This is a genomic window from Phascolarctobacterium faecium DSM 14760, assembly GCF_003269275.1.
GTDB classification, from domain to species: domain Bacteria; phylum Bacillota; class Negativicutes; order Acidaminococcales; family Acidaminococcaceae; genus Phascolarctobacterium; species Phascolarctobacterium faecium.
In genome coordinates this window covers 1-57671 of sequence record NZ_QLTS01000007.1, presented here as the reverse complement: position 1 = coordinate 57671, position 57671 = coordinate 1, and the positions used below count along the sequence as shown (strand labels likewise).

The window sequence follows — 57671 nt, the reverse complement described above, 5'->3', positions numbered from 1 at the left end:
TGTCATCTGACAAAAATATAATAATTGCCAACCAGGCTTTCTATGGGCAGGCTCAAGTCAAAGGAAATTTCGAAACTAAAGGTACAATTCATTACAGTGATGCTGTTTTAAAGGCTCCTGGTTTTACAGTTCCCAAGGGTATGAATTAAATAACGCATAAAGAGGTAAACAGTATCGCCGCTATATAAATAGCAGCGATACTGTTTTTTTTGAATTTTAGTAGCGTTATATATATTAGTTTAATGAAGAATTGGCGTAGTATAGATTAAACAAATGTTTACAAAAAACTTGATATATTGTTATTTTATAATGTAAATGATATAATAATTAAAGAATAACAAATAATATATGCTTTTAACCTAGATTTATAATTTATATCAAAAGGCGGCGAGGTGAATTTTGTGCAGAAACAACGTGGTTCGGTAACTGTTATAGCTGTAGTAATGCTGTTGTTTTTAATGATTATAGCGATAGCCTGGCTGCCGATGATGACAATGGAAAAAACGGCTGCCTCATCAGATTATCGGGAGCAGCAGGCGTGGTATGCTGCTGAAGCCGGATATAAGCGTGCAATAGCTGCTCTTAATGATGGGAGTAGTGAATGGAATAATTGGTTAAGTAAAATCGCAGAAATAAAGTCTGGGGATTTTTATTTAAATAGCCTTGATAACCAAAAAGCAGATAAGCAGGGAGTCTGGTATGCAACTGCGATTACGGAGATCAAAGATGACAATGAAGTGGATGTTACTATACCAGGCGATAAGGCCAACTATATAATTACATCAGTCGGTTCCTGCCAGGGTATACGCAAAGTTATGCGAAAAACCTATATTTTTGGTGATGACGGAGGGTCTGGCGGTGGTGACAGCGTGGGAGAAGAAGTTTTGGAATTACCTGGCTTGGTACAGGCCGGAGGTACGGTCACAGTAGTACAAGACCAAAAGGATTTTAATATTGACGATATAGATACTAGGTTTCTGGGAAAATTATATGGATCTGGTTTTTACAACGTGAAAAATAATAATTCATTTACGAATGAATGGACTGACAGTGTTAACAGGCCGACTCTAAAAACAAGACTTCCGGAGAGAATTTTTGATATAAGTAAATATCCCAAAATGCCTCCTATGCCTGACATGACATGGCCTTCTACAATTAAGACAGCAAAGAATACAGATTATTATTGGGATTTGTCTAATTTAGTAGATGAGAGTGATCCTTATAATATAAAAAGAGTTAAAGTTGTAGATGCAGGGAACTCTGCCGGTAGAATAATTTTTATAGACAATCAAAATTACAATAATGGAATACAATTAAATCAAATCAACGGTCCTGAAAGTGATTTGCCTGTAACCTTTATTTTCAGCGCGCTTAAACCAGTAGTTTTAACTGGAACGATTACAGGCAACGTACGAATGTTTTTTGCCGGCGATTTTCAGTTTGGCATGGGGACTGAGACCGTTGCCTATAATGGCTTGACGATGTTCATGTCTAATGGTGATATGAAAATATGCAGCAGTATTTGGAGTTATAAAAATAATCCGGGTGGAGGATTTTTATCTTCTGATAAAGATATTACGATAGTTGAGAGTGCTTCATTTCAAGGTCAGATTCAGTGCAGGGGCAATTTTAAGACAAGTGGTCTGATACAGTTTAATGATAGTGTGCTCAAAGCTCCTGGTTTTACCGTTCCCAAAGGTATGAAATAAAAACGCATAAAGAAGTAAACAGTACCGCTGCTATTATATAGCAGCGGTACTGTTTTTTTTGTATGGTATTGACAGGTTTTATATTTGTTTAATAAAAGATTATTAAATATAGCCTAAATAAATATTTATTAAAATAGGTACAATATATTGTGATTTTATAATACAAATGATATAATAAATTAAAAAATATCAAATAATTTATATTATAGGTTTTAATTTATAACATATACAAAAAGAGCGATGAGGTGAAATGTGTGCAGAAACAACGTGGTTCGGTAACTGTCATAGCTATAGTAATGCTGTTGTTTTTGATGGTAGTGGCCATTGCCTGGCTGCCGATGATGACAATAGAAAAAACGGCTGCCTCATCAGATTATCGGGAGCAGCAGGCATGGTATGCTGCTGAAGCCGGATATAAAAAAGCTGTTGCAGCTTTAGATAATAAAAACAGCAACTGGACGTGGCTGACACCGGAAAACTATATACAAGGCAGTGACAGCGGCAGCTTTGGACATTTAAGTATAGACGGCGGTAAAGCTGACCAGAATGGCATCTGGTACGCTGTGGGAATTACTGAAAATAATATTGATCTGGCATCTGACTATACTCCTGAAGAGAGCGCTGCTTATCAAATAACCTCAGTAGGAGCTTGCCAGGGGATTCGCAAGGTTATCCGTAAAGTCCATACGTTAGGTGATAATGGCGGTACCGGAGGCGGAGAAGAACCGGAGCAGCCTCCAGACGCCTATATAAATGACAGCTTTATTACTTCAAGCGGAGCATTGATTATTAATAACGATGTAGATTATGATCCCAATAATAAGGTATATTACAGTGGATATTTTGGTGACTATACAGTGGGCGGGCAGGTAATCAATAAGGAGTTTGTGACAGAGCCTAAATATAAAAGTGCTGCATCGCCGGAAGTTTTTGAAAAAGCTACTTATCCGGAGCTTCAGTCTACAGGTGCGACTGAAGACAGGCCTTTAAGTAACTGGAATATTACCAACGGGCAATATTGGGCCGCTAAAGCCAGCTTTTCGGGAACGAAGATAAGTGTTGCCAATAATACTGTTTTATTGATCGGTGAACAGCTGGGTATTGGCTATATGTTGTATAAAAATTTTTTAACTATGGATAACGTAGAAATCACTGTTCCTAAAGGAAAAACTTTAGAATTTATTATTTGTGACTATGGTACTATCAAAGATTATGATAATGTGGTTTTAAAGAATATTACGATCAAGGGCGGTGGGCAGGTAAGCTTTATTTCCGGTGGGTCGATAGCTGTAAATTCGATCAAGTCGGTAGACAACAGCAGGATACTTTTTATTGCCAATAAAAATTTGAGTTTGTCAGACCCTTTTATCAATGCAGATAAACAGCTTGACGGCGGCTGTTTCCTTTCTTCGGCAGGTAATATGCAAATGCTGGTCAGCGGAAATGTGACAGCTACCTTTTATGGACAGATGCAGTCTGCAGGTCTTATTAGTATTGGCGGGCAAAGCGGTAGTACAGGAAAACTTGTTCTGCGCTTTAATAAAATCGGCGAAAAATTGAAAATGCCGAATATGTATTATTTAAGGGCCGCATAAGGAAAAGGACTGGTAAAAGTCGGCAAAAGTGGTAAAAAAGTTTAAACGTATGTAAGAGTAAAGAAAAATATGGTGTGTAAAATCAAACAGCCCCTGTTTCCTGAAGGAAACAGGGGCTGTTTTTGTTGAGGGAAGTAGATGATGTATAAAGGTAGTGGGTAAGGTACTTATTATTTGTTGAAATAACGTTTCAGGAGGCCTTCGAAAGCTTTGCCGTGGCGGGCTTCGTCTTTTGCCATTTCATGCACGGTGTCATGGATAGCATCCAGTCCTGCTGCTTTAGCGCGGCTGGCCAGATCGAATTTACCTGCGGTAGCGCCGTTTTCGGCTTCTACACGCATTTCCAGATTCTTTTGAGTGGAGTCGGTAACGACTTCGCCTAAAAGTTCAGCGAATTTAGCTGCATGCTCAGCTTCTTCAAAAGCTGCTTTTTCCCAGTACATGCCGATTTCAGGATAACCTTCACGATGAGCAACACGGCTCATTGCCAGGTACATGCCAACTTCGGTGCATTCGCCGGTAAAATTAGCGCGCAGATCCATTTTAATGTCTTCTGCGACGTCTTTTGCTATACCTACGATATGTTCAGCAGCCCAGGTACGGTCGCCGCACATTTCGGTGAATTTGGATGCAGGAGCTTTACATTGCGGGCAGTACTCAGGAGCTGCTTCGCCTTCATAAACATAACCACAGATTTGACATACGAATTTTTTCATTCTTCATTCCTCCAAGTGCTATAAAATTTATTTTTTTTGTGAGCAGAACTTACGCAGATGTAAGTTTTCAATGTAATTATAATAGCACAGCTTTTGTCAGTTGTCAATAATAATTATCCGTTAGTATTATAGAAAAATAAGGCCGGGAATTTTTGCTTCCAGGCCTTATTTTGAAGTTTATTTAGTTAGATGATTAATAGATGCAGGTCAGAATTTGACGGTGATACCCATATTAACGCCTTTGGTTTTGACGTCGCTGCCGCCGGGAGCAGAATCTTTGAATTTGTTGTCATAGTACGACAGATTCAGCTCTACATTGGATACCAGAGTACGGCTCAGGCCGATTTCATAGCTGTTGAGCTTGTTGCCCACGCCTGCTCTGCCCCATAAAGTACAGAGAAAAGGCAATTCGACACGTCCCTGGACACCGACTTGGCCGGAACTGCGGCTGCGGCTGTCGCCGTGCAGTTTGATGTCACTGTCGACATAACCTGCGTAAACATCAAGTACTGGCAGGACTTTGTACATCAGGTTGAGCTGCTGGGCTTCGATCTTGTTACTGCCGCTGTTTTTGTATTGATTCCATTTGTAGTTGACAGCGGTATTGCTGCCAAGGCCTACGGTGATACCGGCATAGGGAGACGTTTTTTTGCTGCCGACGCTGTGTCCTTCATAAGTATTGCTGGTAGGGACGTTAAGCCCCAGATCAACAGCTACTTTGCCCGCGTTATAGTTTTTGAGCGGAGAAGCAGCGCAAACAGTGGTGATTCCTAAAGCCAGTGCTAAGCTTAAAATTAATGTCTTTTTCATTCCTTTATACCTTCCTTACTAAAACACTCAAGCGAGTCAGTTCTGGATTTTACCGTCAACGCCTTTGACGAACCAGTCCATACTCAAAAGTTCCTTATCGGTCAGAGTAGTGCCTGCAGGAACTTTCTCGGCACCGCTTTGATCATACAGCGGGCCGGTGAAAACTTTTTGTTTGCCGGCAATGATATCTGCTTTGGCAGCATCAGCCAGTTTTTTTGTTTCATCGCTGACTGCGGGTCCGTAGGGAGCGATGTCGACTACTTTATCTTTCATGGAACCCCAGTAAGCGCCGGATTTCCAGGTACCGTTGTTAACCTGTTTGATGGTTTCTTCATAATACGGTCCCCAGTTCCAGATCGCGGAGGTCAAGGATGCTTTAGGAGCATTGGCAGACATATCGACATTGTAGCCGATGCCATATTTGCCGCGTTCTTCAGCTGCCTGCTGCGGACCGGGGGTATTTTGATGCTGAGCGATGATATCGGCACCGGCATCGATCAGTGTGATAGCAGCCTGTTTTTCGGTAGCTGGATTATACCAGGTATTGGTCCAGAGGACTTTGACCTGTACGTCAGGGTTGACGCTTTGCGCGCCCAGGGTAAAGGCATTGATGCCGCGGATTACTTCCGGGATCGGGAACGCTGCTACATAACCAATAACGTTGGATTTTGTTTCTTTACCGGCAACGATACCTGTGACATAGCGGGCTTCGTACATACGGCCGAAGTAGTTGCCTACGTTGGGGGCTGTTTTGAAGCCGGAGCAGTGCAGGAAGGTAATGTCGGGGTATTTTTTCGCGACGTTGATCGTCGGGTCCATATAACCAAAGCTGGTGGTGAAAATAACTTTGTTGCCCTGGGAAGCTAGTTGTGTAATTACACGTTCGGAATCGGCACCTTCAGGAACTGATTCGATGTAACTTGCTTGAACGTTGGGCATGTTTTTCTCAACATACTGACGCCCCAGTTCATGTGCCATAGAGTAGCCGCCGTCTTTGGCGGAGCTGACATAAACGAAGGCAACTTTGGTTTTGTCGCCTGCAGCCTTAGGGTCAGCTTTCTTTTCACCGCCGCAGCCGGCAAGTAACGCGCCGCAGGCCAGCAGACTAACCAGAGCGATGGACAGGATTTTCTTCATGCAAATGACCTCCTTGATAAATTATTTCTGACTTTAATTGTAACAATGGCCGGGCAATAAAGCAATATTTTGTGAAATAAAACCGAAAAAGCTTGTCAAAAAGTGGCTTTAAGGTGATAATTATAATGTATGAGTATGTGTAATTGTAAAATTTGACAAGGCGGGTAATCATGAGCGATACCGAAAAGAGTGCTAGCAGTAATAATAAATTTTTAAAAGGTACACTGATTTTGACGGTTTCCAGTATCGTCGTCAAGGTCATCGGTTCGCTGAATTGGATCATTTTGTCGCGTGTACTGGGCGGCGAAGGGATCGGCCTTTACCAGATGGGGTTTCCGATCTATCTGATGGCAATAACATTGTCATCGGCAGGGATACCGGTCGCAATTTCGATTATTACGGCTGAAAAGCTGGCGCAGAAGGATTTTCTGGGAGCCAAACGTGTCTTTAATGTTTCTCTGCGGTTATTGTTCGTTACAGGCCTGGTTTTTGCATCGGCACTTTTTTTCGGCGCTCATTGGCTGATCGATAATCACTGGATCCGTGACAGCCGCGCTTATTACTCTATTATTGCTTTGGCTCCGGCCGTATTTTTTGTTACATTTTTAGCCAGTTTCCGCGGCTATCTGCAGGGCTGGCAGATCATGACGCCAACGGCGGCTTCCGAGATAGTAGAGCAGCTGATGCGTGTTGTGACGATGATCGTTTTTGCGAATATGTTTATGCCGCATGGTTTGGCTTATGCGGCTGGCGGCGCCAGTATGGGCGCCGGAGTCGGCGCCTTCTGCGCGCTTTTGGTTTTGATGTGGTTCTATGGACGGCTCAAGCAGAAGCTGAAAGCAGATCTGCAGCAGCAGAATCCACTGGCTACGAGAGAGTCGGCGCGGGCCATCATCAGCCGCCTGCTGCGGCTGGCGCTGCCTGTTTCCATGTCCAGCCTGATGCTGCCGGTTGTGGCGAACCTTGATCTTTTGATCGTGCCGCAGCGGTTGGAAGCGGCTGGTTTTCATATCAGTCAGGCGACAGAGTTTTTCGGTTATCTGACAGGTATGGCTGTGCCGTTGATCAATTTAGCGACTATCTTCACGGCGGCTATGACGATCAGCCTGGTACCGGCGATTTCTGAATCGCGGGCACTGAATGATGTTTTCGGCATCAGGGCCAAAACCAGGACGGCCTTCAGAGTCGCTTTGATCATTACCTGTCCCTGTTTTGTAGGTATGTATTTTCTGGCTGAAAAAATAGCGGCGCTGATTTATAATGCGCCTGGAGCTGCCGATGCTATCCAAACTATGAGCGTAGGTATCTTGCTGTTGGGTCTGCATCAGATCAGTACAGGAATTCTGCAGGGGCTGGGTCGGACTTCGATCCCGGTCATCAATATGATTTTAGCGGCTGCGGTCAAGGTGTTTTTAAGCTGGACGCTGACGGCAATACCGACTTTGGGTATCAAGGGTGCGGCAATGGCTACGGTAGTGGATTTTGGCCTGGCAGCAGTTTTAAATATGATTTTTATTTACAAATATACAGGTTTTGCTTTATCCTTCAGCGGTGTATTTAAGCCTGCTGTGTCAGCCGCAGCTATGGGAGCGGCTGTTTATGGCGTGATCACGCTGGCGGCAAGCTGGGGAGCCTGGGCGATTTTAGCGGCTATTGCCGTGGCTGTGCCTGTTTACGGCGGCGTATTGCTGGCAGTGGGCGGTATGGGTAAGGATGATCTGGAAAGTCTGCCTTTTATTGGGCACAGGCTGCTGGCAGCAGGTCAGAAGTTAGGGTATTTTAGATAAGAGGTTAAAATATGGAAGAAAAAGATTTACAGAAACAGCAAGAATATACCTTTACAGTACCTCGGGCGGAAGGGCAGAAAGTTTACCATTTTGGCGCCCGGCGGTTTAAATTGCTGGCCGGCGCTGTATTGATATGTACTGTCTGTATGGTGGGCGCGCTTGGTTATATGGGTTATAATTTTTATCAGTTCCGTCAGGAACGGACTGATTTTTTAGAATATCAGGCTAAAAAAGGCGAGTTGGAAGCACAGCTGCAAAGCCTGCTGGCGGATAACGAAAAAATGCTGCGTGATATGTCTGAAATCATGACATTGGAAACTAAACTGCGCCGGGCATTGATTCGTGACACTGACAGTACTAAGCTGGGCAGTGATTTGAGCAGCGCGTCAGGCGAAACGGCAACGGCAGGCAATGCTCCTCGTTACTTGGGACAGGGAGGTCCTGCTGATTTGGGCGTGAAGGAAATGGCGGCAGTACTGACGGCTCAGAATAAAAATATGGCGCAGCAGATCGACGAGAAGAAAACTTCGATGAGTGAACTGCTTTCGGAGTTGGAAGGGCGCAATAATAAACGCTCGGTCTTTCCTGATTTGTGGCCGACCAAAGGTGGTACGATCAGCTCTCCCTACGGTGGACGTACGGGACCGATCGGTGGCGGTTACGACTGGCATCCCGGGGTTGACATTGCTGTTGAATTTGGCGAGCCGGTTTACGCCAGTGCGATGGGAACGGTAGAGGTTGCCGGTTGGAACGGCGGTTATGGACGCTATGTACGTATCAATCACGGCAACGGTTATGAAACTGCTTACGGGCATATGAGCGGGATTGCCGTTGCGCCCGGTCAAAGCGTGCGTAAGGGTGAGATCATCGGCTTTGTCGGCAGCAGCGGATATAGTACCGGCCCGCATGTGCATTTTGAGGTTTTTGTCGATGGGCAGAACGTTGACCCGATGTATATGCTGAAAATCGGCCAGCGGCTGAATAAATAGCAGTAAAGAAAGGCATTGTTTCCTTGGGGAAATAATGCCTTTTCTATGTTTAAGGACAGATAAAGCTTGCCTGAGAGCATAAAAATACTTTATGATAGAAAGAAAAGGGCAGAACAGGCAGATGCAGTTGACCAGGATAAAAGGAGGCAGAGGCAATGGAATTGCGGATACTGAGGTATTTTCTGGCAGTGGCACGTGAGGAGAATATCACAAAAGCGGCTGAGCTGCTGCATATCACGCAGCCGACATTGAGCCGACAGCTGGCACAGTTAGAGGAAGATATGGGAGTAACGCTGTTTTCGCGCGGCGCGCGTAAGGTGACGTTGACTGACGAAGGAATGCTGCTGCGCCGGCGGGCCGAGGAGATCGTTGATCTGGCAGATAAAACGGAAAAAGAACTGACAGAACGCGACGAGCTGATCAACGGCGTAGTATCGGTGGGCTGCGGCGAGTTGGCTTCCGTACAGGTCATTGCTGAAATGTTCCGGGCTTTTAAAGAAAAGTATCCTGCTGTAACTTACGAATTATATGCCGGTAATGCGGATTATACTAATGAACGTATCGAAAAAGGTCTGTCAGATATTGCTTTGTTTCTGGAACCCGTGGATATTGACAGGTATGATTTTATCCGTCTGGGGGTCAAAGAACGCTGGGCCGTGCTGCTGCCTGCCGAAGATCCGCTGGTGCAAAAGGGCTTTGTTACGGCGGCAGATCTGGTGGGGAAGGAGCTGCTTTTTCCCGCACGGCTGAAAGTGCAAAATGAGCTGGTCAGCTGGTTTGGTGATTATTTTCCGCAGGTCAGGGTTCCGTATACCTGCAATATGAGTACGAATGCTTCGATAATGGTACGGAACGGGCTGGGATATGCTTTTCATATTGAGGGTTCACGGCCTTTTTTGGACCGCTCACAGGTCTGTTCGCTGCCGCTGTATCCTGAACTTGCTGCTACTACAGTGCTGGCCTGGAAAAAACGACAGCCTTTCAGTGTAACGACGACGAAATTTATTGAGTTTGCCAAAAATTTTGTGAAAACATATAATAATAGGGAACAGTGAAGATAAAAGCAATAGCAGACAGTTGCAGCTGAATCAGAGGCTGTGGTCAGAAAGTGTAAGTGCAGATCACCAGAAGTGATTGCGCTTGCACTTTTTTTATTTGTACAGTCGTGGAAAATCAATGCCTAAAAGGCATTGATGGATATGAGAAATAGGTATTATACATATAAGAAAGAATAATTTATAATGAAAGTGATCCGGGAACACGTGTTATGGAAAAGTTTAAAGAGAGAATTTTTAGTGGGGCTGAGTAGCTATGGAAAAGATGCAGAAATGTACGCAGGAGAATTTACAGCAGCTGCTGCAGTCGGCAGAACAGCGGCCGGAGCGGTTAAAAGCAGCTTTAAATATCATTGAGCACAGCGATAATACAGAGGAACAGAAAATCAAGCTGCTGAAAAATCTGCGCTTTTATCTGCTGGATGATATCCATTTTAAACAACAGCTGCTGGATAATGTAGATTACAGTATTTATCAGCTCAGGCATAATCACTGTGAGGAGGAGTAAAAATGACGATTCGGGAAATTGCCGCAAAAACCAATATGTCAACTGATACTTTAAGATATTATGAAAGGATCGGGCTGCTGCCTCCGGTGCCACGGAATGCGGCCGGGATCCGCAATTATGATGAGTATTTTGTAAATTTTATCAATTTTATCAAAAAGCTGAAAGCCAGCGGGATGTCACTGGAACATATCATTGATTATATTCGGCTGGCAGAAATGGGCGATGCTACGATACAGGAGCGTAAAAAGCTGCTGGCAGAGGCTCGTGAAACGCTGCTTGATAAAATCAACAGTTTGCAGCTGGTTGCGGAACTGGCAGATTATCAGCTGAGAAATTATGAGAATTTGTTACAGCCGGAAACATATGCTTTATTAAACAGGCATCCGGCTTCGAAAGCACTAGCAATCTGATCCAGAAGTTGATAAACAAATGATTTATTATGAGGAGGAAAATAATATGAAATTTTGGCAGAGATTCAACAAAAACACTTTTAGAGGAATAGCTGCGGCTCTGGTTGTGGCTGCTGCGGTCATGGGCGGTACAGATGCAGCTTTGGCAGCCGGTGAGCCTGTAACAGAGGAACAGACAAAGATAATCAGCGCGTCGCTGCTGCAGGCAGGTGGTACAGTATTTCCTATCGGTAATGATAATGCGGCTTATGCCAGATATTTTACCGGACAGAGCTTTCTTTTTCCAATGGCTAACGATACTGTAAGTGTGTCTAACGTGACTTTTGCTCCGTCCTGTATCAATAACTGGCATACTCACAGCGGTTCGTGTCAGGTCCTGGTCGGGGTATCAGGCCGTGGATATTATCAGATCTGGGGACAGGATCCGGTAGAAATGAAAGCCGGTGAAAGTGTGACGATCCCGGAAGGGACTAAACACTGGCATGGCGCTGCCGGCAACAGCTGGTTCCAGCATCTGTCGATTATGAGCAAGGGTGCAGGTACTACCTGGCTGGAGCCTGTTGACCAGAATGTTTACAGTCAGCTTAAATAAATATACGAAAATGAGTTAAGCATAGTACAGTAATAAAAAACTCAGACTTTCATAATTTATGGAAGTCTGAGTTTTTGCAGTTATATATAATTCAGCAACGAAAAATAAACAGTGATCAGCCTAATTTACGTTCTACCATTTTAACGAGGACCGCAGTACCGCTGGGCAGAGCTTCTTTGTTCAGCTGCATATCCTGATGATGCAGGCCCGGAGCTGCAGCTGCGCCGACACCGAAGTAAGCAGCTTTGATATGGGGATATTTATTAACAAAGTAGTGGAAATCTTCACCGCCGGGGTTAACGAGTTCTTTTGCGAGTTTTTCTTCGCCTACTACCTCGACGATACATTCTGCAACTTCTGCAGTCAGTTCGTCATCGTATTCAGCAGCGGGGATCACACCGCCGGGAGTAGTGACTTCGGCAGTAGCCCCAAGAGCAGCGGCAGCATTGGTAACTGCACGGCGCAGTTTTTCCAGCAGTTCGGTCATAGCTTCGTTGGTTTGTGCGCGGGCATCGACGATCATTTCAACTTTATCAGGAATGATATTGGGGGCTACGCCGCCTTTGATGCCGGTAACTTTACAGGACCAGGGGATGATAGGATTGATTTTAATAGCCGTAATCGCATTGATAGCGACAGCGGCTGCCTCGATTGCGTTGACACCCAGGTGCGGACGTGCGCCGTGACTGGATAAACCGTTGATAACGACGTTAACGAAGGTGCTGGAAGCATGGCGCACTGCTGGCGACATTTCGCCGTAGGCAATGTCCTGTACAGGACGGATGTGCAGACCAAGAGCGATATCGACGTCTTCAATTACGCCGGCATCAATAACTGCCAAAGCGCCTTTTAAGGTTTCTTCACCCTGTTGGAACAGGATGCGCAGGGTGCCGCGTTTAACCTTGCCTACCAGATCGGAGGCAGCGGCTAAAAGCATGGCGGAATGGGCGTCGTGGCCGCAGGCATGAATATTTTTCTTTTCGCCGTCGATCAGAAAGGGCAGTGCGTCCATATCGGCACGCAGCATCATTACAGGTCCGGGCTCTGAGCCTTTGATTTCGCCGATAACGCCGGTACCGCCGATGTTACGGGTAACTTTGTAGCCCATTGCTTCTAATTTATCTGCCAGATAGGCAGAGGTTTTAAACTCTTCAAAACCAAGTTCAGGAATTTGATGTAAGTCGTCATAAATATTACGCGGATCTAATTTGTTCATAATGCATCGTTCCTTTGTTTTCAAAAATTAAAGCGGGCTTTAAAAACGCTTTAAAATAATTATAGCATCAACATGCCTAAGAAGCAAAAAAGGCACAGCAAAAGCTGTGCCTTTAAATATAAAGATTTATTTACCGAGGATGATTGAAGTCAGAGTGATGGGATCGACATATTTGCCGTCTTTATAGACGCGCATGTTACCGCTGGCGATTTCGTCGATCAGAATTACTTCGTCGTTGTTGTAACCAAATTCAAATTTGATATCGTATAGATCCAGACCCATTTTTGCCAGGTCTGCAGCAACGATTTTAGTGATTTTAAGGGTTTGTTCCTTCATACTGTTGAACATTTCCTGGCTCATGATGCCGAGAGCCGCCAAACCTTCAGAAGTGATCAGAGGATCGCCTTTAGCGTCGTCTTTTAAAGTAGCTTCAACGTAGCCGCCTTCGAGAACAGTGCCGTCAGCAATGTAGTCACCGTAACGACGGATGAAGCTGCCGGTTGCTTTCAAGCGGCAGATGACTTCAAGGCCTTTACCGAATACTTTAGCAGGCAGGACTTCCATAGTGGCGTTATCGATATCTGCGCTGACATAGTGGGTTTTTACACCTTCTTTTTTGAGGATCTCGAAAAAGTGGATCGAAGTCTCAAGATTTGCTTTGCCGATACCTTCGATAGTCAGCCCGACGGTATTCTCACCGGGATCAAAAACACCGTCTTTGCCGGTGCAGTCATCTTTGAATTTTAAGAGTACATTGCCGTTTTCCAGGGAATATACTGTTTTAGTTTTGCCTTCGTAAATTTTCTCCATTGGTAACAACCCTTTCACTTTTTAAAGTATTGGAACTGTTCTAATATTATATAATATTTGTCCTTGCAGTTGCAATAGAAGAAAATGTGAATTTTCTTTAATTTGACAGGCAATAGCTAATGTGATATTTTGAAGTCAAAGAAAACAGACAGGCGGTGGCAATAATGATCAATATTTCGATACCTGCGATCTGGATCGCATTTTTTGGAGCCTTGTTTGGGGCGATGCTGGGTGTGGCTTTGTCCTTCTGGATCATTAAGAGAGAGGTACAGCGGGAAGTAAGACGGATCGAAAACGAATATAAATTTCTTTTGGTACAGGGGCTGGTCGGCGGTGTGATGAAATATTTTTTTAAAGACGAAGAAACAACGGTCTGTAAAGAAGATGCAAAACAATCGGCAGAACAGTGATTATAATAAAACAGACCTCGGACATAAATATGCCGAGGTCTGTTTTATTATGGGAAGGGCTTAACAGATTTATGAATTTTAACAAAATAAATGCTTGTAATATTGATAATATGGAATAAATTAATTAATAAATTCAAATAGGAGATAGCACACAGTTGAAATTAACAAAAATGTTTTGTATGATGTATTTAAGCAGTAATACAAAATAATTTAAGGAAGTGAATCGAATGAAATTGAAAAATGTTTTTTCATTACTGGCAGCTTTAGTAGTTTTATGTGTAGGCGCTATGGCTGTGGCGGCCCCTGCTCCCAGTCAGCTTGGGCAAAGCAGGGCGGCGATCGAAGTTGCTAAAGCAGAAATTCCGGCAAACTGTAATCTGATTGGTTATACAACTAAAGGTGATGAAAGCCGTATTACTTTTCAAGACCCTGACACTTTGGAATATTATTATGTGAAGGTTGCAACGGCTACTTCCAAAATCAAAGAGATAGAAGTCAAGGGTGCAACATTTGTCAAAGGCAGCACTATTATCAACAAAACTCCGGCAGATATCGAGCGCTTTGTTATGGCTGAATACCCGGATGCCCGCAATATTGTTGTAACTATGGACAAAGAAGGCAATAATTCCTACTATGAAGCCGAATTTACTACCCTTAAATTTAAGGGGGAATTAAAGTTTAATCCTGCCACCGGCGTTATTTTTGAGCGTGAGCTGGATTATTATTGAGGATTCAGGTATCATGGAATAAAAACAGGCCCTGTATGCAGGGCCTGTTTTTTTAGTGTTAACTGTTCAGCAATAAGTGCGCCAAAGATAACTGAGCGGCATTACGATAAATAAAGCCGGCAGCGTATTGGCGACACGGAAGTCTTTCAATTCACAGATACGAAAGCCGGTAATAATAGCTAAAATGCCACCGCAGGCCATAAAATCACCAATCATCAGAGGATCTGTAAGCGGCATGATGAAGCCGGCGAGGATGCTGAAAAAAAGAAACTGGGGGATTGCGATACAGGCGATCATAGGACCCATATGAGCAGCAAAAGCAAATGCTGCAAAAATGTCCATAACAGATTTTGTTAAAAGAACAGTGCTGTCGCCATTTACGCCTTCACCAATCGCGCCGAGAATTCCTGTACTGCCGGTACAGAACAGCATCAGCAGGCCGACGAAACGGCTGATATAAGCATCATTATCTGCTGCCGCAGTATTGGTGATACGTTCGATAAGTGTTTTAAGCCTAAGCGAAGCGAAATTGATCTGGTCTTCGATTCGAAGTGCTTCGCCGATGATAGTACCCAAGATCAGAGCTAATGTAACTGCCGGCATAGATTTTATATTTTGCAGCAGAATGATGCCGATGATGATGGAGCAGTAACCGAATAACCCATAAAGCGATTCACGCATTTTGACTGGCAGCAGTCTTCCGAAAAAACTGCCGAGCAGGCCGCCGATAAGTACGCAGGCTGAATTGACGATGATTCCAATAGACATTTTTTTACCTCCTTGCAAAAAATCGCATCATTATAACATTTCGTTTGCAACAATGCAAATCGTATAGGGGGTATTTTTAAGAAGTATCTAAATAGAAAAATATCTGGTAATATTAGAGAAATTATATTTTCACAAGTAATAAAATAAACCGTTTTCTAGATTAGAAAACGGTTTATTTTATTTGTACTTCTATTTTGTAAATATATTCGCTGATTTCATCAGTAAGCCAAAAGTTTTTTATTGATGTGATATAAATATCGGATATAGGAACGAGCATATTATGCTTGCAGTATTCTGACAGAGTGTTGATATACTTGTCATAATTGTTCATGTAGATACCTTTGAAATAAAGGGTAAGGTAAGTTCCTTTTGATTTTATGGAACATTTCGGATAATCGGTTTTAGTGAAAACAGGACAGAAATAATATTTGATATGACGAGGTTTTTTTTGATCTAAAAGTGAATTTTTATCTACAACATAACCAAAAGTATGATTGTTAAGGGGAATATGTTCAGCAAGATTTATAAACAGACTGGCGGATATTTTTGTTCTGTCTTTAAAGTTCATTTTGGGAGAGACTGGTTTACTTAAATATAAAAATTCATTGTCTGTTCGAACTGTTAGTACATCATTAAATTTAATGTTTTCCAATTGGTTAAGAATAAGGAGGGAATGATGCAGTTCATTTTTTGTTTTAATTATCTTTTTGAGTAATTTTTCAAGAAATATTTCACGATCAGACATAATATTTCTGTAATTAGTATAGGATTTGTTAGATAAATAAGTTTTGATTTCTGCTAAAGGAATATCCAGTTTACGCATCGTCAAAATCAATTCTAGTGCAAATAATTGAGTGCGTTTGTAATAACGATAACCATTTTCTTCAATAACTTCAGGCGTTATAAGACCTAAACTGTCGTAATAAAGCAAAGTTTTTCGAGGTATTTTGCAAAGCTTGGCTAACTCACCTGTTGTAAAATAATTATCAATTGGTTCTTTCATAAAATAATTATCTCCCTATTGACTGTCTAGTAGCTATACATAGTAATATATCATATATGATATTATAACATATAATTATTAATATAAAATAGAATATAATATCATAAAATATAAAAAGTGAATAATGATGTTATCAGGTGACGCAGGTCTTAATAGAGAAGCTGGGTGTAAAGCCCACACGATCCCGTCGCTGTAAAAGTGAGCAAATCCATATTTATGTCACTGGAGTTATCCGGGAAGGCTTGGAGGAGCGATGAACTTGAGTCAGAAGAACTGCCTGATGATTAATTTACTGCTGCGTGAGACAGTTTGGTAATGGAACAGCTTTTATCTAGCTATTTAATACCCTGTGCGTCTTATGCACAGGGTATTTTCTGATTCTAATAAAAGTTATTATGCATATATCTATTAGGTTAATGCATAAAATATTTTAGTAATATACAAAAAATAGGAAAGGGAGTTGAGTATGTTGAAAAAGGGTATGGGTAAAAGTATACTGATGACAGTACTTATAACTGGCAATGTCATTTGGGGGGGCACAGTAGTATACGCCGAAGAGGGGCTGCAGCAATTTAATCTGGATCAGATGGTTGTTACAGCAACCAGAACTATGAAAGAACTACAGGAGGTACCTTCCAGCGTCAGTGTTGTCACCTCACAGGATATAGAAGAAAGAAATATTAATTCTGTACCTGAAGCTCTGCAGACTCTGCCGGGCGTCTATATGAACCAAGCAGCACAGGGAGGGATTCAGATCAGGGGCTTCAGCTCCAGTGATATTTTGGTTTTGCTGGATGGGCTTCCGATGAATACTACTTATAATAACGGTATGGAATGGGAAATGGTACCTGTGGAAAAAATAGCCAGAATTGAAGTTGTAAGGGGAGCAGGCTCTTCTTTATATGGCGGTAGGGCTGTGGGCGCGGTTGTCAATATTATCACTAAGGATAATCCTGAAAAAAAAGGAGCCAGTGTAAATGCTGTAGTCAGCTATGGCAGTAATAATACCTGGAAAAAAGCTTTATACGCAGATGCAAGAGTGAATAAAAAATTATCTTTCGGCGTAGGTTATGAAAACAGAAAATCAGATGGATATAGGGGTTATTATTATACTGGTAGCGCTTCCAAAGGCAGTGGAGGGATTAAGCCTGACCACGAATTGCCGCAGCTCAGTAACGGCAAATATGTTTTAGGCGGACGCGGAGAAAAGGTTTGGGAAAATGAAAACATTTCCGCTAATGTGAAATATGATTTTGATGAAGACAGATCTTTAAAATATACTTTTATCCATACGGAAAGTGAGTATCGCTACCAAAATCCGTGGACGACAATTTATAAAGACGGTAAGCCCGTATTTAGTGGCAGTGTTGATGTTGGTAATGGACAGATAGTGAAGCCAAGCATTGGAACATATCTTGGTTATGACGGGCGGAAAGAATCCGATTTACATACATTGTCATATAATGACAATAAAAATAAATTCAGTGCCAACTTTGGGTACCTGGATATGAAAAGTAATGGCTATAGCAGTTCCAGCAGTCCAAAATCTATAGACTGGAACGGTGCCGGTACTGATTCTTTCTATCCCGGTGAAACCTATAATTTTGATGTACAAAAAGCGTGGGATAATGTAGGCAAACATTCTATTCTAGTAGGAGGCAGTTTTAAACAGGAGAGCTTTGATCAGCTGCGTAAATATCTTAGCAACTGGCGCGATCATGATTCTGTTATCAGCGGACTTGGCGATAACGGTGTTTATGAAAACCATGGCGGTAAAGCGCGGAACATAGCTTTATTTGTGCAGGATGAATATCAGATCAGCGATCCGATGACGATGTATTTAGGCGTACGTTATGATCATTTTACAAAAATGGACGGTAAAAGCAGATATTATGATAAAAATACCGGTGCTTTAACACGTTCTTTGGACTATGATGAAGTCAGTTATAGTGAATTCAGCCCGAAAATAGCATTTGATTATAAAGCTGATGAAAAGACTAATTACTATGTTTCTTATGGACATTCTTTTAATCCGCCGCCTTTGTATCAGGTCTATCGTGACGGCGGTGGCAGTATGGGCGGTGTAGTGGCTAATCCTGATCTTGATCCGGAGACCTCAAATACTTTTGAGATTGGCATGAAGAAGAAATTGTCGCGGCAGACTAATCTGGGGATCTCTTTATATCAGGTGAAAACAGATGATAAAATCCTTTATACGACCCATTATCAGCCTGGAACAACAACAGCAGAATATAAAAAATATGAAAACTACGGTACGGAAAAACGCCGCGGTGTAGAATTTACGGTCGACCATAAATTTAACGATAACTGGGGCACATATTTTAATTATGCATGGCAGCAGGGGAAAGTGAAACAAAATGCGGTGGCGGGAACTAACCTGAAAGATGCTGACAGCGCAGACTATGGCATTCCTAAACATCTGCTGCATGCCGGCGTCAATTATAATAAGGATAAGTTCAACGCTATACTGGATTGTCAGTATGTGAGCGCTCGTCAGGCTCCTGATGATGTGACAGGAGAGTATGGGGCGGAAGACGCGTATTTTATCGTTAATACTGCCTTTAATTATGAAATTGCTAAAGATACGATTTTACAATTCGGTATTAACAACCTGTTTGATAAAGAATTTTATGCCAGCGAAGCAACTTCCGGCAGGACATATAACGTAGGCCTGCGTTATAGCTTTTAAGTAAATAAAATCAGGGCAGGGATTTTCCCTGTCCTGAAAATTCATGGAAGTGGAGATAAAAATGGGGTTTAAATATCAGCGGCTTTTGGGGTATTTTTTAGGTTTTATTTTATTCTATGCTCCTTTTGCGCTATTTCAAAAAATAATATTTTTTGCTTTTACGGGCAAGTGGCAGCAGCTGACCATTCATAGCCTTTGTTTTCGCATTCAGACAGAGCATTTACTGGATGGAAAGTTGCTGCTGATGTCGCTTCCTTTTATTGCTTGTATCGTGATCTTGCTGATAGTTACTTTGTTTTTTGGTCCTGTATTTTGCGGCAGATTATGTCCTGCCGGAGCTTTTACCGAGTATTTAAGCAAAGTCATACCATCAAGGCTGCAGATAAGCTGGCGTACTTATACCGAGATCGTTCCGTTTCGTTATGGCATGCTGGCCGGGTTTGTGATATTGCCATTTTTTGATAGTCTGCTGGCATGTGCATATTGCAATTTCTTTCTATTTGATTTGTTTGTTAACTATTTCGTTTTTGGGTATTTTATTTCTTTGAGCTCCAGTATGATTCTGACGTTGTTTTTGTGGGCAGGTCTGTTTGGTATCTTTACTAAAGGCGGCCGCGGATTTTGCAATTTTTTGTGCCCTGTAGGAGCGGTACAGAATTTGTTGTATTCTTTCAGCAGCAGGCTGCCATTCGTTTATCGGTTGATTATAGACCGCCAAAAATGTATTGGCTGTAAAAGCTGCAGCCTTGCCTGTCCTATGGAAGCGATGGTGATAGAAGAGCGGAAAGCTGTGAATTGCGTACATAATTGTATCCTGTGTGGGGTCTGTATCAGTAAATGTCCGGAAAAGGCGATCAGATACGGGAGGAAAGATGATGAGGAATAAAGTAATTACTTTTTGTGCAGCTATGGGTATACCGATTTCTTCTTGGGGCAGCACCTTTGGCTGCACCGGTATTTGTGGCAGCTGCCAGTTAAGCTGTTTGCCGGGAGCGGCGGCTGTCGTTATTTTATCTGTTAAAATTTTTTCTAAGAAGATAGCTGAAAAAAGGCGGGCCAGGTATGAATAAACAGCTTGGGAAAAAAATACTTCTGGTGTTGGCTGCTGTTATGGTAATGATCTTACTCAGCAGTTTCAAAATGCAGAATGAAGGCGACAGGAGCTTTAAAAAAATAGTTTTGAATAAAAATAAAAGTGTTGAATATACTGTTGACGTAGGGAAAATGGGTCTGCTTAAATACTGGCTGGAGCCGAATGTTTTTTCCGTTGCTTTGCGTTGTCAGACGGAGGACGATACCTTGAAACTGCGTTGTGAAACAGAAGGCGTGGATGCTATAATTTCACAAGGCTCTAAAAAAGGGATTTGGAAAAAGTTAAAATCTGAAGATGTTTTAGTAAAACGCAGTAAAAATACAGTGCCAATAAATTTAGAAATCGCTGTACCTTCAAAAAATATTTATAGAAGAAATGTGCAGGAAGGTAAAATAAAAATTTGGAATCAGGACGAGCTTTATTCTGTAATAAATTTGAAGATCGTAAATTCCAGATATCAGTGACAGAGTAAAAGTTTGCTGTAATGGTAAGCTTATTTTTTATTTAGAAAAATTATAAGTGTACTCAAAGAAATAAAAAAGCCGCAGAACTAAGTTCTGCGGCAAAATATTTTATGGAGCGGGAGACGAGATTCGAACTCGCGACACGCGGCTTGGGAAGCCGCTGCTCTACCACTGAGCTACACCCGCATGATTACTAAAATATTATAGCACAACCCCAGAACCATTGCAACTGTGAAGGTTCTGGGGTTGTTTTAATAAAGCTGATTATTGACATAGTTATATTAAAAGCAACTTTGTCATCATTTATCAAAGTCATAGCTGACATCTTTAATAGTTTTGGAAACGGTGACCCTGTTTAAACCTGATAATAAAGCAATCTGTTCGTGTGTCAGATAAAAATTGCCTAAGTTGTGGTGCGCCAGTTTTAACGAATATTCAATACGTTCTTTACTGGTATCAAAAACGAGATTGGTCAAATGATTGATGATACGGTAAAAACGGGAAGATAAATGATGGATAATGATTATGTTGAGAGACAAATGTTTTTGGATTAAAGTATCAAAAATAGTTTTTGAAACCAGACAGCCTGAAACATCTGTCAATGGCAGGATTAAAATATGATCTTGAGGAGATTCTGCGTTAAAGTTTAAAATTCCTAACAAATCGCCGGGCCTTAAAATATCAACACCAATTTGTTTACCTTGATTATTTTGACGAATTGTCATGAAACTGCCTGATTCGATGATAAGAATCTGTTTATTATTAAAATAAAAGAGTTGTTCTTCTTTGGCATTTAAATTAAACCATATTCTGTTTTTGAATATTTCCTCTCTGACTTCGGTAGAAAGCTTTGTACAAAACTTATTGGTACAATTTTGACAGGTAGATTGGAATTTTTTCATAAGAATCGCCTCCTTTCTGTCCTTATATTAACTATAACATTGAGAAAAATATAATTCTATATGTTTTGGAGCAGATAATAAATTTGTAGCATAGGCTACAAACAGTATGTAATGTTAATGACAGAATTTTTATAAACAATTGATTATACTGAAATCAGAAAGGAGGACAGTTAATATAAGCAAAATGGAAGGAGGTTCTTTATATGGATAATGAGTTTTTGCAAACTATAGTAGCATTACTACCATTTGTTATTTTACTGCTGGGCTTTTTAGTTTTTAAGATGAATGCTTTACGTTTGAGCCTTTATGTATGGCTTTTGGAAATCTTTGCAGTTGTTGTATTTTTTCATATGCCAGTACAAAAAACGTTGACCGCGTCTGTATGGGGGAATATAACCATTTGGAATGGATTTCTTGTTTTGTGGACGGGACAGATTTTTGGACAATGTTTTAGAAGTACAGGTGCTTTGAATATGCTGTTGAATACCTTAGATCAGGTTTTGCCAAGTAAAACGGGAAAAGCTGTGACATTATGTTCAGTAGTAGGAGGTTATTTAGGAGCCTTCAATGGGTTTGCCACTTACCCTGTTACTATACCAGGACTGGTCAGACAGGGTATTGACGGTTTTCGTGCGGCTGTTGGCTATTTGGTTTATTTTTCCTGGAGTATAGCGTTCGTAAGTTTGTTTATTGCTGCTACAATTGCCAGCAGCGTTACAAAATTACCTATTGAAGGAATCGTCCAGACTATGGGTTTATTGACACTGCCGATGATAATTGTTTCTGTAGTAGGTTTTTTTAAGATTCTTGATTTTGATTTAAAAAACAGTGATAACCGCAATATAGCCTGTTTAACTATAGCAGCAAATATGTCTGCTGTTATTCTGTTTACTCAGATATTTCCTCGATTATATATTTTGACTTTGATTGCTGCGGCAACATTAAGTTTTTTATTTTTATGGCTGTACAGTAAAAAAGGTGCGACTTACAGCAATACTTCCAATGATAAGGAGATTATTTCTAAAAAGTTAGCGTTTAAAGCTTTCTTACCATTGATCGTTGGTTCTATTATCGTAATAATATTTTCTTATCCGTTGAAAGCTATTATGGCTAAAACTGCATTTAAATTGTCGTTATGGGGATATGCACCTGTCAGTATTAATTTGATCAATACTCCTGGTACATATATTTTGATTACGGCTTTACTGTGTTATGTTTTTGCGATAAAGAAAACCAGTACCTTTACAGCAGATTTTATTATTGCTTCTAAAAGAGGACTGCCCTCGTTGATCACCTTATTTTTAGGAGGGGCAATGGTAAATCTTATGCTGGATACAGGACAGATTACATTACTTGCACGCCATATGACGCAATGGGGCAGTTCGGTTTATGGTCTGTTGTTGTCTGGATTGGGTTTTTTGGCAGGGATGGCTTTTGGACAGGGCATACCGGCTTGTGCGATGTTTTCGAAAATGCAGATGGCATCTTCTGAAATGTTGCATGTGAATGCTTCTGTTTTAGTCGGACTGGCTGCGATGATTACGATGGGGCCGGCAAATCCGTTGAAGCCATCATTGCTGCAATTTACGTCTTCTTTAGCGAATATTACCAATAGAGATAGCGATATGTTTAATCTGGCTTTTAAATGGCAATTAATACAGTTGTTTATTATTTGTGTAATGTCCCTGTTTATTATTTGATGATTGAAAGGAGTTGAGTTTATAATGGCATTTTATGATTTAAGAGATTTTTTGGAGAGCTGCCGCAAGGAAAATGATTTGATTGAGGTAGATCGGTATGTTGACGTTAATTTAGAAATGGGCAAGGCCTTGAAAAAAAGCTATGCAAATAATGGACCGGTAATTATTTTCAGGAATAACGGTACTGATTATCCAGCAGTAGGAGGAGTTTTTGGTAATAGAAAAAAAGCATTGAGAGCTTTGAATGCACAAAATAATACGGTACTTTCCTGGTTTGCAGAAACAATTGACAGACCAATAGCACCTGTTATGGTAAAAAGCGCTCCGTGTCAGGAGATTATTATTGAAGGTGAAGATGTTGATCTTGGAAAATTTCCTATTCCGAAATTTTCTGAGTTGGATGGAGGGCCATATTTAACTGCTGGTATCAGTATTTCCAAAGATCCTGAAACTGGAATTGCTGATCTTGGACATTACAGGTTTCAAGCTATAGGTAAAGATTATTTTGGCTTTATGGCGCAGCCGTTTCACAGACTTGGGAAAAACTGTAATAAAGCAAAAGCTTTAGGTATGAAAAAATTTGAGATGGCATTGGTTGTTGGGACTGATCCTGTCCTTGCATATACCTGTCAGGTCCAGAATGTCCCTGATACTACGGATGATTGGAGTTTAGCTGGGGCCCTCCGGGGACAACCGGTAGAACTGGTAAAATGCAGGACTATTGACGTTGAGGTTCCTGCTACAGCAGAATTTGTTTTTGAATTGGAGATTGATTTTGAAACTGAGGTCAGTGAGGGTCCTTTGGGTGAATATACTGGATATATGACGCCTGCCAGCGAAAGACCTATCGCAAGGGTAAAAGCTATAACTCATCGTAAAGATCCCTATTTTCAGGTGCTTCTTACAGGAAAGCCTGTTACGGAAAACCATATTTTAAAAAACATTCCTTTAGAAGCATCGTTCTATAATGCGATGAAAAAACAATTCCCTACTATTACTGATGTGGCGGTAACTCCATCTGGTGGAGTTCAGTTGTATGCTGTAATCGCAATGAAGCAAAGATATGCCAATGAGGCTCGGCACGTGATTTTATCAGCAATGTCCAGTAATGTAAGACCTAAATGGATTGTGGTTGTTGATCCTGACATTAATGTTCATGATTCTGCTGAAGTAGAATGGGCTTTGTCATTTCGCGTAGACCCTGGAAGAGATGTTATTTTGGTAAATAACGTTCCTTCTGCACCATTAGATCCTTCTTCACACGGCGATAGTTTACAGGAAAAAACGAACTCTACCATTGGTATAGATGCGACAATGCCTTTTGGTAAATTATATGCTACTGTTGCCGAAGTTGCCGGATGGGAAGATTATTCTTTTCCTGAAATAAGTAGTGAAAGATAATTGACGCTAAAAACAGGTCGGCAGCAATTTCTACTGCTGACCTGTTCTGTTTAGAAAGAAGGTGCTGTATGAAGTGGAATAATTTATCTCTGCACAAAATAAAATGGATATGTTCATTTATCGTTGTTTTGTTGCCATTTTTCTGCTCTATCAGCAATGTTTTTCAGAAATATTTAGCCGTGACTTTATGGGCGATTATGATGTGGATGTTTGAATTGCTGCCAGAGGAAATTGTTGCAATAATGCTCCCGGGCCTATATATACTGTTTGATATAACAAATTATGCAACTGCATTTTCTGCATGGACAACCAGTACTCCCTGGATAACTTTGGGAGGTTTGATGATAGGTGGGATGATTGTAAAATCTGGCTTGGTATTACGCATAGCTTATAAGTCACTGCTTTTGACCAAAGGAAGTTTAAAAGGGATTGTTTGGGGGATAGTACTTACATGCACGATTTTTACGCCATTAATACCTTCTATTATGGCTAAGGTTGCTTTATTGGTACCAGTTGTCATAGGTATTTGCAAGGTGCTGAAGGTTGAGGCAAAAAGTGCGACAGCATCAGCTTTGATGCTGGTAGTGTTTTTCGCTTTATGGTCTCCTAAAATGGCGTTTATGACAGCATCTACTGACAGTATACTAACGGCGGGGATTTTAGAGCAATACCTGGGGGTGAAAATAACATGGTTAGCTTGGGCTAAGGATATGTTCATTCCTGGGATATTATGGATGCTGATATCAATACCTTTAATTTATATTCTGAGACCACAGCATTTGAATTTAAATAAAGAATATTTAAAAATTGAATATAGGAAATTGGGAAAGATAACTATCGATGAAAAAAAGACTGTGACATTGATCACGGCATTACTGATATTATTGATTTTTTCTTCGTGGCATAAATTGCCTGAAGGAGTACTTATGTTGGGAATAGGGTGCTTGGGCTTTTTTCCTGGGATAGGGCTGCTCAAATCAGATGACTTCAGCAAAATACAATTTAAAGTAGTATTTTTTTTAGCTGGAGCTGTAACTATTGGAGCTGTTGCATCTAGTATCGGCATTACAGAAAGTGTAATAAATTTTGTGCAACCGTATTTTGAACAAATGAACAGCTACGAGCTGGTAATGAGCATCTATATTTTTTCTATATTAGCTAATTTTTTACTTAATCCACTGGCATTAATTGCAACTTTGATGATCCCTATAGCTAATTTATGCAGTAATTTAGGATATTCCGCTACTATAGGCGGATATTCTATGATCATGGGATTTAACCAGGCATTGTTTCCTTATGAGATAGCACCGTTAATGCTAGTATATGGATTTGGTTATCTGAAGCTTACGCATCTAATCAAAGTTATGGTGTTCAGAGTTGTAGCAGGTATTATATTTATGACAGTTGTTACATATCCTTACTGGCTGTACATAGGTTTATTGGATAAATGAGGAGAGTGAGATTATGAGGCTGGTGATAGGTATTTCGGGTGCCAGCGGTGTTTGGCTTGGTTATAAGTTGCTGCAAATTTTAAAAAGTTACACTGATATAGAAACGCATTTGGTAATAACAGAAGGTGCTATAAAAAATTTTGCATTGGAAACTACGCTGGATATTGCTGAGGTTTTAAAGTTAGCGGATTTTTCTTATGCCAATAATAACTTGGGAGCACTTATTGCAAGTGGATCATTTACTACAGATGGAATGGTAATTGTCCCTTGCAGCATGAAAACTTTAGCCGGTATCGTCCATGGCTATGCTGAAAATTTGCTGCTGCGGAGTGCGGATGTGTGTTTAAAAGAACATCGTAAGGTAGTATTAGTTCCAAGAGAAATGCCTCTGGGCAAGATTCATCTGCAAAATCTAGTTAAGGCAGCAGAACTTAATTGTGTTATTATACCGCCGCTGTTAACCTTTTATAATCAAGACATTACTGTTGAACAGCAGATAAATCACATATTAGGTAAAATTTTAATGCAATTTGGACTTAACTATGAGAAATTCATTCCTTGGAAGGGGTGTGAATAAAGTGGTTATAAAATGTGGCTACGGTAGCGGGAAATATAGAATTATCAGTAACTGTTTTTTATGTGGGGAGGATTTAAATGTTTCTGTAGTTGGTGGAAGTAAAGGTCATATAGGGGCATGTGCAATAGCGTTTCTTTTAGGAAAAAATATAGAAGCAAACCTTACCGTCATAGACAGGCATAAAGAAGGGGCGTTAGCTGAGGATACAGCTAAGAAATTGACTTCTTTATTCTCTTGTGTTGCTACAGTAAGTGTTGGGATACATATTGATAATGCAGAGAAGGAAGAAATTGAATTATTGGTAAGAAACTTTGAACAATGCATAAAAATTCTTATAAAAAAGCTGAGAAAGATAATTTAGGGAGGGATAAAAATGAAAAAATCAGAATAGGTATTTTAGCAGTCTTGTTGACGGGAATTACTGGATTAGCAGCAGCGAATAATCCGTTTACGGATGTTCCTGAAGGACATTGGGCTTATAATTCCATTAATAAGCTTGTTGATGCTGGTATTATTGAAGGTTATAATAATGGACATTATGGCGGTGATAGACTGATTACACGCTATGAAATGGCACAGATTGTTGCTAAAGCGATGGCAAAAGGGGCAGATGTAGACCGACTGGCTGCTGAATTTGCAGAAGAACTTGATAATTTAGGCATTCGTGTGAGTAATCTGGAGGAACAGTCTGATAATGTAAAAATCACAGGTGAGATTAGGATTGCTGATTATGCTTTCAAAAATAGCAAAAGTAGAAGTCATGATGAACTGCGGACGCGATTATTCATAAACGGAAAGATCAATGATCAGTGGGAATATGGCGCAATGTTGGAAAACACGCAGAATTTTAGGAACGATAGTGGTGATGAAAATACTTTATTTAAACGTGCTTATGTGCATGGAAACTTAAATGGCGTAAAGATAACAGCAGGCCGACAGTTTTTTAAGTCTGGTTATGGCTTCTATGCGGTCGCTACTAATATCAAAGCATTGAAAGTAGATGTCGGAAACGTTTTGAAAGCCAGTGCTTTTGTAGGCCAGTTTGCCAATATGGTTACGACTAAGGAAAGCAATGAGAAATTATACGGCCTTCATTTAGCTTATCCTGTAAATAAAAAAATATTTGCACAGGCGGCTTACTATCACCCAGAAGCAATTTATGACGGGAATACAGTTGCTTACCAAAAAAATGATGTTTATACAGTAGGGTTAGGGTATAAATTTGATAAGAGTACTATTTTGTATGCGGAATATTTAAAAGCAGATAAACCTGTATTACCTGAACAGGGTTACAGTAAAGCTGGTTGGGCGGCAAGATTGGATTATAAAGGCGCAAAATATAATAATCCAGGCTCATGGGGAACTTATGTGGCTTATTATGATCAGCCGGCAGCTACTATTTATGATCATACAAGCGATATGGATGTTAATAAAATGTATGATACGAGAACAAATAGGGAGTTGGTAACTGGTTATGCAGGTATAAAGGGATATGAAATAGGGGTCAATTATACTGTTGCTCGTAATGTTATGGCGGCTTTTAACTATTTTGACTACCAGGGTGCTGATAATAATAATATTAAGGATAGAATGATGTGGACACAGTTATATTATATTTTTTGATTTAAAGTATGATAGGAAAAGGCTCTTCGCGATTATTGCGAAGAGCCTTTTTTATAAAAACAACAAAGTAGTTTTTGGATATTTATGGATTTTGCTGTTCAAAGTCAATGTTTTTCTGCTGCAGACGCTTTTTCACACTGTCAGATAATATGTAGGCTATAACCGAAGCAACAGGCACGCTGACGATGATGCCTAAAACACCGTAAAGACTGCCGCCGACAGTAATTGCTGCCAAAACCCAGATCTCGGATAAACCAACAGATTTGCCGACGATTTTAGGATAAAGGATATCGCCTTCGATACGCTGCAGTACGAAGAAGAAAAGAATAAACAGCCAGATTTTGCCGGGGGCGGCGAGCCCAATAAGAATAAGACCTAAAAGGGCGCTGATGATAGTGCCGATGATCGGGATAATAGCCAGAAAGCCAACGATGACCGAAATTGACAGAGCATAGGGCAGCCCTAAAAGCAGCATCCCGGCGAGGCATAATAATCCCAGGCAGAAAGCTTCGAGCAGCTGACCGCCGATGTAACCGGAGAAAATAGTATGAGCGGCACTGCCTAGATCAAGCAGGTAAGCCGCGCGTTTACCGCTGCAGAATGCTAAAATCATATTACGGGTTTGCCGGGAGATTGTTTCTTTATTCAGCAACAGGTAAACCGCAAAAACGACGCCGATAACAATATTGCTGACCAGTGAGATCAGGGATGTCGTGATATTTAATGTATTATAGAATAAAGTTGTTTTATTATTTTCCCAGTAGCTGTCTACAGCACGCAGCAGTTCTGACCATTGCGATTGCAGGTAATCCAGTGTGTCAGGCGAAAGGGCAAGTTCGGACCATCTTTCTTTAAGGGAGACGGTCAGTTCGGCAGATGCTTTAGGCAGTGTTTTTACGATCATATTAAAGCTTTGGTGCAGATCGGGGCCAATTTTGAGCCCGCCGATCAGAACGATGCCAATAATAAGAGTCAGGGTGAAGATCAGACAGACCGGACGTTTGATTTTTTGGGGCCAGTCTGAAGAAAAGCGTGCAAACAGTTTTTGCCAGAGGCGTTCGATATGCACCAAAGGAACATTGACGATAAATGCCAGGCAGCCGCCGATGATAAAAGGCATGATTAAATTGCAGAAGAAGCCGAGCAGGGCCAGCGCCGCTTCATAACGCCAGAGGACCCAGATAAAGATAATGACTGCCAGCAACGGCAGGAATCGTTGACGTTCCATTGTTTTTGCTCCCGTATAATATTTATAAACTGCTTTTATTTTATCACATAACCGGCAGGCTATAAAGGGCATTTGTCTTAGTATTGTGAACATTTGGCAAAGTTTCGAGCCTGGTGAGAATACATACCCTTGTGGTATAATAGCACTACGAGTTTAAAAAAGTTGGTGAAAAAATGATAGTTATCAGCAAAGCGATTTTGCATATTATGGATTTTAATTCAGGGGCTACCATCTATTCTGGTGCAGAGCTGGATATGGGCGCGCCTGGTACTTATGATTTTCTGGCGGGGCATATCGATAAATTATTCAAGGACGCGTCGGCTAAAACGGGTCAGTTCCTGCCTGAGAGCATTTTCAGTCAAACGGCATCAAATTATTTGGATGAGCATATCACTTTCTCTGATTTCAGCGCCGGCATCTGCAAGGATCTGGATACCTGCCTTACAGATGCTGGTGAGACAGATATAGTCGATGTCGTAGTTTGCGATTTTACGATCGAAACGGAGCGTTATTTGGGAGTGATGCTTTATGGCAGCCGGCCCGCGTATACCCATCAGGTAGTCAACGATGGCACTGCCGTACGCAATGAGATCATTCGCCACTATGCAATCCTGCCTAATCCGGTGCAGAAGGTCAATACCTTTGCTTTAGTTAATGTTGCCAGCGGCGAGCTGCGTTTTGCTGATAAAAAACGCAGTATAGGCGGAGAAGATGTCTATATTTTGCCGCAGCGTATTTTGCAGTGCAGCACTAACACCTCAACGAGGGAAACAGTGAAGCTGGTAACGGAAATGGCAGGACAGATCGCTGAAAACTACGGGTACAGCAGCACAGAAGCCGTTGCTAAGGTCAAAAGCTATCTGGCGGAAACAGCTGAAACTGACAGTAAACTGGAAACAGCAGCGTTGGTAAAAGAGGTGTTTTCTGATTCAGAGGTTCTGCAGCAGGAGCTGCAAAAAGGCCTGGAAGAAGCGAAGCTTCCTGAGCAGGTACCGGTTGATAAAAATTATGCTCTGCGCATGAGTAAGTCAATGAAGATCAAAACCGATACTGGGATCGAGATCATCGTGCCGGCTGAATGCCTGGAAAATAACGATTATATCGAATTTGTCAGCAACCCTGATGGAAAGATTTCTATTTCTATAAAAAATATAGGTAAAATCTTGAACAGATAAAAAAACCAGTCCATATGGACTGGTTTTTCTTATAACAGTTATGCTTTGGTTTCTGTTTTTTCAGTTTCAGCAGCTTCTGCTTCGGCAGGAGTATCCACAACTTCAGCAGTTTCTGCTTTGGTTTCGTCGACTGTCTCTGTCAGAGGAGCAGCTTCTTCTTCAACGGGTTCCGGTTCATGGACCGGCATTTTACCGCCGCATTCGCCGCAGAATTTTGAGTTGAGCGTCACCTGAGCGCCACAGGACGGGCAGGATGTTTTCGGTTCTTCTCCGGCAAAGGCAGTTGCTTTGATTTTGGCAATAGCGACTTTGTGTTCATCGATTTTGGTCAAAGCTTCACTGATAGCAGTGCAGTGTTCCTTGAATTCTTCAGGTATTTCTTCGCCTGCTTCAAATTTAGCCCACAGGATCTCACCGATTTTTTTGTGGGTATCGCTGATTTTACTGCGTTCTTTATTGACTTGAGAGTTCAGGCGCTGGATTTCGAGGGCAGCTTCTGCTTTCTCACCAAGAGTTTTAGTGAGTTCTTCAGTTTTTTCAGCGGCGGATTTAACTATTTCGCCAAGTTTGTTTAAAAGTGCCATGATATTTGCCTCCTGATACATAAATTTTTGTTGTTCATATTTATTATAGCATAGAAAGCGTGCAGATAATATATTTACGATAATATTGAAGCCCGGTTTTTAAATAAAAAAATTCTTAGGATACTTTCTTAAATACCTGTAATCGTGATACAATGCAAAGAGAGTCAGCAAGAAAAGAGATGAGCAGAATGAAAATAAAAATCGATGTTTTTGGTTTGAAAAAATGGTACAAGCAGCTGCTTGACGAAAATTTTTATAAATTTTTGATCTCACTGGGTCTTTTGGCCAGCGCACCCGTGATCGCCAGTGTATTATTTGATTATATAGTTATTTACGGCAATGGCCGCTTCAAGGCAGGTCTGCTGTTGGGCATCGTTCTGCTGCTGCTGTTCTTGTTATTGAGTTTTATCAGTATTGCGATCTGGGCGGCAATCAACAGTAATACTACGGGTCAGCGGCGTATGATGCTTATTATCAGCGCCTATCTGATGATTTGGCTGGCCTTCGGCAATTTATATTATTTTTTCAGCGACACCGAAAATTTTGTGGCTACTAATACGACCAGTGTCGAAGGATTGGTGAAGGAGTGGGACGGCGATATGCATGTTACTGAACTGCAGGAAAGTACAGTTTTGCGTAATGTTCCGCATTTTTGGGAGTTGGTGCCGCATAAGGACAGTGGCGGCAACGAACAATTGCTGCCGCGTACTGTTAATCGTCTGAATGGATATCTTGATTGCCTGTATTTCAGCGGCGTCAGTATCTTGACTATCGGTTACGGTGATATTGTGCCGGAGTCGCGGTTTTTAAAAATGCTGGTTTTGCTGGAGGGTTTTTTAGGGCAGTTTATTAATGTTGTAGCGATTGGCTTGTGGCTGTCAGGCGTTAAGGGCAGCGAAGATCTGAAAAAACAATAATTACAGCTGGTGAAAGAAGGCAAAAAAAGTGCATAAATTTTTGTGTTGTTTACTGTCCGGGTTGCTGGCTGTTGCCGCGGTCTGCCTGCCGATCGGAAGTTCGGCGGCCGCAGAGCAGCAGATATCGAGAACCGGCATTACTATTCCAGAGGATACTGTGCTGCAGTTAGAGCTGATGAATTTTCTGGAAAGTAAGAGAAATAAAGTCGGCGATACTGTTTCTGTAAAATTATTGGAAGCTGTCAGTGTTGCTGATGAGGTCATCATTCCTAAAGGAACTGTTTTGGAAGGGTACCTGAAAAAAGTGCAGAAAGGCAAGCTGCTGTCACAAAAGGGCGTGATCAGGATGAGGCTTAAAGATTATTATCTGCCCAATGGTTATCTGCTCAGATTGAATAATGAGGAAATAAAATTTTCAGGAGATATGAATTATACTTCGCTGGCGGCAGGTGTGGCTGTTCCTTTTGCAGGTCTGGCTTTTAAAGGCAAAAATGTCAGCTGTAAACCGGGGATGCAGTTTAAGTACAAACTGGCGCATGATGTAGCGGTAGAGCGTTATTGATGTCAGAATCGATGAAAAAGTAAAACCTTCAGTACAGAGCGTTAAGTTTCTGTGCTGAAGGTTTTATTATTATGTTTTATTTGGAAGTTTTATTTTTTCAGGCTGATGCTGACTTCCATTGCTGCCTTTAGTTCTTCAAGTTTGTTTTCCAGCATGATGGTGACAGTACCGTTATTAATGGCTGTGATAGTACCGGGGAAAGTTTTTTTGAGTACAGCGGCCTCGGCAATTACTTCCTGACCTGTTTTTAAAGCTGCGGCCTGCTGCGGCTGCATTTTCAGATTTACCTGGCATTGTTCGGTTGCGCGGATAGTCAGGATATGTTGTCCCTGAGCAGCTGTATCTCCGCTGCTTAGCAGTTTTTCCGTCACTATGCCGGTACAGGGGCTCTGGGCTTCGTTGGCCTGCTGTTTTTGCAGCAGCTGTTGATAATGCTGTTGTGCCTGGAGTGCTGCTTGCTTTTGCTGTTCGATAGCTTCGGGTGAAGCTTTGGCAGTCAAACGTGTCTGATGCGCTTTGGCGGCTTCCAGGTTGGCTTCTGCTGCCGCCAGTGCTGCCTGTGCCTGTTCCACTTTGATCCTGGCGATAGCGTTTTGAGCGTAAAGAGAGGCCATTTTTTGATAGTTCTGCTCCGCCGCCTGATAAGAGCTCTCGGCACTCTGCAGTGAATAATCAGCAGCGGCTATGGCCTGTTCACCGCTTCCGCTTTCCAGGTTAGTAAGCTCAGCATCGGCGCGGGCCGCTTCGGTAGCAGCGTCTTCAACAGCGGCGTCAAGCTCCGGCTGTTCAATTGCAAATAAAGGCTGCCCTTTACCGATACGTTCGCCAGATTCAAGGATCAGTCCTAAGATTTTTCCGGCAGCAGGCGCTGTTATTTTATAAGCTGGGATATCGACATTGCCGCTGCCGATAACAGTGGGCAGGGTAGCAGCCGGTTTACCGCAGCCGGCAATAAGCAGCAGGCTGCAGAATAAAAGCAGTAATTTTTTCATGTAAAAACTTCCTTCGTTATCTGATATCATCTTTTACTATATCATAAGCTGAAACTTAGTAAAAGTGAAGGATCGGTGAATTCAATGCAGATATTGTTTCAGGAACGGTAATGTTTTTGCGGCAACAGCACCGGTCAGCAATCCGAAAGGCAATGATAAAAGGAGCAGTAACGGCAGCAGGGAGAATAAAGCGAAACTTTGCATTATCAGGGAAGCAGTCAGGATCTGACCTGTATTATGTGCGGCAGCCCCCAGGATGCCGATACCATAGGGTGAAAAAAGCTGACGGCGCCGTCCTGCTTCCATCAGCAGCAGGCTTAAAAGCGTTCCTCCAAGGCCGATAAGAAAACCAGGTGTAAAAAGGCCTGTGCTCAAAAGTCCGACCAGAAGAACGCGGGCAGTCAAAAAAAGCCCGGTCAGGCGCAGACCGAACAAATATAAACATAAAATAGTAATAGTATTGGCCAGTCCCGGACGAATTGCGCCCAATTGGACAGGCAGGGGCAGCAGGTTTTCGCCCAGACGCAGCAAAACTGCCAGCGCTGCCAGCAGTGCCAGGACAAGCATGGTTTTAGTTGTCGTATCAGTGGAGGAGCGCATCAGGAGAGTCTCCTTCTTTGGAAGTTATTATTTCAATAATAACGCCTTCGGGAATGCAGACGATAGAACCGCTGCCGGTAATTGGGCCCTGCTTTTCGCAGAGCTTATCAGGGCAGGGGGCCTCGCTGACGCGAAGGCTGCTGTTTGCTTTGGTGATCGTCAGGCTGCCATGTTCAGTTGGCAAAAGATACTGATCGGGAAAATCACGCAGTGTTTGCTGCAGGATAAGCTCGTGGTGCCGGGTGATGCGTACAACGGCATTGCTGTCCGCAGCAGTGCTGTCTGAATACCAGAACCCGCACAGTGCTGCTGTGATGATGACTAAACAAAGCAGATAATCATTACGGCGCATAATCATATTCCTTTGGCAGGCTGCCAGGTTTGCTGCAGATTTTCGGAGACGAAAATACTGCCGTCATTTTCGACAATGACTACGGCCAAATCTTTGGCAGCAGTAAGCCTGTTTTTGATTTCCGTTGTTGGCAGTAAAAAGAACAGTGTAGAATGATAATCAGCGTCCAGCGCCGATGGCGCGATTACTGTTACAGATTGATGCAGACGGGACGGCTGCCCTGTTTGCGGATCTAAAATATGATGGTAGCGAATGCCGTTCAGTTCGTAGTACCGCTGATAATCTCCGGAAGTTGCGGCGGACTGGCCGTCATGGAGCATCACCGTACCTAAAAAGGCTTCAGGATCACGGGGGTGCTGGATGGCAACGCGCCAGGGCATGTTGCCGGGTTTATTACCAATTGCTTTAATATTACCGCCGGCGTTGATCAGGGCGCAGGTAATACCAGAATGTTTTTTCAGCGTTGCCGCCGCCGCGTCAACGGCATAACCTTTAGCGACAGAACCCAGGTCAAGTTTGACGTCAGGATCATTGTAGCTTAGTGTTTGTGCGGCAGCGTCAAAATGATATTTGTCTTTACCTGTATGGCGTAAGGATTCCTGTAGTTTTTCCGGAGCGGGCAGTCTGTTCTGGCTGCGGGCCAGCTGCCAGAGGTCAACGACAGGAGCGATGGCAATATCGAGCTGCGCATCCGGTTGATGGTCCAGATAGTTCAGCAGTCCGGCAAGCTGTGGAGCCAGCGTAACCGGGGCCGCTGCAGCTTTGCTGTTGGCTTCGTATAAGGAACCGGGGCCGCCGTCGTTAAAACGGTCCGTGACCTGGGCTGTTTTTTGGAAGGTCTGCATCGCGTCGTCTATAGCCAAGCGGGCTTCTCCGGGTTTATCGCTGTAGGCGTCTATTTTGACGAAGGTATCCATAGAAAAGCGGGTGTCGGTGACTTTGATCTGTTCTTCTTCGCCGCAGCCGCTGATGCTGAATGTTAAAAGCAGTATCAGAAAGAGCAGATATTTTTTGCAGTAACTTTTCATTGTTTCTGGCCGCAGCTTTCTCCGAGCGGGCAGGATGTGCAGTTGCTTTTTTTATTCGTAGCAACGGTGCCGTGCTCGTGTTCGGTAGTAATGGGATCTAATTTATGCAGGCAATGACGCGGACATTTCTGAACACAAAGGCCGCATTCTATACATTTACTGTGGTCGATAACAGGCAGACTGCCGTTGGCATCTTCGCGCATGGTAATGGCCTGCACGGGGCAGACTTTTGCGCACATGCCGCAGCTGATGCAGGAAACGCTGCAGTCTACCATAGCGGCTTTCCCTTTGTCGCGGTTATTGCATTTTAGATGGATCTTAGTGCTGGCGCTGGTAATATACAATACCATCTGCGGGCATTGCCGCGCGCAGATACCGCAGCCGCTGCATTTACCATAGTCGATAACAGGCAGACCGTTTTCGCTCATGGAAATGGCATGAAAGGGACACATTTTTACGCAGGAACCAAAACCAAGACAGCCAAAGTTACACTTGCCCGGTCCGCCGTAGTATTTGGCTACCAGGTGGCAGTCTTTGATGCCGGTATAATTGTACAGCTTGGGTGCATTTTCTTTGCAGCCGTTGCAGGCGACGCGGGCGACCTTACGCAGGTCGGGCGATAAAGGTATATCGCCGGTAAAGCCCATGATGCGCGCTATTTTCTTTTTAGAATCAGGCGAGCAGGCCAAACAGGGTGAAACACCGTCGCGTCCGGCAACGATGGCTTCAGCCAGTCCGCCGCAGCCGGGATAACCGCAGGAGCCGCAGTTGGCGCCTGGCAGTAGATTGGTGATCTCTTCGATACGGGGATCGGTATGTACGGCCAGCTTGCGGCCTGCCACAGCGAGAATAGCGCCGAACATGCCGCCCAGGCCTGCTACTAAAGCAACAGATTTCCACATGGTGTTCTCCTTTTAGTGTATGCCGGCAAAGCCCATGATAGCGATCGACATACAGCTGGCCGTGATCAGGGCAAGGGGCAGGTTTTTCATACATTCCGGAGCGTCGCTGTCTTCCAGCCGTTCGCGGATGCAGGAAAACAGTACCAAAGCCAGAGTATAACCGACAGCGGTGCTGACAGCGTTAAGCAGACTTTGCCAGAGTGTATAGTTTTTTTGGATATTGATAAGGGCAACGCCTAAAATAGCACAGTTAGTAGTTATGAGCGGCAGAAATACGCCCATGCTTTTATGCAGTGCCGGCAGCATTTTCTTGATGAACATTTCTACCAGCTGCACTAAAGACGCGATCGCCAGAATAAAGACGATGGTCTTTAAATAGGTCAGGTCATAGGGAGCCAGGAACAGATAATAAACCAGCCAGGAGATCAGTGAAGCCAGTACCATAACGAAGGCAACGGCAGCGCTCATCCCCAGCGCGTTACGCAGGCTTTTGGAAACACCCAGAAAGGAACAGATGCCAAGGAATTGTGATAAAACGATATTGGAAATAAAAACTGCAGAAAAGATAATGGCGAAATTACTGTCCATGGTTTACCTCCCGCCTGGCTTTGATATAGTTGAGTGCCCCAAACAGCAGCCCCATGGTCAGAAAGGCGCCGGCAGGCAGGATCAGCAGCAGTACGGGCTGCGTTCCAGGCAGTGCTACGGCATGGCCGAGCAGGGTACCGGCTCCGAAAAATTCACGGCAGGCGCCGATAGCGCTGAGAGCAAGCGTAAAGCCGATACCCATACCGACAGCGTCCTGAAAGGAAAGCCACAGGCCGTTTTTAGAAGCGAAAGCTTCGGCCCGTCCTAGAATGATACAGTTAACGACGATCAGCGGAATAAAAATACCTAAAGATTCGTAGATCGCCGGTACATAAGCATTCATCAGCATTTCGGTCACGGTAACCAGAGAGGCGATGACGACGATATAGGCTGGTATCCTGATGTTGGCGGGGATAAATTTTTTCAGTGCGGAAATAATCAGGTTAGAACCGATCAGAACCGCAGTAAAAGCCGCGCCCATGCCAAGAGCATTAGTTAAAGAAGAAGTGGTCGCCAGGGCCGGGCAGACGCCTAAAAGCTGAACAAAAAGCGGATTTTCCCTGATAATACCTTTTGTAAATTCTGGCAGCATGGTTACACTCCTTTCCCTGCGGCGGCTTTGCTCGCGCCGAAATGTTCCTGATAATGTCTGCGGGCAGAATTGATGCCTTTGACAACGGCTTTGGAGGTGATGGTCGAAGCAGTAATAGCCTGGATCTCCTGCGGTTGGGAAGCATTTTTGCTGACAGTCAGATCATGGCTGAGATCCTTACCCAAAAATTGGTCTATAAAAGCCGGTTCTGTACATTTTGCTCCCAGACCGGGAGTTTCATTTTGCTGCAGGATTTTTACACCGCTGATGCGGGCGCTGGGATATTCGATACCCAGCATGATAACTACTTTACCGCTGTAGCCGTCCGGATTGACTGTGTAGATATAGCCGTTGGTCTGGCCGTCTGTTTCAGAACGTTTGACAGCGACGATATGCTTTCCTGCTGCCGGTTCATCAGTGAGCTGACCGGCGTCTGGCAGTACTTGCTTATAACCTTCGCGGACAGCGTCTGCTTTGCGGGCTTCGATCAAAGGTGCTGTCTGGTCGTGGGCAGTACCAACGCAGGCTGCGGCAATACCGCAGATAACGAGCAGGATAGCCGCCAGCCGCAGAATATCTTTACTCATGGCGGGCACCTCCTCCGAAGGGGACGTTAGTTACATAACGGTCAATCAAAGGAGTGACCATATTCATGATCAGGATCGAATAGCAGACGCCTTCTACATAACCGCCGCGCAGGCGGATCAATGCTGTAAGGATGCCAAGACCGAGTGCGTAGATCAGCCGGCCTTTTTTGGTGATCGGGCTGGTGACCCAGTCAGTAGCCATAAAAAAGGCGCCGATGATCAGCCCGCCGGAAAGCAGATGATAAATGGCAAACCAGGTCGGATATTCGCGCAGCCAGCCGTAAATAGCAGTAATAACGACAACCGTGCCGATATAGCCAGCAGGGATACGCCAGTCGATGTGTCCTCGCCAGAGCAGATAAATTCCGCCTAAAAGCAGCGCCGGGACACATGTTTCGCCTAAGGAACCGCCGACATTACCCCAAAACAGTGCGCTCAGTGAGGGCAGGTCGACATTAAGCCCGCGCTGCCAGGCGCTTTCGGCCAGGCGCAGAGCTGCCAGCGGTGTAGCGCTGCTGACAGCGTCGGTATAAGGTGTGGCTTTAGTAACTGCTTCTGCGGCGGCAGTGTTCCAGGGCATGGTCCAGGTCGTCATCTGTGCCGGGAAGGAAGCGAGCAGGATGGCGCGGCCTAAGTGGGCAGGGTTAAAGATATTGCTGCCCAAGCCGCCAAAGACCTGCTTACCGATAACGACAGCACAGAAGCTGCCGAAGGCTGCCAGACCCAGTGATAATTCGGGCGGCAGGCAAAATGCCAGCAGCAGGCCGGTTAAAAGGGCACTGCCGTCACCGACGGTAATCGGCCTCTGCATGAGCTTTTGACATAACGCTTCACAGATGACAGCCGAGAGGCAGCAGGTAAGGATAACGCTGAGCGCCGGCCAGCCGAAAAAGTAAACAGCGGCGGCCAGAGCCGGCAGAAGTGACAGTAAAACATCGCGCATAGCGGCGCTGATAGTACTGCCGCAATGGATATATGGCGATGACGATATAATGACTAAAGGCGCAGGAGCTTTGACCGGTTCCATAAGAGTCTTCCTTTCTATACGTGCACAAGATACTTATTTTTTATAGTAAGGGTTATGACCGCCGAAGCCGTCAGTAAGGATAAACTGTTTGCCCATGCGGATATACTGGACAAGGGGGATATGGGCTGGACAGTTATAGGCGCAGGAGCCGCATTCGATACAGGTACCAACGTGGCCGGCCAAAGCTGCCGGCCAATCACGACGTTTGACTGCTTTGAAAAGCTGGGTCGGTTCTAAAAACATCGGACAGGTATCGACACATTTTCCGCAGCGAACACAGGGATTTTCAGGCGGCAGCTTGGCCAGTTCAGACTGGTGATCAAAAAGCAGCAGCCCGCCAGTGCCCTTGAGAACAGGAAAATCAAGCGAATGCAGGGAAAAGCCCATCATCGGACCGCCGGAAATGATGCGGGCCGGATCGTTTTTCAGGCCCTGGGCACCCTGCTCGACAAGGTGGCTGTAAAGTGTCCCGATGCGGACACGATAATTACCCGGTTTGTGAACGGCGTTGCCGCTGACAGTGACGATACGCTCATAACAGGGCAGGTCGTCTTTAACTGCCAGAGCCGCCTGCATTGCAGTGGCTACATTATCGACGATTACGCCAACAGCCGAGGGAAGGGCTCTCTCAGGGACAACGCGGCCGGTAACGGCATAGATCAGATGGCGTTCGCTGCCCTGAGGATATTTTTCGGGACAGACAACGACGCTGATATTAGGATCGTCAGCAGTAAGCTGATTAAAAAGCTCGATAGCCCGTGGTTTATTATCTTCGATGGCAATGATGCCTTTGTTGGCTAAAGATGCTTTCAGGAAATATTTCAGGCCGCGAATTACTTCATCGGCATGTTCGATAAGAATACGGTAGTCGGCGGTAATAAAGGGTTCACATTCGATACCGTTTAGGATAACTGTGTCAATGATGCGGCCGCTGCTCTGCGGCGCATATTTGACATGTGTCGGGAAGGTTGCGCCGCCCATACCTACGATCCCTTTTTCTGCCAGAAGCTGTCTGATCTCATCAGGCGGAAGTACCAGACCGCTTTCACGCGGTGTGATCGTGGGGTCGAGCGTGTCCTGGCCGTCATTTTTGATGACCATACAGGCCGCGACGGTGCCGTTGGGAAGAAAGCGTCTTTCGCTGCCAACGACCATGCCGCTGACACTGGCATGGATATTGCTGCTGACTGCTCCCTGGGCTTCGGCGATCTTTTGTCCAAGATATACCTTTTCGCCAGGCTGTACCAATGGTTTGGCAGGAGCTCCGATATGCATCGAGAGCGGCAGCACGACTTTCTCGGGTGCGGGGATAGCCTCGATCGGCAGTTCCGCAGTTAAATTTTTAGCAGCATCGATATGAGTGCCGCCTATAAAGGTATGTAGACGGGAAAACATGTTGTCACCTCGTTAAAAACAAATAGTGTATACTAATAAAGATTTAACATATATTATAAGGCGTAACTGCAGAAATAGCAATTGTTTCAGCAACATTTTCAAGTAATATTGCCAGGTATCAGAAAAATAGTAAAGAATGTAATAAAATGCAAGTCAACTATATTTGTTGTAAATACAATGCAGAGAAAAACGATTGTCTACAAAAAATGTGAAGTACCTGAAAAAAGTGCATTTTTCCTGATAATACACTGAATATTTGCTATAAATTTAACAAAAAAAGCAGATTTATTTTACACTTTAGCCATATTTTCTCAAAAAATTCACGAAAAACTACTGCGGAATACTGTAAAATAAGTTATAATAGGTATCGTAAAGTGTATTATAAGTTGCTTATTACGAGCTTAAAATCGCTTTACTGTAATCCTGGCAGTCATCAAGTTGAGTATTTTTGATACTGCCGGTACAATTTAGGATACCGGGAGGTATACATGTTTTTTGACTCTTATGACACTCCTGTCTTCCGTCCGCCCAGTGAAGCCCGCAGTTTTATCTTGCGTGTGACCCGCGGCTGCGCCCATAACAAATGTACTTACTGTAATATGTACAGAGGCGTGCCGTTTCAGGTACTGACTGAGGACGAGGTCGCCAGACAGATCGAGGCTGCTGCCGTTCACGGCAGAAATTCGGTTCGCAGAGTGTTTTTAGCCGACGGTGACGCTTTGGTACTGTCGACGCCGCGTCTTTTAAAAATTTTAGACGCGTTATATAAAACTTTTCCGAAGCTCCAGAGGGTAGCGGCTTATTCCGCTCCAAAGGATATCCTGCGTAAATCGCATGAAGAGCTGGTCGAGCTGCGCGAAGCAGGTTTGAAGCTGCTTTATTACGGCATGGAGACAGGTGATGATATTACCTTGCAGGCCGTGAAGAAAGGCGTCAGCGGCGAAGAGGCTGTTGAAGCAGGCCGGAAGGTTATTGCGGCAGGCATGAAGCTGTCGATGATGATTATTCTGGGCCTGGCGGGCAAACTAGGCAGCAAGCGCCATGCGGCGGAAACTGCCAAAGCGATCAATGCTATCAAGCCGACGATGCTGAGCGCGTTGTGTTTGATGCTGTACCGCGGCAGCGAGCTGCTGGATCAGTTTGAACGCGGAGAATTTGAACCGCTGCCACCACAGGGTTTAATGGAAGAATTGTATAGTATTTTAGCTGCTGTCGAACTGCCGGAAGATCATCCGTGCATTTTCCGCAGTAACCATGTTTCTAATTATGTTCAGCTGGCAGGGACCCTGCCGAAAGACAAGGAGAGGCTGCTGGGCGAGATTGCCTGGAGCGCTTCCGAATTAGGTAAGATCAAGGACTGGGACGTTTATAACAATACGAGATATTGAGTGTGCAAGGAAGGGGATCGATGGTAATGAGGAAAATGACCGCATTGCTGACCTTTGTGCTGATAATCTGTCTGCTGCCTGCCGCAGCTTTTGCCAAAACCTTTAAAGAGGGTGACAAGGACTGGAAAATCATGGTCACTCAGCAGAAGCTGAAAACTTTGGGATATGCTACTGACCGTACCGACGGTAAGTTCAGTAAAGCAACTGCCGACAGTTTGAAAAACTTTCAGAAAAAGCATAAACTGAAAGCGAATGGACGCCTGGACGATAAAACCTATAAAAAGGTCACATGGGAAGCCTTTAAAAAGGAAGGGATTACCAATGTCAAGGGCAGGGATGTCGTGAAAACGGCTTCTAAATATAAAGGTACTCCTTATAAATTTGGAGGGACAACGCCTAAAGGCTTTGACTGCTCGGCCTATGTGCAGTATGTTTTTGGCAAGCACAGGGCGCAGCTGCCGCGTACTGCGGATGTGCAGGTCTTAGAGGGTGTTTTTGTCCTTAAAAACCAGCTGAAGGAAGGCGATCTGGTCTTTTTCTCGACTTATGAGCCGGGCGCATCTCATGTTGGAATTTATGCCGGAAAAGGCATGTTCTGGAATGCATCGACGTCTCGCGGCGTAGTACTCGATTCACTGGACAATACTTATTGGAAATCCCATTATTATGGGGCGCGCCGTATTCTTGTCGATAACGGTGAAGTGTAATATTTAACAGGTGCTTTTATGATATTTGATGAAATCGAGGAGGGGTCTGAATAATGATCCGTGAAAAACGTAACAAGGAAAAACTGGCTTCCTATTATCGTAAGTTTATGGAAGATGGTGTCATCGATCCGAACGTCCATCCCTGGGTGGCTGAGTCCTGGCAGCGCTGCCGGGCGATGAAACTGCCCCATGAAACGATGCCTAAGCTCAATAAACTGAGCCGTGAGGAGATCGTTGAACATCAGAAGACCCATGAGTTTATCGTAAAGTATGTCGACGGTTTGTATGAACAAAGCAAACAGCATTTCAATATTCATAATCTGAGCATGCTGCTGATCGATGAAGACGGTTATGTGATCAAAAATTATGCACTGCCCTTTTTTCAGAGAGTGATCGAAGATATCCAGGGGATGCGCGTACTGGAAGAGGACGTAGGTACCTCGAGCATCAGTATTGCGCGTGAGCATAATGTACCGTTTTTAATGTTTGGCCCGGAAATGTGGATCAAAGACAGTCATTCCGGCGATGCCTGCAGTGCGCCGATCTGTGTCAACGGTAAGATCCGCTATATTATTTCCTTCTTTTCGCTGGATCAGAACGATCTGCCTTATGACCTGCTGCTGTCGCTGCTTTTGACGATGAAATATTCTATCGAACAGCATCTTTCCATGCTGGAATACTGGAGCATTTATCAGCTGATGATGAATGAACTGCCGGTGGCCGTGTACTGGATCGGTCAGGACGAGCAGCTGAAATACTGTAATAACAATGCGCAAAAGCGTCTGGATGGTAAAAAGAACCTGGAAGACGTCTTTTTGAATTATGAGCATATTCCCATCAAAAAAGCCCTGCAGGGTGTACCAACGCATCGTCGTGAGATCACCTGGATCACGCAGGACCGTACCTATGAAGATATTACTACAGTCATGCCGATCAAAGTTGGCAGTGAGGTCGAAAGCGCTTTGGTGATGTCGATGTCGATCGAAGATCTGAAAACTACGATTGCCCATGCTACCGGCTATAGCTCCCGCTACAGTCTGTACAGCATGGTGGGCGAGACCAGTGAATTTTTGGCTTTGCAGCATAAGGCTTCGCGTATTGCCCGCAGCGATAATAATATCCTGCTTCAGGGCGAGCCGGGGACCGGCAAGCAGCGTTTGGCCCATGGTATCCACCAGGCCAGTCCGCGTGCGGCTGCGCCGTTGATCGTTGTGAAGTGTTCGAATGCGCCGATCGAGGCGTTGGAAGAAGAATTTTTCGGCAGTGTAGACGGTGACCGTCAGCCAATGGCCGGTAAACTGGAGCTGGCACTGGGTGGTACGCTATTCCTGGATGAAGTCGAAAAGCTGCCTGTGGAAATGGGCGATAAGCTGGCTGATGCCTTGAAAAATGGTTTGGTAAACCGTGAAACCGGTATTCGCAAGAAGTTAAACGTGCGTGTGATCGCCGCCTGCGATTCTAATTTAAAACGCTTGTCTGATAAGGGACTTTTCTCAAAAGCCTTATATGAGCTGGTATTGGATACGACAATGCGTGTTCCGCCTCTGCGCGAGCGCGTGAAAGATATTGAGGTCATCGCTTCCCATATTCTGGCTGAAATGTCGGCGCAGCATAATCTGCCGCCGAAACGTTTGTCGCCGGAAGCGCTGAATCTTTTGACAAGCTGCAGCTGGCCCGGTAATATCAAACAGCTGCAGGGAGTTATCGAGCAGGCATTCTTCCATACTCCCGGAGCGATCATCGAATCCGATAATATCAAGCTTCCTGGTGACCGGACGCTTGAGAAATCCTGGAAATATGATAAAGACGCTTTTATTGCGGCCTGGAAATCTGCCGGCGGTAATATCAGTAAACTGGCAGGAATGCTTGATGTCAGCCGTGTTACCCTGTACCGTTATTTGAAAAAATATGGACTGGGACCTAAAGTCGGCAAAGAGGATTAATAAAAATTCGAAAAATAAATAAAAAACAGAGTGCATTTGCACTCTGTTTTTTATTTTTGCAGTATTTAAAATAGTTATAAAGGCGCGCAGAGGAGACTGGACAATATCTTTTTTTAAATAACCAGGTTAAATTTAAGAAAAAAGAAAGTTTATGAAGTACAGTTTTATTGCCAAGTAAAATTTGAGCGATTATAATAAAGCCAACTTAAGTATGAAAGCAGGTGTTGACAATGTTCAAGAACAAATTAGCGGCCGTTATTATGGCTGTTTTCACAGCCATAACATTTTCTGTTGCGGCTCAAACGGCCGAAGCCAAACCGGTACGGCCAGCTCCGGGACAAGTACTGGTTCCGCCGCAGGTACGTGAAACTGCAGAACTGCAGAAGATCAGTAAACGTTTTGATATTGATGCGTCTGTTCTGCAGACGGAGTTTGACCGAGGCTGGGGTTTTAAAGAGCTGCGCCACGCTGCTCTGCTGTCACTGGCTTCCGGGAAAAATATCAATGAGATCCTGCGTCTGAAAGAGAACAACAGCTGGCCGAGGGTAGAATATTTAACGGGTATCACGCCCAACGATATTAAAGCGGCACGTGATAGAAATGATGCCCGTTATTTTGCCGCTGCACTTGGCTTGAAAGAAAAGGACATCCTTCCTTACCTGCGTCAGAATTACGCGCTGAATGATGTGCTGCATGCCGCACTGCTGGCACAAGCTTCTGGCAGCACGGCAGAGAGCATTTTGGCTGCTCATCGTCCGCCGACGCATGACTGGAGTTATGTGGCTTATGAATTGGATGTCAGTCGTGAAAAGTTAGATGCGATCAGGGAAAAAATAGCCAGCGTAAAATGAATTTATTGTTAAAATAGGAAAAGTCTGCTGCTGCCGCGGCAGGCTTTTTTTATTTGTACAGGGTATTGGCAGCAGGTGTGAAAGGTTTTTCTGGTTACAATACAATGGTAATTTTTTATAAAAATGATGATTAGAACTCTATTATGTTATATAATATAAATTGGATTTGTATTTAGATTTTACAAAGGCGGGTCAGTATGAGACTAAGAAAAAAACCATGGATCGAAGAAGCAATGCAGGATTTAAAAGGTGAATATGTTTTGATGCATGATTTGGAAAATTATAAAGGACGCTGGCAGGAACTGTTTCCCGGTAAGCGTTTATGTCTGGAGATTGGCTGCGGCAAAGGCCGCTTTATTATCGGGATGGCGGAGCTGCATCCGGAAAAGGCTTTTATTGGTGTGGAAACGCAACACGATATTGCTTATTATCCCGGTAAAACTGCCAAAGAAAATAAGATGGATAATATCAAGGTCATCTGCGCTAATGCAGAGCATATGGAGGACTGGTTCGAGCCGGGCGAGATCAAAGAATTATATTTGAATTTCAGCGATCCGTGGCCGAAAGCGCGTCACGCCAAACGCCGGCTGACGCATCGTAATTTCTTGGCGAAATATCAAAGACTTTTAGGAAAAGGCGGACACCTGCGTTTTAAAACGGATAACAGAGCGCTGTTCGATTTTTCAGTTGAGGAATTTAAGGAATTTGGCCTGGAGATCATTGCGTTGAGCTATGATCTGCATAACTCAGATTATGATAATGAAGTGCAGACGGAATATGAGCGTAAATTCAGCTCTTTGGGGACACCGATAAATTTTTGTGAAGTGGTATTTTAAGAGAGGCTGTTATGAAGAAACGATTTTTGATCTGGGATAATCCCAAGGATGCGATCATCAGCCTGACTTTACTGCTGATGCTCGTGGGCTGTATCAATGTGTTCAGCGCCAGCTTTGTCGAAGCGCGGGATATGTTTGAGGATGGTTATTATTATCTGAAGCGGTACTTGATTTTTGGCGCAGCCGGACTGATGCTGATGCTGTGGCTGGGATTTCGTGCGCCTTCGTATAAAACGTGGCTCAACGATTTTTGGCTGAAAGCCATCTATTTTGGTGTCGGCAGCCTGCTGCTTTTAGTAGATCTGATCGGTACGACTAATAAGGGTGCTCAGCGCTGGTTGTATGTGGGCGGAATTTCTATTCAGCCTTCAGAGCTTGCGAAGATTGCCGTGATCCTTCTGGGGGCAGCTCTGCTTGGTGAAATGCTGCGTAAGCGTCAGTCGATCAGTCTGCTGAATAAGGATACCGTCTGGCCTTTTGTGGGGACGGTGATCTACGGCATTCTGGTTTTGAAACAGCCGGATATGGGTACGGCGGCTATTATCGTAGCGCTGATGGTGGGTCTGTATATTTTGGCAGGTCTGCGTCTGCGTGAGGTAGTAGGCCTGTTGGGGATTTTAGGCGCAGTGGCGGTGGCAGGGGCGATCATGGCCCCTTATCGGCTGCAGCGTGTTAAAGTATGGCTGGACCCGTGGAGCGATGAGGCTAATACGGGCTATCAGATGGTACAGTCGCTGATGTCGATCGGCAGCGGCGGTCTGACAGGTTTGCCGTGGGGGCAGGGCAGCGGCAAGTTCTTTTATCTGCCTGAGGCGCATACAGATTTTGCATTTGCTATCTTTTGTCAGGAATGGGGACTGCTGGGTGCGGCGATCCTGATTTCGGTGTTTCTGTTACTGGCGGCGGCATTTTTTCGTATTGCTATGAATACTAAAGATGAACGGGGCTTTATTCTTGTTTCCGGCGTCAGCCTGCTTATCGTGGGACAGGCGGTTGCCAATATGGCAATGGTGTGCGGACTGCTGCCTGTAATCGGCGTGCCTTTGTCCTTTATCAGTTATGGCGGTACTTCGATGCTGATAACTCTGGCTTCGATCGGACTGGTGCTTTCAGTTTATCGCGACGAGTGTAAACGTGAAAAGCTGGAGCGGCTGTCGCCCGATACACGCAGGACGCAGATGCGTGTCGTTTCACCTGCTGAGGGGAGGTGGCAGCGCTGATGAAGAAGTTTTCGCTGCAAAACGGTAAAAAACGTTTTGCCATTATCGGCCTGCTGATCTTTTTTGGTTTTGGAACGGTGTTTCTGCGGCTGATCTGGCTGCAGGTCATTCAAAACGAAGAGCTGGCCAGACGTGCTGCCAATCAGGTTACCGGCAAGGTAACTAAATATTCGCCGCGCGGAGCCATTTTGGACTGCAACGGCGAGGAGCTGGCAGTCAGCATTATGTCTAAATCTCTGTATGTCGACCCGGTCGAGATGCAGGATAACCCGACGAAAAAGGGCGAGAAGCCGGAACGTGACGTCAAGCGGCTGGCCGCTGATTTGCTGGCCGGAGTGCTGCAGATGAAAGCAGACGAATTATATGCTGATTTTACAACAGAAGCCCGCTTTATCTGGCTCAAACGAACGATGGAGCCTAAGGAAGCGGCGGAAGTAGAACGGATCATTCGTGAGAATAAGCTGCCGGGGCTGCATTTTTTAGAAGAAAGTAAACGCTATTATACAAAAAAATCAATGGCGGCTCAGGTGCTGGGTTTTGTCGGTACGGATGATAACGGTCTCAGCGGTATCGAGCTGGCTTTGGACTCGGTAGTCAAGGGTGCGGAAACACAGCAGCAGGAGGTCGTCGATGCGCTGGGGCGCCCCATGGGTGACAGCGGTTTCAATAAAGCCAGACCGCAGAAGATGGCTTCAGTCTATCTGACCCTGGACAGCAAGATCCAGTTTGTGCTGGAGGATGCGCTGGATAAGGCGATGAAGGATACGAAAGCCGCCAGTGCGGCGGTCATCTTGATGGACCCGAATACGGGCGCGATTCTGGGCATGGCCAATCGGCCCAGTTTTGACCCTAATACTTTTTATAAATATCCGGCTACCAGCTGGACTAATCGCGCGGTTTCGACTATTTACGAACCGGGATCGGTTTTCAAGCCGATTGTGGGCGTGATGGGACTGACGGAAAAAATTATTACGCCGACCACGATGATCAATGATACGGGCAGTATTCAGATAGCCGACCGTACGATACGCAATTGGGACGGGGAAGGCATGGGACTGGTACCGTTTCAGGATGTTATAAAATTTTCTATCAATACGGGTATGGTACAGCTGGGGATGCAGCTGGGAGCACAGCGGATGATCGATTACAGCAAGAAGTTCGGTTTCGGCAGTGTGACCGGTATAGAGCTGCCGGGTGAAGAAGAGGGTATCCTTTATAATCCGGATCATATGTATCAGCCGGATATTGCAACCATGTCTATCGGTCAGGGCATTGCCGTAACGCCGCTGCAGATGCTGCGTGCGATCTGCGCTATTGCTAACGGCGGCGAGCTTTTGCAGCCGTATATCATCGATAAGATCGTGATGCCGGATGGACGCGTTCTGCGCCAGGGGCAGAAAAAAGTGGTGCGCCGGGTGATGAGTGAGGAAGTTGCCGCACAGATGCGCGGAATGATGGAGAAGGTTGTCGCCGCCGGTGGTGGTAAAGCAGCAGGGATTAAAGGCTACCGTATTGCCGGTAAGACCGGTACCGCCGAAAAACTTGCGGAAACAGGCGGTTATGCAGCCGGTAAATATATTGCTTCTTTCGTAGGCTTTGTACCTGCTGATAAGCCGCAGTATGCGATGCTGATCATGCTGGATACGCCGCAGGGAGCTTTTTACGGTTCGCAGGTTTCGGCGCCGGTATTCCGCGATACATTGCAGCAGATCCTTGTAGCTAAGGGCATTCAGCCCAGCAGCAGTGAAGGACTGCCGTCATTTGAGCAGCATGTACGGAATAATCCCGCTGTTAATTCGACAGTGCCGCCTCCGGCTAAGATGCCGCAGATGGAGATACTGGCAGACGGTAAGATCAAACTGCCTGATTTCAGCGGGCTGGATATGCGGCAGACGGCTGAACTGATCCAGCAGGGACGTCTGGTACTGGTGCCGCATGGCAGCGGTCGGGCGCGGAAGCAGTCGCAGCCTCCGGGAACAGTAGTTGCCGAAGGTACGAAGCTGGAAATCTGGTTTGAATAAAAACATTTAAATGTATACATTAGGTTGCTGTCAGAGCAGCAGGAAAAAATCTGTCGGCACAGAAGATATACAAGATGGTTCACAGGTATAAGTGAAGAGGAGGGCGTTTATTTATGTTATCAGATATTGAAATTGCTCAGCAGGCCAAGATGCTGCCGATCACTGAGGTTGCCGCTAAGCTCGGCATCGGCGAAGAAGACATTGAAATGTATGGCCGTTACAAGGCTAAATTATCTATGGATCTGATCCGCCGCATGGAAGATAAACCGGCAGGCAAGCTGGTTTTGGTAACGGCTATTACGCCTACGCCGGCAGGCGAAGGCAAGTCGACTACTACCGTAGGACTGGCCCAGGGCCTAGCCAAAATTGATAAAAGCGTTATCGTAGCTTTGCGCGAGCCTTCTCTGGGACCCTGCATGGGCGTTAAGGGCGGCGCAGCCGGCGGCGGTTATTCTCAGGTGGTGCCGATGGAAGATATCAACCTGCATTTTACAGGTGATTTCCATGCGATCACATCTGCACACATGCTGCTTTCGGCAATGGTCGATAACCATGTGCAGCAGGGCAATGCTTTGAATATCGACCCGCGCCGGATCGTTTGGAAACGTGTTGTTGATATGAATGACCGCGAGCTGCGTAATATTGTTGTCGGACTGGGAGGAAAAGCGCATGGCGTACCGCGTCAGGACGGTTTTGATATTACCGTTGCTTCTGAGGTCATGGCTATTTTGTGCCTGGCCAGCAGTCTGCACGATCTAAAAGAACGTTTAAGCAAGATTATTGTTGCTTATGATTATAACGGCAAACCGGTTACCGCAGGGCAGATCAAAGCCCACGGCGCTATGGCTGCCCTTTTGAAGGATGCTGTGAAGCCTAATCTTGTGCAGACACTGGAAAATGTGCCGGCGATTATTCACGGCGGGCCGTTTGCCAATATCGCCCACGGCTGCAACAGCGTGATGGCAACTAAGACGGCTATGAAGCTGGCTGATTATACGATTACAGAAGCAGGCTTCGGCGCTGATCTGGGCGCTGAAAAATTCTTTGACATCAAATGCCGTTATGCCGGGTTGAAGCCGGATGCTGTTGTGCTGGTTGCTACAGTGCGCGCATTGAAGATGCATGGCGGGGTGCCGAAGACGGACTTGACTGCGCCGAATGTGGACGCTGTGAAAAAAGGTATCGTCAATCTGGAAAAACACATTGAAAATATTAAAAAATTCGGTCTGCCTCTGGTAGTAGCCATCAATATTTTTGCTCAGGATACACCGGAAGAGCTGGAAGCTGTACGTGCCCATTGTGCTGCACATGGCGTCAATGTTGCATTGTCCGATGTTTTTGCCAAAGGCGGAGCCGGCGGCGTGGAGCTGGCTAAGGAGGTTGTTGCGCTGGCAGAAAGCGGCAAGGCTGATTTTGCTCCTATCTATGCTTACGAGCTGACCTTAAAGGAAAAAATCGCAACTGTGGCGCGTGAGATTTACGGTGCCGGCGATGTAGTTTATGCTAAAGAAGCGGAAACTGCTTTGAAGGATTTTGAAAGTCTGGGTTATGGCAATCTGCCGATCTGTATGGCTAAGACCCAGTATTCGTTTTCGGATGATCCGACGTTGCTTGGTCGTCCCAGCGGTTTTACCATGACGATCAAAAACTGCAGGATCTCTGCCGGCGCAGGCTTCGTAGTCGTGCTGACAGGTGATATCATGACGATGCCCGGCCTGCCGAAGGTGCCGGCAGCAGAGAAAATCGATGTCAGTGATGACGGCGTCATCAGCGGCTTGTTTTAAGGGGAGTTGTAGCAATGGAAACTTTGTTGATGAAGGGCAAGCCCGTTGCCGATGCATATAGAGAAACTGTTTCAGCCAAGATCACAGCCGCAAAGGAAAAAGGGATCAAAGTTACTCTGGCGATCATTGTGGTGGGAGATGACCCTGCTTCGCATGTTTATAAAGACCGTCTGGTAAAACTGGTAGAAAGTCTTGGCGGTGAAGCCAAGGTGCTGGCAATGCCGGAAACAGCAACACAGGAAGAAGTTATTGGCGCTATCAAAAAACTTAATCATAACCGCTATGTTACCGGTATCCTGCCGATGATGCCGATGCCGAAGCATATCGACGGCGATGCTGTCGGTGCCGCTATCACTATGAGCAAAGACGTGGATTGTTTAAACCCTAAAAGCGTCGGAGAAGTCTTTTTAGGGCGCAGCCGCTGGGCACCGTGCACTCCGCGGGCCTGTATGGCGACGCTGTCTCATTACGGTATTGAGTTAAAGGGGAAAAACGTCGTTGTTGTCGGGCGCAGTAATGTAGTTGGCAAGCCTGTGGCGCTGCTGCTCCTGCAGGAGCATGCTACGGTCACTGTCTGCCATTCCCGGACCAGGGATATTGCGGATGTGCTGCGCGGTGCTGATGTCATCGTTGCCGCTGTGGGTGTACCGGCTTTCATTAAACCTGAAATGGTCAAAGAAGGCGTCGTGATCGTCGATGTTGGTATCAATGCTGTCGAAGGCGGTCTGGTAGGTGACGTTGACCCTGCCGTCAGCGCTAAAGCCAGCGCTTTTACGCCTGTTCCAGGCGGTATTGGCATCGTCAGCAATATGATGGTCATGGATATGTTAAGCAGAAATTTATAAGGCGAGGTAAGTAAGACCGTGAGAAGATTTGTATGGCTGCTTTTACTGATCGTTTTTGTAGCTTTTATTTTTTATAATTCTTCTATGCCGGCGGCAGAATCACACCGGGCCAGTGAACTGGTCGGCTCGATTCTGACCGGTATGGGGAAATGGTTCGGCATTGATGTACCGCAGCAGAACCTGGATTATAATATCCGCAAGCTGGCACACTTTTTGGAGTTTGCTATCCTGGGCGTGATCCTGTGCAATGTTTACGCGGCGTTCGGTGTCAGTCATCGTACAGCGACAGGGTATATTTTGTTTTTAGGTTTGGCAGTAGCAGTTAGCGATGAATATATCCAGTTGCATGCTCCGGGGCGCAGTGCCTTGGTTACGGACGTGATCCTGGATTTTTCAGGGGTCTTTTTTATCTGGCTGACATGTGAGGTCTGGAGCTGGGCCAAGCGGTAGTCAAAATGCAAAAACACTGTTACGTATATACGTAACAGTGTTTTTTGTTATTTGATATAAGCTGCCAGAGTTTCATAGAGCTTTTGCGGGTCGATAGGTTTGGCAATATGGGCGTTCATACCAGCTGACAGCGCATTTTTAATATCTTCGGCAAAAGCGTTGGCAGTCATGGCAATAATAGGGATCGTTGCTGACTGTGGATGTGTACTGCTGCGGATAGCCTGGGCGGCTTCATAGCCGTTCATGACGGGCATCTGGATATCCATCAGGATAGCATCGAAGCTGCCCTTTGCAGATCCAGTGAAAAGCTCTGTGCACTGCAGACCGTTTTCAACGATCGTGACTGCCGCACCCGTTTTTTCCAAAATCAGTTCGGCGACCTTTTGATTGATCGGATGATCTTCTGCCAGCAGAAGCGATTTCCCTGAAAAATCAAAATCAGCACTGCCAAAAGTGTGCGTTGGTTTTTCTACAGGATGTTCAGCTGCAGTATCGAAGTGCAGCGGCAGTGTAACAGTAAAGGTCGTGCCCTCACCCGGCTTACTGGCGACGGAAATCGTACCGCCTTTATAATCGACGATATTTTTGACGATAGCAAGTCCCAGTCCGGAACCTTCGATATGCTTGCTGATGACGTCGCTGCTGCGGAAAAAAGGATCGAATAGATGCTGCAGGCTTTCGCTGTCGATACCGATACCGGTATCGCTGATCGTAAATTTATACCAGCCGAGCCGCTCATTGTCTGAAGGGAGCTCGCAGGCGCTGAAGGTAACAGTGCCACCCGGAGGTGTGAATTTACAGGCGTTGCTGACAAGGTTATCCCAGATCCGCTGCAGCTGTGCGGTATCACCGATACAATTGCAGTGAAGAAGTTCTGCGTTATGCAGGAAGTTAAGGCTGTTTTTATCCATCAACAGCTGGTAACGGCTGCAGAATCTGTCTATTTCGACGGACAAGTTGAACGAGGTACGCGCCAGTTTCAGTTTGCCTTTTTCGATGCGGCTCATATCCAGAATGTCATTGATCAGCGTCAGCAGATGTGACGAAGAGCTTTTGATAATATCGAGATATTCGCTGAGATGCTGTCGGTTATCCAGATCGTCAAGTGCCAGATCCGTCATACCGATGATCGCGTTCATGGGCGTGCGGATGTCGTGGCTCATAGCGGAGAGAAAATCTGTTTTGGCGCGGTTGGCTTCCTGAGCCAGATCCAAGGCATTTTGCAGTACGGATCTGGAATTTTTTTCGGCGCTGATGATATCAGTAACATCACATCGGACAAGACAAATCGTATGATGACCTTCGTCGCCCCAAAGGACGTTGATCTGTTTGTTCTTTTCGCTGCCGTCATTAGCAAGATACGGCAGCGTAAATTCGTAACCCTGCGGTTTCTCTGCCAGCCTGCTGAGGATGACCGGCAAAGAAAATTTTTCTGCCGCAGTTTCATCCGCTGCCAGTTTAGTATAAGGAAGGCTGAGCTTGTGCAGTGCTCTGTTAAAGTCCGCGCATTTATAGGGTGACAGATTTTGCAGTACAGATTTGCGGGTATACATTGTAAATTCTTTTGTCACCAGATTGATGATACTGAGCTGCTCAAAGGTATAGGCCAGCGTATTCAGCAGCGCTCGCTGTTCCCGTACGTAGTCTGTGATATCGGCTCGGGCCATACCGACTTTATTCAGCCGCTGATCGATCAGGAATACGATCATATTTTTAGTATAGATATGTCCTTGTTCATCCTTCAGTGAATAATGGAAGGAGTAGGAATTTTCGTGATACAGCCGCCGCTGCATATTGGCGGGATCAAACATTTCCATACAAAATTCCCGATCTTTGGGGACAGTGAAGGTCTGCAGGAAGGCGACGATATTTTTGCTGTAGCTTCCCTGTTCAGGCGGCATTAGATTCGCTTTGCTGTTTGTGAAAAAAAGCTGATAGCTATCGCTGTTGAAATCACAGGTAGCGATAAAATCATAATGGGCGTGCGCCAGATGCATCGATATCTGGTCGTTGATCTTAAATTGTGTCAGATCGAGCACGGAAAGTACGCCGATCGTGTGGCCGTTATCCGGTGATTCTATCATATTGATGACACATTTAAGGTAATGACCGCTGTTATCATGAGGCATACGGATAAAGCATTCTAGTTCCTGACTGTTGATGCCCTGAGCAAATTTTTCCAGCAGCGGGGCATTGAGGAAGGTATTAAGGAAGTGCTGTCGTTCTTCCGGGCTTTCGATAAGAGTGGCCAGCCCCTTGAAAAAGTTCTGGCGCTCGAAACCAAATTTTTGCAGGGGATCGATACCTGTTTTGTCGTAAATACGCAGGATCCTGTTGGCGGTTATATCGCAGTAACCGCTGAGAATTTCGTTAGAAAGCGGATAGTTCTGCTGACGAAGTAAAAGATCATTGTATTTTTGGCGCAGCTTGTTCTGCGCTTCTATTTCTTTGGTGATATCACTGTAAACTGCATAAATAAGCGGTATTTCGTTTGGGCTTAAAATGAGTGAAGAATTGTTTTTGATCCAGATATAACTGCCGTCTTTTTTGCGCAGCCGGTAGATACTTTCGCAGGTATCAAGGTGCTTCTTGAGATGCTGATTCAATCGGCCAATGATATAGTCAAGGTCGTCCGGATGGACGCCAGCTGTGGCATCGTTTTTGTAAAGTGCGTAAGCTTCGTCAGTGGACATACCTGTCATGGCGGCGAAACCCTCGGAAATATATTCGGGGAGCATTTGTTTTTTTGCCATATCAAAACGGATGACTGCAATGCCGCCAGGAAGATTCTGGACAAGGGTCTGATAAAACTGTTCCAGTTGCTCGGTTTTGCGCGAACTGGTTATTTTATCGGTAATGTCGTTAATAAAAAGCGTGTAAGCAGGCAGACCGTTCCATTCAAGTTCTTTGGCACGGATCTCGTAGCTTTTGCCGTTTGCGAAGGTAAGCTCCTGTGGTTTTTCGATATTTTTGATCATTGATAAAGGGCAGAAGGTACAGGGAGTCTGTTTGTCGTGCAGGGCGGTGTAGCATTTTTTACCCCAGGCATTGTTTTTACCTGTTAAAAAAAGTTCTACGTTTTCATTGTAATACAGCAGGTCATGGTTCTTTTTATCAATGACATAGATACCCTGGGCCGCTTCGTTGCTGATCTGCTGGAATAATTTGGCTTCATCGGACATACCGGTAAAAACGGCATAAAAGATGCCGTTGATAGCTTTGCCATTCAGATGGACCCATTCCAGTACCTGATCTTTTCGGGTGATACGATAAGAAAGATCAAGAGTGTCACTGCTGATGAACATATGCTGGAAAGCATCGTAGACCCGCTGATAATCTTCTTTAAAAACCATGCTCCAGGGATTGGCCGCATAATGCTGCAGATCAGCTGCGTCACTGCAGCCGAAAAGTTTAGCAACACCATCGGAACAAAACAGACGCCGGGGATTCTGCATATCATTAAAATCATAGGCAGCAATGCCGCCGGGAATAGAATTGATGACGTGTGCCAGCTCTTCTCGGGCCTGTTTGAAGGCGGAAATATTGTGGAATACACATTGCAGAAGGGGATGACCGCCGTCTTCGCCTATTTTCCGGGCGTGAACATTGACCCAGACGATGTGTCCGTCGCGATGCTGTTTGCGGAATTCAAAGCTTGCCGATTTTCCGGCTTCCAGTACCTGGCGTATCTTCCGAATGACCATAGCGGCATCTTCCTGATAGATAAGATCAGCAGCATCCTGTTTTATGAGTAGGTCATATTCATCGCGGCTATAGCCGGAAAGAGCGGGTACGCCGTCAGAATAGTAAACCGTTTCAAAGATGTCGGAAACTTTATAGATTGCGACGCCGCCGGGAATAGCGTTAATGATATCCTGGGCATTTAGTTTTTTGTCAAAGCGTTTCATTGCAGATCCTCCCCCTGATAAACAGGACGATAATAAATAATTTTTTATATTAAAATTATAACATTTTTTAAATGAATATAAAAATAAAAAGTTAAATATATTAATCAAGAAAAATATAAAACCTGGATTATTGTTATTTTTGATAACAGCAATCCAGGTTTTATATGTTGTGTGTGAAAATTAAAATAAAGCCAGCCGGGATTTTAAACTATTTTGATGCCCAGCAGTCTGGCAATGTCAGCGGATTGCAGTAAATTGATCTGCATGCCCCGCAGTTCTTTAAAAGTTTCTGAAACAGTAATGCCATCGATTTTGCAGTCTGAAAAATCAAGGTCTTTAAGAGGTGTTTTAAAGAAGTCGGCACCGCTGAAAACTGAAGCTGCTAAAGTAAGTTTCTTCAGGCGTACTTCAGCCCAGAAGGACTCTTTGAAAGAGCAGTTGCTGACGGCAGAGTTTTCCCATTGTGATTTGGAGAAATTGGCGTATGCAAAGGAACTGTCACACAAGGTCAATTCCTTGCAGCAGCTTTGTGAGAAATCGGCACCGTTGCCGCGGCTGTCGGTGATAGTTACTTGTTTCCAAAAGCTTTCGCTGAAATTACAGTTGGAAAAATCACAGTTTTTTACAGCGACTGACAAAAAGCGTGATTGTGAGAAATCACAGCGTGTAAAGCGGCATTTGCTGAACTGGACATTGTGAAAAATGCTTTTGCTGAGGTCTTCATTATTCAGAGTTTCATCATGGAAAGACATATCGGAGATACGTCCGTCGTCTTCGCTGCGGGATGCAGCAAGCTGTTGGGTTAACATGTTTTTACCTCGTAATGTTGATGTGTATATTACTACTATAACACATAAGGGGTCGGAATGCGCAAAAATCCCCGGCATTATTAATAATGCCGGGGATTACAGCAGCTTATTTGATCAGATCCATACCAACCTGCAATGCCTGTTTATTTTTCTCTTCAGTGCCTTTCGGTACGCGGTTCAAAACAGCTTTGACCAGCGATTCTTCACTGACGATGC

The 57671-nt window shown here is 44.5% G+C and carries 56 protein-coding genes, 1 tRNA gene, 1 pseudogene and 1 riboswitch (1 of these 59 running past the window's edge); of the genes and pseudogenes, 34 read left to right on the top strand and 24 right to left on the bottom strand.

Annotated elements, in window-relative coordinates; translation table 11 throughout:
- From C8D73_RS08240 to C8D73_RS08230, 3 genes are all read left to right on the top strand, one after another.
- Nucleotides 1–149, top strand: the final stretch of a protein-coding gene (locus C8D73_RS08240) for a hypothetical protein (RefSeq protein ID WP_146739224.1). 1003 nt of this gene lie to the left of the window's left edge; only the last 149 of its 1152 coding nucleotides appear in the window; its start codon lies beyond the left edge, outside the window; its stop codon occupies nt 147–149.
- Nucleotides 150–401: 252 nt separating this feature from the next.
- A complete protein-coding gene (locus tag C8D73_RS08235) occupies nt 402–1709 on the top strand; it encodes a pilus assembly PilX family protein (protein WP_125668848.1) in 1308 nt (435 codons plus the stop codon).
- 254 nt (nt 1710–1963) lie between these two features.
- Nucleotides 1964–3304, top strand: a complete 1341-nt coding sequence (locus C8D73_RS08230) for a pilus assembly PilX family protein (RefSeq protein ID WP_113077881.1) — start codon at nt 1964–1966, stop codon at nt 3302–3304.
- A 170-nt stretch (nt 3305–3474) separates the two neighbouring features.
- On the opposite strand, the gene C8D73_RS08225 is transcribed toward C8D73_RS08230, so the two are convergent.
- From C8D73_RS08225 to C8D73_RS08215, 3 genes are all read right to left on the bottom strand, one after another.
- Complete coding sequence (locus C8D73_RS08225; protein WP_113077880.1) at nt 3475–4020, bottom strand: NADH peroxidase; 546 nt, start codon at nt 4018–4020, stop codon at nt 3475–3477.
- A 207-nt stretch (nt 4021–4227) separates the two neighbouring features.
- The gene (locus C8D73_RS08220) at nt 4228–4830 is read right to left on the bottom strand and encodes a hypothetical protein (RefSeq protein ID WP_113077879.1); all 603 of its coding nucleotides are present in this window, start codon (nt 4828–4830) and stop codon (nt 4228–4230) included.
- A gap of 36 nt (nt 4831–4866) precedes the next feature.
- On the bottom strand, nt 4867–5967 hold the full coding sequence (locus C8D73_RS08215) for a BMP family ABC transporter substrate-binding protein (protein WP_021717730.1): 1101 nt from the start codon (nt 5965–5967) through the stop codon (nt 4867–4869).
- Between the two features lie 170 nt (nt 5968–6137).
- On the opposite strand from C8D73_RS08215, the gene C8D73_RS08210 reads away from it, so the two are divergent.
- The 6 genes from C8D73_RS08210 (at nt 6138) to C8D73_RS08185 (ending at nt 11308) form a co-directional block, all read left to right on the top strand.
- Nucleotides 6138–7754, top strand: coding sequence for a putative polysaccharide biosynthesis protein (locus tag C8D73_RS08210; RefSeq protein WP_113077878.1), 1617 nt, complete (start codon nt 6138–6140; stop codon nt 7752–7754).
- An 11-nt stretch (nt 7755–7765) separates the two neighbouring features.
- Nucleotides 7766–8743 (top strand): M23 family metallopeptidase, encoded by a 978-nt coding sequence (locus C8D73_RS11450; RefSeq protein WP_113077877.1) that lies wholly within the window; start codon nt 7766–7768, stop codon nt 8741–8743.
- Between the two features lie 155 nt (nt 8744–8898).
- On the top strand, nt 8899–9798 hold the full coding sequence (locus C8D73_RS08200) for a LysR family transcriptional regulator (protein WP_113077876.1): 900 nt from the start codon (nt 8899–8901) through the stop codon (nt 9796–9798).
- A gap of 256 nt (nt 9799–10054) precedes the next feature.
- Nucleotides 10055–10306: a hypothetical protein gene (locus tag C8D73_RS08195; protein WP_021717726.1), complete on the top strand. Its 252-nt coding sequence runs from the start codon at nt 10055–10057 to the stop codon at nt 10304–10306.
- 2 nt (nt 10307–10308) lie between these two features.
- Nucleotides 10309–10716, top strand: coding sequence for a MerR family transcriptional regulator (locus C8D73_RS08190; protein WP_021717725.1), 408 nt, complete (start codon nt 10309–10311; stop codon nt 10714–10716).
- 46 nt (nt 10717–10762) lie between these two features.
- Nucleotides 10763–11308: a cupin domain-containing protein gene (locus C8D73_RS08185; protein ID WP_021717724.1), complete on the top strand. Its 546-nt coding sequence runs from the start codon at nt 10763–10765 to the stop codon at nt 11306–11308.
- A 115-nt stretch (nt 11309–11423) separates the two neighbouring features.
- On the opposite strand, the gene C8D73_RS08180 is transcribed toward C8D73_RS08185, so the two are convergent.
- The gene (locus tag C8D73_RS08180) at nt 11424–12524 is read right to left on the bottom strand and encodes an amidohydrolase (RefSeq protein WP_113077875.1); all 1101 of its coding nucleotides are present in this window, start codon (nt 12522–12524) and stop codon (nt 11424–11426) included.
- A gap of 126 nt (nt 12525–12650) precedes the next feature.
- Nucleotides 12651–13334, bottom strand: a complete 684-nt coding sequence (locus C8D73_RS08175) for a phosphoribosylaminoimidazolesuccinocarboxamide synthase (protein ID WP_021717722.1) — start codon at nt 13332–13334, stop codon at nt 12651–12653.
- A gap of 164 nt (nt 13335–13498) precedes the next feature.
- Between C8D73_RS08175 and C8D73_RS08170 the strand changes: the two genes are divergently transcribed.
- Together C8D73_RS08170 and C8D73_RS08165 are read left to right on the top strand one after the other, a co-directional pair.
- On the top strand, nt 13499–13744 hold the full coding sequence (locus C8D73_RS08170; RefSeq protein WP_021717721.1) for a hypothetical protein: 246 nt from the start codon (nt 13499–13501) through the stop codon (nt 13742–13744).
- Between the two features lie 227 nt (nt 13745–13971).
- Nucleotides 13972–14472, top strand: coding sequence for a hypothetical protein (locus tag C8D73_RS08165; RefSeq protein WP_021717720.1), 501 nt, complete (start codon nt 13972–13974; stop codon nt 14470–14472).
- 66 nt (nt 14473–14538) lie between these two features.
- Here the strand turns inward: C8D73_RS08165 and C8D73_RS08160 are convergent, their stop codons facing one another.
- Together C8D73_RS08160 and C8D73_RS08155 are read right to left on the bottom strand one after the other, a co-directional pair.
- Nucleotides 14539–15240 (bottom strand): DUF554 domain-containing protein, encoded by a 702-nt coding sequence (locus C8D73_RS08160; RefSeq protein ID WP_113077874.1) that lies wholly within the window; start codon nt 15238–15240, stop codon nt 14539–14541.
- A 172-nt stretch (nt 15241–15412) separates the two neighbouring features.
- Nucleotides 15413–16243 (bottom strand): MerR family transcriptional regulator, encoded by an 831-nt coding sequence (locus C8D73_RS08155; RefSeq protein WP_113077873.1) that lies wholly within the window; start codon nt 16241–16243, stop codon nt 15413–15415.
- Between the two features lie 118 nt (nt 16244–16361).
- Nucleotides 16362–16538: riboswitch (cobalamin riboswitch) on the top strand.
- 171 nt (nt 16539–16709) lie between these two features.
- Here C8D73_RS08155 and C8D73_RS08150 point away from each other — a divergent pair.
- The 4 genes from C8D73_RS08150 to C8D73_RS08135 all read left to right on the top strand — a co-directional run bounded on the left by C8D73_RS08150 (nt 16710) and on the right by C8D73_RS08135 (nt 20510).
- Nucleotides 16710–18953 carry a TonB-dependent receptor gene (locus C8D73_RS08150; protein ID WP_170123193.1) on the top strand — a complete coding sequence of 748 codons (2244 nt, stop codon included), beginning with the start codon at nt 16710–16712 and terminating at the stop codon, nt 18951–18953.
- A gap of 61 nt (nt 18954–19014) precedes the next feature.
- A complete protein-coding gene (locus C8D73_RS08145) occupies nt 19015–19839 on the top strand; it encodes a 4Fe-4S binding protein (RefSeq protein ID WP_021717716.1) in 825 nt (274 codons plus the stop codon).
- Nucleotides 19826–20023 carry a hypothetical protein gene (locus C8D73_RS08140; RefSeq protein WP_227202832.1) on the top strand — a complete coding sequence of 66 codons (198 nt, stop codon included), beginning with the start codon at nt 19826–19828 and terminating at the stop codon, nt 20021–20023. The genes C8D73_RS08145 and C8D73_RS08140 overlap by 14 nt, the downstream gene beginning before the upstream one ends.
- Entirely contained in the window at nt 20016–20510 is a 495-nt protein-coding gene (locus C8D73_RS08135; protein ID WP_021717714.1) for a hypothetical protein, read from the top strand. The genes C8D73_RS08140 and C8D73_RS08135 overlap by 8 nt, the downstream gene beginning before the upstream one ends.
- 111 nt (nt 20511–20621) lie before the next feature.
- On the opposite strand, the gene C8D73_RS08130 is transcribed toward C8D73_RS08135, so the two are convergent.
- Both C8D73_RS08130 and C8D73_RS08125 read right to left on the bottom strand, forming a co-directional pair.
- A tRNA-Gly gene (locus C8D73_RS08130) sits at nt 20622–20696 on the bottom strand.
- A gap of 113 nt (nt 20697–20809) precedes the next feature.
- Entirely contained in the window at nt 20810–21412 is a 603-nt protein-coding gene (locus C8D73_RS08125) for a Crp/Fnr family transcriptional regulator (protein WP_021719128.1), read from the bottom strand.
- 203 nt (nt 21413–21615) lie between these two features.
- Between C8D73_RS08125 and C8D73_RS08120 the strand changes: the two genes are divergently transcribed.
- From C8D73_RS08120 to C8D73_RS08095, 6 genes are all read left to right on the top strand, one after another.
- On the top strand, nt 21616–23112 hold the full coding sequence (locus C8D73_RS08120; protein WP_113077872.1) for an L-lactate permease: 1497 nt from the start codon (nt 21616–21618) through the stop codon (nt 23110–23112).
- A 24-nt stretch (nt 23113–23136) separates the two neighbouring features.
- The gene (locus C8D73_RS08115; RefSeq protein WP_113077871.1) at nt 23137–24513 is read left to right on the top strand and encodes a UbiD family decarboxylase; all 1377 of its coding nucleotides are present in this window, start codon (nt 23137–23139) and stop codon (nt 24511–24513) included.
- Between the two features lie 68 nt (nt 24514–24581).
- Nucleotides 24582–25964: an SLC13 family permease gene (locus tag C8D73_RS08110; protein WP_113077870.1), complete on the top strand. Its 1383-nt coding sequence runs from the start codon at nt 24582–24584 to the stop codon at nt 25962–25964.
- A 13-nt stretch (nt 25965–25977) separates the two neighbouring features.
- Entirely contained in the window at nt 25978–26541 is a 564-nt protein-coding gene (locus C8D73_RS08105; protein WP_021719124.1) for a UbiX family flavin prenyltransferase, read from the top strand.
- Entirely contained in the window at nt 26534–26902 is a 369-nt protein-coding gene (gene lpdD, locus C8D73_RS08100) for a prenylated flavin chaperone LpdD (protein ID WP_125668836.1), read from the top strand. The genes C8D73_RS08105 and lpdD overlap by 8 nt, the downstream gene beginning before the upstream one ends.
- Nucleotides 26860–28164 (top strand): S-layer homology domain-containing protein, encoded by a 1305-nt coding sequence (locus C8D73_RS08095; protein WP_113077868.1) that lies wholly within the window; start codon nt 26860–26862, stop codon nt 28162–28164. The genes lpdD and C8D73_RS08095 overlap by 43 nt, the downstream gene beginning before the upstream one ends.
- 82 nt (nt 28165–28246) lie before the next feature.
- On the opposite strand, the gene C8D73_RS08090 is transcribed toward C8D73_RS08095, so the two are convergent.
- Complete coding sequence (locus tag C8D73_RS08090) at nt 28247–29392, bottom strand: AI-2E family transporter (protein ID WP_170123192.1); 1146 nt, start codon at nt 29390–29392, stop codon at nt 28247–28249.
- A 173-nt stretch (nt 29393–29565) separates the two neighbouring features.
- Here C8D73_RS08090 and C8D73_RS08085 point away from each other — a divergent pair, with 173 nt between their 5' ends.
- Nucleotides 29566–30567, top strand: a complete 1002-nt coding sequence (locus C8D73_RS08085) for a nucleoid-associated protein (RefSeq protein WP_113077866.1) — start codon at nt 29566–29568, stop codon at nt 30565–30567.
- Nucleotides 30568–30605: 38 nt separating this feature from the next.
- On the opposite strand, the gene C8D73_RS08080 is transcribed toward C8D73_RS08085, so the two are convergent.
- Nucleotides 30606–31151: a zinc ribbon domain-containing protein gene (locus C8D73_RS08080; protein ID WP_021719119.1), complete on the bottom strand. Its 546-nt coding sequence runs from the start codon at nt 31149–31151 to the stop codon at nt 30606–30608.
- Nucleotides 31152–31339: 188 nt separating this feature from the next.
- Here C8D73_RS08080 and C8D73_RS08075 point away from each other — a divergent pair, with 188 nt between their 5' ends.
- Complete coding sequence (locus tag C8D73_RS08075; RefSeq protein ID WP_170123191.1) at nt 31340–32068, top strand: potassium channel family protein; 729 nt, start codon at nt 31340–31342, stop codon at nt 32066–32068.
- A gap of 28 nt (nt 32069–32096) precedes the next feature.
- Nucleotides 32097–32630, top strand: coding sequence for a hypothetical protein (locus C8D73_RS08070; RefSeq protein ID WP_113077864.1), 534 nt, complete (start codon nt 32097–32099; stop codon nt 32628–32630).
- An 89-nt stretch (nt 32631–32719) separates the two neighbouring features.
- Here the strand turns inward: C8D73_RS08070 and C8D73_RS08065 are convergent, their stop codons facing one another.
- The 10 genes from C8D73_RS08065 to rsxC all read right to left on the bottom strand — a co-directional run bounded on the left by C8D73_RS08065 (nt 32720) and on the right by rsxC (nt 40693).
- Entirely contained in the window at nt 32720–33622 is a 903-nt protein-coding gene (locus tag C8D73_RS08065; RefSeq protein WP_170123190.1) for an HlyD family secretion protein, read from the bottom strand.
- An 81-nt stretch (nt 33623–33703) separates the two neighbouring features.
- A complete protein-coding gene (locus tag C8D73_RS08060) occupies nt 33704–34222 on the bottom strand; it encodes a Gx transporter family protein (RefSeq protein WP_113077862.1) in 519 nt (172 codons plus the stop codon).
- The gene (locus tag C8D73_RS08055) at nt 34206–34574 is read right to left on the bottom strand and encodes a NusG domain II-containing protein (RefSeq protein ID WP_170123189.1); all 369 of its coding nucleotides are present in this window, start codon (nt 34572–34574) and stop codon (nt 34206–34208) included. Before C8D73_RS08055 ends, C8D73_RS08060 begins: the two co-directional genes overlap by 17 nt.
- A 2-nt stretch (nt 34575–34576) precedes the next feature.
- Complete coding sequence (locus C8D73_RS08050) at nt 34577–35602, bottom strand: FAD:protein FMN transferase (protein ID WP_113077860.1); 1026 nt, start codon at nt 35600–35602, stop codon at nt 34577–34579.
- Nucleotides 35599–36504, bottom strand: coding sequence for an RnfABCDGE type electron transport complex subunit B (locus C8D73_RS08045; RefSeq protein ID WP_113077859.1), 906 nt, complete (start codon nt 36502–36504; stop codon nt 35599–35601). Before C8D73_RS08045 ends, C8D73_RS08050 begins: the two co-directional genes overlap by 4 nt.
- A gap of 12 nt (nt 36505–36516) precedes the next feature.
- The gene (locus C8D73_RS08040; RefSeq protein WP_021719111.1) at nt 36517–37092 is read right to left on the bottom strand and encodes an electron transport complex protein RnfA; all 576 of its coding nucleotides are present in this window, start codon (nt 37090–37092) and stop codon (nt 36517–36519) included.
- On the bottom strand, nt 37082–37684 hold the full coding sequence (gene rsxE, locus C8D73_RS08035; protein WP_021719110.1) for an electron transport complex subunit RsxE: 603 nt from the start codon (nt 37682–37684) through the stop codon (nt 37082–37084). Before rsxE ends, C8D73_RS08040 begins: the two co-directional genes overlap by 11 nt.
- A gap of 2 nt (nt 37685–37686) precedes the next feature.
- Nucleotides 37687–38271: an RnfABCDGE type electron transport complex subunit G gene (locus C8D73_RS08030; protein WP_046431158.1), complete on the bottom strand. Its 585-nt coding sequence runs from the start codon at nt 38269–38271 to the stop codon at nt 37687–37689.
- On the bottom strand, nt 38264–39298 hold the full coding sequence (locus C8D73_RS08025; protein ID WP_113077858.1) for an RnfABCDGE type electron transport complex subunit D: 1035 nt from the start codon (nt 39296–39298) through the stop codon (nt 38264–38266). Before C8D73_RS08025 ends, C8D73_RS08030 begins: the two co-directional genes overlap by 8 nt.
- A gap of 33 nt (nt 39299–39331) precedes the next feature.
- Nucleotides 39332–40693, bottom strand: coding sequence for an electron transport complex subunit RsxC (gene rsxC, locus C8D73_RS08020; RefSeq protein ID WP_021719107.1), 1362 nt, complete (start codon nt 40691–40693; stop codon nt 39332–39334).
- Nucleotides 40694–41181: 488 nt separating this feature from the next.
- Between rsxC and C8D73_RS08015 the strand changes: the two genes are divergently transcribed.
- From C8D73_RS08015 to C8D73_RS07970, 10 genes are all read left to right on the top strand, one after another.
- The gene (locus tag C8D73_RS08015) at nt 41182–42081 is read left to right on the top strand and encodes a radical SAM protein (RefSeq protein ID WP_113077857.1); all 900 of its coding nucleotides are present in this window, start codon (nt 41182–41184) and stop codon (nt 42079–42081) included.
- A 26-nt stretch (nt 42082–42107) separates the two neighbouring features.
- Nucleotides 42108–42788 (top strand): C40 family peptidase, encoded by a 681-nt coding sequence (locus C8D73_RS08010; RefSeq protein ID WP_044492197.1) that lies wholly within the window; start codon nt 42108–42110, stop codon nt 42786–42788.
- Between the two features lie 53 nt (nt 42789–42841).
- On the top strand, nt 42842–44731 hold the full coding sequence (locus tag C8D73_RS08005; RefSeq protein ID WP_113077856.1) for a sigma-54-dependent Fis family transcriptional regulator: 1890 nt from the start codon (nt 42842–42844) through the stop codon (nt 44729–44731).
- 230 nt (nt 44732–44961) lie between these two features.
- Nucleotides 44962–45582 carry a hypothetical protein gene (locus tag C8D73_RS08000; RefSeq protein ID WP_021719103.1) on the top strand — a complete coding sequence of 207 codons (621 nt, stop codon included), beginning with the start codon at nt 44962–44964 and terminating at the stop codon, nt 45580–45582.
- Between the two features lie 197 nt (nt 45583–45779).
- Nucleotides 45780–46418 (top strand): tRNA (guanosine(46)-N7)-methyltransferase TrmB, encoded by a 639-nt coding sequence (gene trmB, locus C8D73_RS07995; protein ID WP_021719102.1) that lies wholly within the window; start codon nt 45780–45782, stop codon nt 46416–46418.
- Nucleotides 46419–46429: 11 nt separating this feature from the next.
- Nucleotides 46430–47638, top strand: a complete 1209-nt coding sequence (locus C8D73_RS07990; protein WP_113077855.1) for an FtsW/RodA/SpoVE family cell cycle protein — start codon at nt 46430–46432, stop codon at nt 47636–47638.
- Entirely contained in the window at nt 47638–49659 is a 2022-nt protein-coding gene (locus C8D73_RS07985; protein WP_113077854.1) for a penicillin-binding transpeptidase domain-containing protein, read from the top strand. The genes C8D73_RS07990 and C8D73_RS07985 overlap by 1 nt, the downstream gene beginning before the upstream one ends.
- Before the next feature lie 113 nt (nt 49660–49772).
- Complete coding sequence (locus C8D73_RS07980; RefSeq protein WP_113077853.1) at nt 49773–51443, top strand: formate--tetrahydrofolate ligase; 1671 nt, start codon at nt 49773–49775, stop codon at nt 51441–51443.
- A gap of 14 nt (nt 51444–51457) precedes the next feature.
- Entirely contained in the window at nt 51458–52288 is an 831-nt protein-coding gene (locus tag C8D73_RS07975) for a bifunctional 5,10-methylenetetrahydrofolate dehydrogenase/5,10-methenyltetrahydrofolate cyclohydrolase (RefSeq protein ID WP_113077852.1), read from the top strand.
- Between the two features lie 18 nt (nt 52289–52306).
- Nucleotides 52307–52738 carry a VanZ family protein gene (locus C8D73_RS07970; protein ID WP_113077851.1) on the top strand — a complete coding sequence of 144 codons (432 nt, stop codon included), beginning with the start codon at nt 52307–52309 and terminating at the stop codon, nt 52736–52738.
- Nucleotides 52739–52785: 47 nt separating this feature from the next.
- On the opposite strand, the gene C8D73_RS07965 is transcribed toward C8D73_RS07970, so the two are convergent.
- The 3 genes and pseudogenes from C8D73_RS07965 to C8D73_RS11490 form a co-directional block, all read right to left on the bottom strand.
- A complete protein-coding gene (locus C8D73_RS07965; protein ID WP_113077850.1) occupies nt 52786–56646 on the bottom strand; it encodes a PAS domain-containing hybrid sensor histidine kinase/response regulator in 3861 nt (1286 codons plus the stop codon).
- Between the two features lie 203 nt (nt 56647–56849).
- Nucleotides 56850–57455: a pentapeptide repeat-containing protein gene (locus tag C8D73_RS07960; RefSeq protein ID WP_170123188.1), complete on the bottom strand. Its 606-nt coding sequence runs from the start codon at nt 57453–57455 to the stop codon at nt 56850–56852.
- 106 nt (nt 57456–57561) lie between these two features.
- Nucleotides 57562–57671: pseudogene (locus tag C8D73_RS11490) on the bottom strand (2-oxoacid:ferredoxin oxidoreductase subunit gamma); the annotation flags it as partial.

Bases quoted from the DNA above. Each gene is read 5' to 3' on its own strand.
- C8D73_RS08225 (WP_113077880.1), bottom strand. From the start codon at position 4,020: ATGAAAAAATTCGTATGTCAAATCTGTGGTTATGTTTATGAAGGCGAA.
- C8D73_RS08220 (WP_113077879.1), bottom strand. From the start codon at position 4,830: ATGAAAAAGACATTAATTTTAAGCTTAGCACTGGCTTTAGGAATCACC.
- C8D73_RS08215 (WP_021717730.1), bottom strand. From the start codon at position 5,967: ATGAAGAAAATCCTGTCCATCGCTCTGGTTAGTCTGCTGGCCTGCGGC.
- C8D73_RS08210 (WP_113077878.1), top strand. From the start codon at position 6,138: ATGAGCGATACCGAAAAGAGTGCTAGCAGTAATAATAAATTTTTAAAA.
- C8D73_RS11450 (WP_113077877.1), top strand. From the start codon at position 7,766: ATGGAAGAAAAAGATTTACAGAAACAGCAAGAATATACCTTTACAGTA.
- C8D73_RS08200 (WP_113077876.1), top strand. From the start codon at position 8,899: ATGGAATTGCGGATACTGAGGTATTTTCTGGCAGTGGCACGTGAGGAG.
- C8D73_RS08195 (WP_021717726.1), top strand. From the start codon at position 10,055: ATGGAAAAGATGCAGAAATGTACGCAGGAGAATTTACAGCAGCTGCTG.
- C8D73_RS08190 (WP_021717725.1), top strand. From the start codon at position 10,309: ATGACGATTCGGGAAATTGCCGCAAAAACCAATATGTCAACTGATACT.
- C8D73_RS08185 (WP_021717724.1), top strand. From the start codon at position 10,763: ATGAAATTTTGGCAGAGATTCAACAAAAACACTTTTAGAGGAATAGCT.
- C8D73_RS08180 (WP_113077875.1), bottom strand. From the start codon at position 12,524: ATGAACAAATTAGATCCGCGTAATATTTATGACGACTTACATCAAATT.
- C8D73_RS08175 (WP_021717722.1), bottom strand. From the start codon at position 13,334: ATGGAGAAAATTTACGAAGGCAAAACTAAAACAGTATATTCCCTGGAA.
- C8D73_RS08170 (WP_021717721.1), top strand. From the start codon at position 13,499: ATGATCAATATTTCGATACCTGCGATCTGGATCGCATTTTTTGGAGCC.
- C8D73_RS08165 (WP_021717720.1), top strand. From the start codon at position 13,972: ATGAAATTGAAAAATGTTTTTTCATTACTGGCAGCTTTAGTAGTTTTA.
- C8D73_RS08160 (WP_113077874.1), bottom strand. From the start codon at position 15,240: ATGTCTATTGGAATCATCGTCAATTCAGCCTGCGTACTTATCGGCGGC.
- C8D73_RS08155 (WP_113077873.1), bottom strand. From the start codon at position 16,243: ATGAAAGAACCAATTGATAATTATTTTACAACAGGTGAGTTAGCCAAG.
- C8D73_RS08150 (WP_170123193.1), top strand. From the start codon at position 16,710: ATGTTGAAAAAGGGTATGGGTAAAAGTATACTGATGACAGTACTTATA.
- C8D73_RS08145 (WP_021717716.1), top strand. From the start codon at position 19,015: ATGGGGTTTAAATATCAGCGGCTTTTGGGGTATTTTTTAGGTTTTATT.
- C8D73_RS08140 (WP_227202832.1), top strand. From the start codon at position 19,826: ATGATGAGGAATAAAGTAATTACTTTTTGTGCAGCTATGGGTATACCG.
- C8D73_RS08135 (WP_021717714.1), top strand. From the start codon at position 20,016: ATGAATAAACAGCTTGGGAAAAAAATACTTCTGGTGTTGGCTGCTGTT.
- C8D73_RS08125 (WP_021719128.1), bottom strand. From the start codon at position 21,412: ATGAAAAAATTCCAATCTACCTGTCAAAATTGTACCAATAAGTTTTGT.
- C8D73_RS08120 (WP_113077872.1), top strand. From the start codon at position 21,616: ATGGATAATGAGTTTTTGCAAACTATAGTAGCATTACTACCATTTGTT.
- C8D73_RS08115 (WP_113077871.1), top strand. From the start codon at position 23,137: ATGGCATTTTATGATTTAAGAGATTTTTTGGAGAGCTGCCGCAAGGAA.
- C8D73_RS08110 (WP_113077870.1), top strand. From the start codon at position 24,582: ATGAAGTGGAATAATTTATCTCTGCACAAAATAAAATGGATATGTTCA.
- C8D73_RS08105 (WP_021719124.1), top strand. From the start codon at position 25,978: ATGAGGCTGGTGATAGGTATTTCGGGTGCCAGCGGTGTTTGGCTTGGT.
- C8D73_RS08095 (WP_113077868.1), top strand. From the start codon at position 26,860: ATGCATAAAAATTCTTATAAAAAAGCTGAGAAAGATAATTTAGGGAGG.
- C8D73_RS08090 (WP_170123192.1), bottom strand. From the start codon at position 29,392: ATGGAACGTCAACGATTCCTGCCGTTGCTGGCAGTCATTATCTTTATC.
- C8D73_RS08085 (WP_113077866.1), top strand. From the start codon at position 29,566: ATGATAGTTATCAGCAAAGCGATTTTGCATATTATGGATTTTAATTCA.
- C8D73_RS08080 (WP_021719119.1), bottom strand. From the start codon at position 31,151: ATGGCACTTTTAAACAAACTTGGCGAAATAGTTAAATCCGCCGCTGAA.
- C8D73_RS08075 (WP_170123191.1), top strand. From the start codon at position 31,340: ATGAAAATAAAAATCGATGTTTTTGGTTTGAAAAAATGGTACAAGCAG.
- C8D73_RS08065 (WP_170123190.1), bottom strand. From the start codon at position 33,622: ATGAAAAAATTACTGCTTTTATTCTGCAGCCTGCTGCTTATTGCCGGC.
- C8D73_RS08060 (WP_113077862.1), bottom strand. From the start codon at position 34,222: ATGCGCTCCTCCACTGATACGACAACTAAAACCATGCTTGTCCTGGCA.
- C8D73_RS08055 (WP_170123189.1), bottom strand. From the start codon at position 34,574: ATGCGCCGTAATGATTATCTGCTTTGTTTAGTCATCATCACAGCAGCA.
- C8D73_RS08050 (WP_113077860.1), bottom strand. From the start codon at position 35,602: ATGAAAAGTTACTGCAAAAAATATCTGCTCTTTCTGATACTGCTTTTA.
- C8D73_RS08045 (WP_113077859.1), bottom strand. From the start codon at position 36,504: ATGTGGAAATCTGTTGCTTTAGTAGCAGGCCTGGGCGGCATGTTCGGC.
- C8D73_RS08040 (WP_021719111.1), bottom strand. From the start codon at position 37,092: ATGGACAGTAATTTCGCCATTATCTTTTCTGCAGTTTTTATTTCCAAT.
- rsxE (WP_021719110.1), bottom strand. From the start codon at position 37,684: ATGCTGCCAGAATTTACAAAAGGTATTATCAGGGAAAATCCGCTTTTT.
- C8D73_RS08030 (WP_046431158.1), bottom strand. From the start codon at position 38,271: ATGAGTAAAGATATTCTGCGGCTGGCGGCTATCCTGCTCGTTATCTGC.
- C8D73_RS08025 (WP_113077858.1), bottom strand. From the start codon at position 39,298: ATGGAACCGGTCAAAGCTCCTGCGCCTTTAGTCATTATATCGTCATCG.
- rsxC (WP_021719107.1), bottom strand. From the start codon at position 40,693: ATGTTTTCCCGTCTACATACCTTTATAGGCGGCACTCATATCGATGCT.
- C8D73_RS08015 (WP_113077857.1), top strand. From the start codon at position 41,182: ATGTTTTTTGACTCTTATGACACTCCTGTCTTCCGTCCGCCCAGTGAA.
- C8D73_RS08010 (WP_044492197.1), top strand. From the start codon at position 42,108: ATGAGGAAAATGACCGCATTGCTGACCTTTGTGCTGATAATCTGTCTG.
- C8D73_RS08005 (WP_113077856.1), top strand. From the start codon at position 42,842: ATGATCCGTGAAAAACGTAACAAGGAAAAACTGGCTTCCTATTATCGT.
- C8D73_RS08000 (WP_021719103.1), top strand. From the start codon at position 44,962: ATGTTCAAGAACAAATTAGCGGCCGTTATTATGGCTGTTTTCACAGCC.
- trmB (WP_021719102.1), top strand. From the start codon at position 45,780: ATGAGACTAAGAAAAAAACCATGGATCGAAGAAGCAATGCAGGATTTA.
- C8D73_RS07990 (WP_113077855.1), top strand. From the start codon at position 46,430: ATGAAGAAACGATTTTTGATCTGGGATAATCCCAAGGATGCGATCATC.
- C8D73_RS07985 (WP_113077854.1), top strand. From the start codon at position 47,638: ATGAAGAAGTTTTCGCTGCAAAACGGTAAAAAACGTTTTGCCATTATC.
- C8D73_RS07980 (WP_113077853.1), top strand. From the start codon at position 49,773: ATGTTATCAGATATTGAAATTGCTCAGCAGGCCAAGATGCTGCCGATC.
- C8D73_RS07975 (WP_113077852.1), top strand. From the start codon at position 51,458: ATGGAAACTTTGTTGATGAAGGGCAAGCCCGTTGCCGATGCATATAGA.
- C8D73_RS07965 (WP_113077850.1), bottom strand. From the start codon at position 56,646: ATGAAACGCTTTGACAAAAAACTAAATGCCCAGGATATCATTAACGCT.
- C8D73_RS07960 (WP_170123188.1), bottom strand. From the start codon at position 57,455: ATGTTAACCCAACAGCTTGCTGCATCCCGCAGCGAAGACGACGGACGT.